Annotated in this window: 65 protein-coding genes and 1 tRNA gene (1 of these 66 running past the window's edge); 12 read left to right on the top strand and 54 right to left on the bottom strand. The window is 67.6% G+C overall.

Annotated elements, in window-relative coordinates; genetic code table 11:
- Both pyk and MCHT01_RS10435 read right to left on the bottom strand, forming a co-directional pair.
- On the bottom strand, positions 1–116 hold the beginning of the coding sequence (gene pyk, locus MCHT01_RS10440; protein ID WP_067065260.1) for a pyruvate kinase. 1,315 nt of this gene lie to the left of the window's left edge; 116 of the gene's 1,431 nt are visible here — the first part of the coding sequence; the start codon lies at positions 114–116; its stop codon lies off the left edge, out of view.
- Positions 117–214: 98 nt separating this feature from the next.
- Complete coding sequence (locus MCHT01_RS10435; protein ID WP_067065259.1) at positions 215–2,533, bottom strand: NADP-dependent malic enzyme; 2,319 nt, start codon at positions 2,531–2,533, stop codon at positions 215–217.
- A 417-nt stretch (positions 2,534–2,950) separates the two neighbouring features.
- Here MCHT01_RS10435 and pstS point away from each other — a divergent pair, with 417 nt between their 5' ends.
- Positions 2,951–4,045 (top strand): phosphate ABC transporter substrate-binding protein PstS, encoded by a 1,095-nt coding sequence (gene pstS / locus MCHT01_RS10430; protein WP_067065257.1) that lies wholly within the window; start codon positions 2,951–2,953, stop codon positions 4,043–4,045.
- An 18-nt stretch (positions 4,046–4,063) separates the two neighbouring features.
- On the opposite strand, the gene MCHT01_RS10425 is transcribed toward pstS, so the two are convergent.
- The 9 genes from MCHT01_RS10425 to def all read right to left on the bottom strand — a co-directional run bounded on the left by MCHT01_RS10425 (position 4,064) and on the right by def (position 12,341).
- Positions 4,064–5,620, bottom strand: coding sequence for a M48 family metallopeptidase (locus MCHT01_RS10425; RefSeq protein WP_084452354.1), 1,557 nt, complete (start codon positions 5,618–5,620; stop codon positions 4,064–4,066).
- A gap of 92 nt (positions 5,621–5,712) precedes the next feature.
- On the bottom strand, positions 5,713–6,906 hold the full coding sequence (locus MCHT01_RS10420; protein ID WP_067065254.1) for a phosphoglycerate kinase: 1,194 nt from the start codon (positions 6,904–6,906) through the stop codon (positions 5,713–5,715).
- Between the two features lie 169 nt (positions 6,907–7,075).
- On the bottom strand, positions 7,076–7,405 hold the full coding sequence (locus tag MCHT01_RS10415) for an AzlD domain-containing protein (protein WP_067065253.1): 330 nt from the start codon (positions 7,403–7,405) through the stop codon (positions 7,076–7,078).
- Positions 7,402–8,142 (bottom strand): AzlC family ABC transporter permease, encoded by a 741-nt coding sequence (locus MCHT01_RS10410; protein ID WP_067065251.1) that lies wholly within the window; start codon positions 8,140–8,142, stop codon positions 7,402–7,404. Before MCHT01_RS10410 ends, MCHT01_RS10415 begins: the two co-directional genes overlap by 4 nt.
- Before the next feature lie 94 nt (positions 8,143–8,236).
- Complete coding sequence (locus tag MCHT01_RS10405) at positions 8,237–9,049, bottom strand: head GIN domain-containing protein (RefSeq protein WP_067065249.1); 813 nt, start codon at positions 9,047–9,049, stop codon at positions 8,237–8,239.
- Positions 9,050–9,237: 188 nt separating this feature from the next.
- Positions 9,238–9,669: a hypothetical protein gene (locus MCHT01_RS27015; protein ID WP_084452391.1), complete on the bottom strand. Its 432-nt coding sequence runs from the start codon at positions 9,667–9,669 to the stop codon at positions 9,238–9,240.
- A 149-nt stretch (positions 9,670–9,818) separates the two neighbouring features.
- On the bottom strand, positions 9,819–10,664 hold the full coding sequence (gene htpX, locus MCHT01_RS10395) for a zinc metalloprotease HtpX (protein ID WP_067065247.1): 846 nt from the start codon (positions 10,662–10,664) through the stop codon (positions 9,819–9,821).
- A 193-nt stretch (positions 10,665–10,857) separates the two neighbouring features.
- Positions 10,858–11,814 carry a methionyl-tRNA formyltransferase gene (fmt, locus tag MCHT01_RS10390; RefSeq protein WP_067065364.1) on the bottom strand — a complete coding sequence of 319 codons (957 nt, stop codon included), beginning with the start codon at positions 11,812–11,814 and terminating at the stop codon, positions 10,858–10,860.
- Between the two features lie 14 nt (positions 11,815–11,828).
- A complete protein-coding gene (def, locus tag MCHT01_RS10385) occupies positions 11,829–12,341 on the bottom strand; it encodes a peptide deformylase (protein WP_067065246.1) in 513 nt (170 codons plus the stop codon).
- Between the two features lie 215 nt (positions 12,342–12,556).
- On the opposite strand from def, the gene MCHT01_RS10380 reads away from it, so the two are divergent.
- The 3 genes from MCHT01_RS10380 to MCHT01_RS10370 all read left to right on the top strand — a co-directional run bounded on the left by MCHT01_RS10380 (position 12,557) and on the right by MCHT01_RS10370 (position 15,445).
- Positions 12,557–13,720 (top strand): LysM peptidoglycan-binding domain-containing protein, encoded by a 1,164-nt coding sequence (locus MCHT01_RS10380; RefSeq protein ID WP_067065244.1) that lies wholly within the window; start codon positions 12,557–12,559, stop codon positions 13,718–13,720.
- A gap of 43 nt (positions 13,721–13,763) precedes the next feature.
- Entirely contained in the window at positions 13,764–14,894 is a 1,131-nt protein-coding gene (gene dprA / locus MCHT01_RS10375; protein ID WP_067065242.1) for a DNA-processing protein DprA, read from the top strand.
- Between the two features lie 98 nt (positions 14,895–14,992).
- Complete coding sequence (locus MCHT01_RS10370; RefSeq protein ID WP_067065240.1) at positions 14,993–15,445, top strand: Smg family protein; 453 nt, start codon at positions 14,993–14,995, stop codon at positions 15,443–15,445.
- Between the two features lie 66 nt (positions 15,446–15,511).
- Here MCHT01_RS10370 and MCHT01_RS10365 read toward each other — a convergent pair whose 3' ends face one another.
- The 4 genes from MCHT01_RS10365 to yajC all read right to left on the bottom strand — a co-directional run bounded on the left by MCHT01_RS10365 (position 15,512) and on the right by yajC (position 21,389).
- Positions 15,512–17,908, bottom strand: a complete 2,397-nt coding sequence (locus tag MCHT01_RS10365; protein ID WP_067065239.1) for a DUF1631 family protein — start codon at positions 17,906–17,908, stop codon at positions 15,512–15,514.
- Between the two features lie 34 nt (positions 17,909–17,942).
- Entirely contained in the window at positions 17,943–18,977 is a 1,035-nt protein-coding gene (gene secF / locus MCHT01_RS10360; protein WP_067065237.1) for a protein translocase subunit SecF, read from the bottom strand.
- A gap of 40 nt (positions 18,978–19,017) precedes the next feature.
- The gene (gene secD, locus MCHT01_RS10355; RefSeq protein ID WP_067065235.1) at positions 19,018–20,934 is read right to left on the bottom strand and encodes a protein translocase subunit SecD; all 1,917 of its coding nucleotides are present in this window, start codon (positions 20,932–20,934) and stop codon (positions 19,018–19,020) included.
- A 131-nt stretch (positions 20,935–21,065) separates the two neighbouring features.
- Complete coding sequence (gene yajC, locus MCHT01_RS10350; protein WP_067065233.1) at positions 21,066–21,389, bottom strand: preprotein translocase subunit YajC; 324 nt, start codon at positions 21,387–21,389, stop codon at positions 21,066–21,068.
- Between the two features lie 264 nt (positions 21,390–21,653).
- Here yajC and MCHT01_RS10345 point away from each other — a divergent pair, with 264 nt between their 5' ends.
- Positions 21,654–22,157, top strand: coding sequence for a proline racemase family protein (locus tag MCHT01_RS10345; RefSeq protein ID WP_067065232.1), 504 nt, complete (start codon positions 21,654–21,656; stop codon positions 22,155–22,157).
- A gap of 7 nt (positions 22,158–22,164) precedes the next feature.
- Here the strand turns inward: MCHT01_RS10345 and MCHT01_RS10340 are convergent, their stop codons facing one another.
- A complete protein-coding gene (locus MCHT01_RS10340) occupies positions 22,165–22,725 on the bottom strand; it encodes a hypothetical protein (RefSeq protein WP_067065230.1) in 561 nt (186 codons plus the stop codon).
- Between the two features lie 212 nt (positions 22,726–22,937).
- Between MCHT01_RS10340 and MCHT01_RS10335 the strand changes: the two genes are divergently transcribed.
- Positions 22,938–24,572, top strand: coding sequence for an ABC transporter permease/substrate-binding protein (locus MCHT01_RS10335; protein WP_084452348.1), 1,635 nt, complete (start codon positions 22,938–22,940; stop codon positions 24,570–24,572).
- Here the strand turns inward: MCHT01_RS10335 and MCHT01_RS10330 are convergent.
- A complete protein-coding gene (locus MCHT01_RS10330) occupies positions 24,532–25,755 on the bottom strand; it encodes an HDOD domain-containing protein (RefSeq protein ID WP_084452346.1) in 1,224 nt (407 codons plus the stop codon). The genes MCHT01_RS10335 and MCHT01_RS10330 overlap by 41 nt on opposite strands.
- A gap of 192 nt (positions 25,756–25,947) precedes the next feature.
- On the opposite strand from MCHT01_RS10330, the gene MCHT01_RS10325 reads away from it, so the two are divergent.
- Entirely contained in the window at positions 25,948–26,421 is a 474-nt protein-coding gene (locus tag MCHT01_RS10325; RefSeq protein WP_067065227.1) for a VOC family protein, read from the top strand.
- Positions 26,422–26,523: 102 nt separating this feature from the next.
- On the opposite strand, the gene MCHT01_RS10320 is transcribed toward MCHT01_RS10325, so the two are convergent.
- From MCHT01_RS10320 to MCHT01_RS10305, 4 genes are all read right to left on the bottom strand, one after another.
- Complete coding sequence (locus MCHT01_RS10320; RefSeq protein ID WP_067065226.1) at positions 26,524–27,255, bottom strand: ABC transporter ATP-binding protein; 732 nt, start codon at positions 27,253–27,255, stop codon at positions 26,524–26,526.
- Between the two features lies 1 nt (position 27,256).
- Positions 27,257–29,095: a branched-chain amino acid ABC transporter ATP-binding protein/permease gene (locus MCHT01_RS10315; protein ID WP_439956166.1), complete on the bottom strand. Its 1,839-nt coding sequence runs from the start codon at positions 29,093–29,095 to the stop codon at positions 27,257–27,259.
- A gap of 22 nt (positions 29,096–29,117) precedes the next feature.
- Positions 29,118–30,152, bottom strand: a complete 1,035-nt coding sequence (locus MCHT01_RS10310; protein WP_067065223.1) for a branched-chain amino acid ABC transporter permease — start codon at positions 30,150–30,152, stop codon at positions 29,118–29,120.
- A 312-nt stretch (positions 30,153–30,464) separates the two neighbouring features.
- Complete coding sequence (locus MCHT01_RS10305; protein ID WP_067065221.1) at positions 30,465–31,022, bottom strand: GAF domain-containing protein; 558 nt, start codon at positions 31,020–31,022, stop codon at positions 30,465–30,467.
- A gap of 299 nt (positions 31,023–31,321) precedes the next feature.
- On the opposite strand from MCHT01_RS10305, the gene MCHT01_RS10300 reads away from it, so the two are divergent.
- Entirely contained in the window at positions 31,322–31,561 is a 240-nt protein-coding gene (locus MCHT01_RS10300) for a hypothetical protein (RefSeq protein ID WP_067065220.1), read from the top strand.
- A 103-nt stretch (positions 31,562–31,664) separates the two neighbouring features.
- On the opposite strand, the gene MCHT01_RS10295 is transcribed toward MCHT01_RS10300, so the two are convergent.
- The gene (locus MCHT01_RS10295; protein WP_067065218.1) at positions 31,665–32,225 is read right to left on the bottom strand and encodes a thymidine kinase; all 561 of its coding nucleotides are present in this window, start codon (positions 32,223–32,225) and stop codon (positions 31,665–31,667) included.
- A gap of 197 nt (positions 32,226–32,422) precedes the next feature.
- On the opposite strand from MCHT01_RS10295, the gene MCHT01_RS10290 reads away from it, so the two are divergent.
- From MCHT01_RS10290 to selD, 4 genes are all read left to right on the top strand, one after another.
- Complete coding sequence (locus tag MCHT01_RS10290; RefSeq protein ID WP_067065216.1) at positions 32,423–32,626, top strand: hypothetical protein; 204 nt, start codon at positions 32,423–32,425, stop codon at positions 32,624–32,626.
- A 133-nt stretch (positions 32,627–32,759) separates the two neighbouring features.
- Positions 32,760–33,611, top strand: a complete 852-nt coding sequence (locus MCHT01_RS10285) for a ProQ/FINO family protein (protein WP_067065215.1) — start codon at positions 32,760–32,762, stop codon at positions 33,609–33,611.
- On the top strand, positions 33,611–34,228 hold the full coding sequence (locus MCHT01_RS10280) for a tRNA-uridine aminocarboxypropyltransferase (RefSeq protein WP_067065213.1): 618 nt from the start codon (positions 33,611–33,613) through the stop codon (positions 34,226–34,228). Before MCHT01_RS10285 ends, MCHT01_RS10280 begins: the two co-directional genes overlap by 1 nt.
- Positions 34,229–34,256: 28 nt before the next feature.
- Positions 34,257–35,342, top strand: coding sequence for a selenide, water dikinase SelD (gene selD / locus MCHT01_RS10275; RefSeq protein ID WP_067065211.1), 1,086 nt, complete (start codon positions 34,257–34,259; stop codon positions 35,340–35,342).
- Between the two features lie 122 nt (positions 35,343–35,464).
- Here the strand turns inward: selD and MCHT01_RS10270 are convergent.
- The 32 genes from MCHT01_RS10270 to rpsJ all read right to left on the bottom strand — a co-directional run bounded on the left by MCHT01_RS10270 (position 35,465) and on the right by rpsJ (position 53,370).
- A tRNA-Met gene (locus MCHT01_RS10270) sits at positions 35,465–35,541 on the bottom strand.
- An 89-nt stretch (positions 35,542–35,630) separates the two neighbouring features.
- Positions 35,631–37,517, bottom strand: a complete 1,887-nt coding sequence (gene dsbD / locus MCHT01_RS10265) for a protein-disulfide reductase DsbD (RefSeq protein ID WP_067065210.1) — start codon at positions 37,515–37,517, stop codon at positions 35,631–35,633.
- Positions 37,518–37,726: 209 nt separating this feature from the next.
- Positions 37,727–38,110 (bottom strand): 50S ribosomal protein L17, encoded by a 384-nt coding sequence (gene rplQ / locus MCHT01_RS10260; protein ID WP_067065208.1) that lies wholly within the window; start codon positions 38,108–38,110, stop codon positions 37,727–37,729.
- A gap of 91 nt (positions 38,111–38,201) precedes the next feature.
- Positions 38,202–39,194: a DNA-directed RNA polymerase subunit alpha gene (locus MCHT01_RS10255; protein WP_067065206.1), complete on the bottom strand. Its 993-nt coding sequence runs from the start codon at positions 39,192–39,194 to the stop codon at positions 38,202–38,204.
- A 142-nt stretch (positions 39,195–39,336) separates the two neighbouring features.
- Entirely contained in the window at positions 39,337–39,960 is a 624-nt protein-coding gene (rpsD, locus tag MCHT01_RS10250) for a 30S ribosomal protein S4 (protein ID WP_067065205.1), read from the bottom strand.
- A gap of 261 nt (positions 39,961–40,221) precedes the next feature.
- A complete protein-coding gene (gene rpsK, locus MCHT01_RS10245; RefSeq protein WP_056194196.1) occupies positions 40,222–40,626 on the bottom strand; it encodes a 30S ribosomal protein S11 in 405 nt (134 codons plus the stop codon).
- A 26-nt stretch (positions 40,627–40,652) separates the two neighbouring features.
- Complete coding sequence (rpsM, locus tag MCHT01_RS10240; protein WP_067065203.1) at positions 40,653–41,018, bottom strand: 30S ribosomal protein S13; 366 nt, start codon at positions 41,016–41,018, stop codon at positions 40,653–40,655.
- 33 nt (positions 41,019–41,051) lie between these two features.
- Positions 41,052–41,165 carry a 50S ribosomal protein L36 gene (gene rpmJ, locus MCHT01_RS25585; RefSeq protein ID WP_058933616.1) on the bottom strand — a complete coding sequence of 38 codons (114 nt, stop codon included), beginning with the start codon at positions 41,163–41,165 and terminating at the stop codon, positions 41,052–41,054.
- A 59-nt stretch (positions 41,166–41,224) separates the two neighbouring features.
- On the bottom strand, positions 41,225–41,443 hold the full coding sequence (gene infA / locus MCHT01_RS10235; protein ID WP_004521905.1) for a translation initiation factor IF-1: 219 nt from the start codon (positions 41,441–41,443) through the stop codon (positions 41,225–41,227).
- 57 nt (positions 41,444–41,500) lie between these two features.
- Positions 41,501–42,811: a preprotein translocase subunit SecY gene (gene secY, locus MCHT01_RS10230; protein ID WP_067065202.1), complete on the bottom strand. Its 1,311-nt coding sequence runs from the start codon at positions 42,809–42,811 to the stop codon at positions 41,501–41,503.
- A gap of 26 nt (positions 42,812–42,837) precedes the next feature.
- On the bottom strand, positions 42,838–43,269 hold the full coding sequence (gene rplO / locus MCHT01_RS10225; RefSeq protein WP_067065200.1) for a 50S ribosomal protein L15: 432 nt from the start codon (positions 43,267–43,269) through the stop codon (positions 42,838–42,840).
- A gap of 26 nt (positions 43,270–43,295) precedes the next feature.
- Entirely contained in the window at positions 43,296–43,478 is a 183-nt protein-coding gene (gene rpmD / locus MCHT01_RS10220; protein WP_067065198.1) for a 50S ribosomal protein L30, read from the bottom strand.
- A 16-nt stretch (positions 43,479–43,494) separates the two neighbouring features.
- Entirely contained in the window at positions 43,495–44,013 is a 519-nt protein-coding gene (gene rpsE, locus MCHT01_RS10215; protein ID WP_067065197.1) for a 30S ribosomal protein S5, read from the bottom strand.
- Positions 44,014–44,031: 18 nt separating this feature from the next.
- Entirely contained in the window at positions 44,032–44,391 is a 360-nt protein-coding gene (rplR, locus tag MCHT01_RS10210; RefSeq protein WP_067065195.1) for a 50S ribosomal protein L18, read from the bottom strand.
- Positions 44,392–44,402: 11 nt separating this feature from the next.
- Complete coding sequence (rplF, locus tag MCHT01_RS10205; RefSeq protein ID WP_067065194.1) at positions 44,403–44,936, bottom strand: 50S ribosomal protein L6; 534 nt, start codon at positions 44,934–44,936, stop codon at positions 44,403–44,405.
- Between the two features lie 18 nt (positions 44,937–44,954).
- On the bottom strand, positions 44,955–45,350 hold the full coding sequence (gene rpsH, locus MCHT01_RS10200; RefSeq protein WP_058933609.1) for a 30S ribosomal protein S8: 396 nt from the start codon (positions 45,348–45,350) through the stop codon (positions 44,955–44,957).
- A 23-nt stretch (positions 45,351–45,373) separates the two neighbouring features.
- Positions 45,374–45,679: a 30S ribosomal protein S14 gene (gene rpsN / locus MCHT01_RS10195; protein WP_067065192.1), complete on the bottom strand. Its 306-nt coding sequence runs from the start codon at positions 45,677–45,679 to the stop codon at positions 45,374–45,376.
- Between the two features lie 8 nt (positions 45,680–45,687).
- Positions 45,688–46,227, bottom strand: a complete 540-nt coding sequence (gene rplE / locus MCHT01_RS10190; protein ID WP_067065190.1) for a 50S ribosomal protein L5 — start codon at positions 46,225–46,227, stop codon at positions 45,688–45,690.
- Positions 46,228–46,237: 10 nt separating this feature from the next.
- Positions 46,238–46,555: a 50S ribosomal protein L24 gene (gene rplX, locus MCHT01_RS10185; RefSeq protein ID WP_067065188.1), complete on the bottom strand. Its 318-nt coding sequence runs from the start codon at positions 46,553–46,555 to the stop codon at positions 46,238–46,240.
- Between the two features lie 25 nt (positions 46,556–46,580).
- The gene (gene rplN / locus MCHT01_RS10180) at positions 46,581–46,949 is read right to left on the bottom strand and encodes a 50S ribosomal protein L14 (protein ID WP_058933605.1); all 369 of its coding nucleotides are present in this window, start codon (positions 46,947–46,949) and stop codon (positions 46,581–46,583) included.
- Between the two features lie 284 nt (positions 46,950–47,233).
- Positions 47,234–47,743, bottom strand: coding sequence for a peroxiredoxin (locus tag MCHT01_RS10175; RefSeq protein ID WP_067065186.1), 510 nt, complete (start codon positions 47,741–47,743; stop codon positions 47,234–47,236).
- Between the two features lie 164 nt (positions 47,744–47,907).
- On the bottom strand, positions 47,908–48,177 hold the full coding sequence (gene rpsQ, locus MCHT01_RS10170; protein ID WP_067065185.1) for a 30S ribosomal protein S17: 270 nt from the start codon (positions 48,175–48,177) through the stop codon (positions 47,908–47,910).
- Entirely contained in the window at positions 48,174–48,371 is a 198-nt protein-coding gene (gene rpmC / locus MCHT01_RS10165; RefSeq protein ID WP_067065183.1) for a 50S ribosomal protein L29, read from the bottom strand. Before rpmC ends, rpsQ begins: the two co-directional genes overlap by 4 nt.
- Positions 48,372–48,385: 14 nt before the next feature.
- On the bottom strand, positions 48,386–48,802 hold the full coding sequence (gene rplP / locus MCHT01_RS10160; RefSeq protein WP_067065182.1) for a 50S ribosomal protein L16: 417 nt from the start codon (positions 48,800–48,802) through the stop codon (positions 48,386–48,388).
- Positions 48,803–48,814: 12 nt separating this feature from the next.
- Positions 48,815–49,624, bottom strand: a complete 810-nt coding sequence (rpsC, locus tag MCHT01_RS10155; RefSeq protein WP_067065181.1) for a 30S ribosomal protein S3 — start codon at positions 49,622–49,624, stop codon at positions 48,815–48,817.
- 15 nt (positions 49,625–49,639) lie between these two features.
- Positions 49,640–49,969, bottom strand: a complete 330-nt coding sequence (rplV, locus tag MCHT01_RS10150; protein ID WP_058937144.1) for a 50S ribosomal protein L22 — start codon at positions 49,967–49,969, stop codon at positions 49,640–49,642.
- A gap of 11 nt (positions 49,970–49,980) precedes the next feature.
- The gene (rpsS, locus tag MCHT01_RS10145) at positions 49,981–50,259 is read right to left on the bottom strand and encodes a 30S ribosomal protein S19 (RefSeq protein ID WP_067065180.1); all 279 of its coding nucleotides are present in this window, start codon (positions 50,257–50,259) and stop codon (positions 49,981–49,983) included.
- A 13-nt stretch (positions 50,260–50,272) separates the two neighbouring features.
- Positions 50,273–51,097, bottom strand: a complete 825-nt coding sequence (gene rplB, locus MCHT01_RS10140; RefSeq protein WP_067065175.1) for a 50S ribosomal protein L2 — start codon at positions 51,095–51,097, stop codon at positions 50,273–50,275.
- Positions 51,097–51,411, bottom strand: a complete 315-nt coding sequence (rplW, locus tag MCHT01_RS10135; RefSeq protein ID WP_067065174.1) for a 50S ribosomal protein L23 — start codon at positions 51,409–51,411, stop codon at positions 51,097–51,099. Before rplW ends, rplB begins: the two co-directional genes overlap by 1 nt.
- Positions 51,408–52,028 (bottom strand): 50S ribosomal protein L4, encoded by a 621-nt coding sequence (gene rplD, locus MCHT01_RS10130; RefSeq protein WP_067065172.1) that lies wholly within the window; start codon positions 52,026–52,028, stop codon positions 51,408–51,410. Before rplD ends, rplW begins: the two co-directional genes overlap by 4 nt.
- Entirely contained in the window at positions 52,028–52,702 is a 675-nt protein-coding gene (gene rplC / locus MCHT01_RS10125) for a 50S ribosomal protein L3 (RefSeq protein ID WP_067065171.1), read from the bottom strand. Before rplC ends, rplD begins: the two co-directional genes overlap by 1 nt.
- A 353-nt stretch (positions 52,703–53,055) precedes the next feature.
- The gene (gene rpsJ, locus MCHT01_RS10120) at positions 53,056–53,370 is read right to left on the bottom strand and encodes a 30S ribosomal protein S10 (protein WP_067065169.1); all 315 of its coding nucleotides are present in this window, start codon (positions 53,368–53,370) and stop codon (positions 53,056–53,058) included.
- Between the last annotated feature and the right edge of the window lie 149 nt (positions 53,371–53,519).

Genomic DNA, 53,519 nt, shown 5'->3' with positions numbered 1-53,519 from the left:
CCGTGAGAGAAGTTCAAGCGCACCACGTCGACGCCGGCTTGAATCATCTGCGCCAGGATTTCCGGGGAGGACGATGCGGGGCCGAGGGTGGCAACGATCTTGGTGGCTCGCGACATGGCTTGTCTCTGTCTGAAATTTAGTTACAGCCGGCGATTATGGAGCGGCCTCGGCCGCTCCAACCGGTTTCGACAGGTTACGGTGCGGTTTCCAACGATCAGGCCTTGGCGGCCTGCACGTCGGCCACCGCCAGCGCCGTCATGTTGACGATCCGACGTACCGTCGCCGACGGGGTCAGGATGTGCACCGGCCGCTTGGCGCCCAGCAGGATCGGGCCCACCGTCACGCCCTGGCCGCTCACCACCTTCAGCACGTTGAACAGGATGTTGGCGGCGTCCAGCGTCGGCAGCACCAGCAGGTTGGCCGAGCCGCTCAGCGTCGAGTCCGGCAGGAAGGTGTGGCGCACGTCTTCCGACAGCGCCGCGTCCCCATGCATCTCGCCGTCGCATTCGATGTCGGGATGACGCGCGGCGAAGAGGTCGCGCGCCTGACGCATCTTCAGCGCCGACGGCCGCTTGCTGCTGCCGAACATCGAGTGCGACAGGAAGGCCACCTTGGGCGGCAGGCCGAAGCGCTGCAGCTCCTCGGCGGCCTGGCTGGCGATGTCGGCCAGCTCCTCGGCGGTCGGGTCTTCATTGACGAAGGTGTCGGCGATGAAGAGCGTGCGTTGCTCCAGCATCAGCGCGTTCATCGTCGCGAAGTTGGAGACCTGCGCCTTCAGACCGATCAGGTCCTTGACGTGCTCCAGATGCGAGTCGAAGCGGCCGACCATGCCGCAGATCATCGCGTCGGCGTCGCCCAGCTGGATGGCCAGCGCGCCGATGGTGGTGTTGGAGCGGCGCACTGCCGCCTTGGCCATCTCCGGCGTGAAGCCGCTGCGGCCCATGGCCTGGTGATAGGCCTCCCAATACTGGCGGAAGCGGTGGTCGTTCTCGGGGTCGATGACGGCGACGTCCTCGCCCAGCTTGATGCGCAGGCCCGCGCGCTTCAGACGCATCGCGATGACCTCGGGGCGGCCGATCAGCGTGGGCTTGGCCAGCCCTTCGTCCAGCGCGACCTGCACCGCGCGCAGCACGCGCTCATCCTCGCCCTCGGCGTAGATCACGCGGGCCGGATTGGCCTTGGCGGCGGCGAAGACCGGACGCATGAACATGCCGGTCTGGTAGACGAAGCGCGACAGGTGCTCGCGATAGGCGGCCATGTCGGCGATCGGACGCGTGGCGACGCCGGATTCCTCGGCGGCCTTGGCCACCGCCGGCGCGATGCGCAGGATCAGGCGCGCGTCGAAGGGCTTGGGGATGATGTAGTCGGGACCGAAGGCCAGGTCCTGGCCCGGGTAGGCGGCGGCGACCTCGGGCGGCGTCTCGGCCTTGGCCAGGGCGGCGATCTCGCGCACGCAGGCCAGCTTCATGGCCTCGGTGATCTTGGTCGCGCCGCAGTCCAGCGCACCGCGGAAGATGTAGGGGAAGCACAGGACGTTGTTGACCTGGTTCGCGTAGTCCGAGCGGCCGGTGGCCATGATGCAGTCGGGCCGCGCTTCCTTGGCCAGCTCGGGGCGGATCTCCGGCTCGGGGTTGGCCAGCGCCAGGATGATGGGCTGGCGCGCCATGGTCTTGACCATCTCGGCGGTCAGCACGCCGGCGGCGGAGCAGCCCAGGAACACGTCCGCGTCCTTGACCACGTCGGCCAGGGTGCGGGCGGAGGTCACCTGGCAATAGCGGCGCTTGGATTCGTCGAGCTTGGCGGCATCGGCGCGCTCGCTCTGGATCACGCCCTTGGAGTCGACGGCGTAGACGTTCTCGCGCTTGACGCCCAGACCCACCATCACGTCCAGGCAGGCGATGGCCGCGGCGCCGGCGCCGGAGACGGCCACCTTCACCTGACCGATGTCCTTGCCCACCAGCTCCAGGCCGTTGAGAAGCGCGGCGCTGGAGATGATGGCGGTGCCGTGCTGGTCGTCGTGGAAGACGGGGATGTTCATGCGGGCGCTGAGCTGCTTCTCGATGTAGAAGCACTCGGGCGCCTTGATGTCCTCCAGGTTGATGCCGCCCAGCGTGGGCTCCATCGCCGCGATGATCTCGACCAGCTTGTCGGGATCGCGCTCGGCCAGCTCGATGTCGAAGACGTCGATGCCGGCGAACTTCTTGAACAGGCAGCCCTTGCCTTCCATCACCGGCTTGGCGGCCAGCGGGCCGATGTCGCCCAGGCCCAGCACCGCGGTGCCGTTGGTGACCACGCCGACCAGGTTGCCGCGCGAGGTGTACTCGGCCGCCAGGGTCGGGTCCTTCTCGATGTCCAGGCAGGGATAGGCGACGCCGGGGGAATAGGCGAGCGACAGGTCGCGCTGGTTGGCCAGGGGCTTGGTCGGCGTGACGGCGATCTTGCCGCGCGTGGGGCTGCGGTGGTACTCCAGCGCGGCCTCGCGCAGGGCGGCTTCAGCCGGGCTCAGGCCAAGGCCGTCGATGTGGTCGGTCATGCAAATCTCCGTCGCGATGAATAGGGCCCCGGGCCCGGTCGGATGGCGCTTTGCGCCCATGGAATCGACCGGTAGCGGTGTCACGGGGGGCGCAAAGCTTAATCCTCTCGATTCGCCGCCGCGATGAATTCAGTTTTAACTGCCATGCAAAGATGGCAATCCGTGATGCACGGGATGACAAGCGCATCGGGATTTGCCCGCAAGTCAGAGTGATCACCCTAGATCCCGCCCGATCCGCCTCCAAGTCGTCGGCGTCGTGCATCGCTCACGGCGTGCGGTCCTCGCGCTCCCTAGAATGCGGGCCGCCTCCCGGCCACCCGCTGCCGGACCGCGCCCGCCCCGTCCAGGCCCCGCCCGGCCGGACCGCGGGGCGGCGCCGGACTCTCCCGATTCTTCAGACGCCCTGCCGTGCCCGCCATGCCGACCGCCCCGATCCCGCCCCATGTCCCTCGCCGCGCCGTCCTGCGCCTGGGTGCCGCCCTGCCGCTGCTGAGCCTGGCCGCCGGCGCGCCGCGCGCGTTCGCGCAGGTCGCGCCGCTGGCGGGCGCCGGCGCATCCTTTCCCTCGCTGGTCTACACGCGCTGGGCCGCAGCCTACGAGAAGAGCAGCAACCAGCCGGTGAGCTACAAGCCGACCGGCTCGGGCGACGGCATCAAGCAGATCAGCGCGCACAGCGTGGCCTTTGGCGGCAGCGATTCGCCCTTGACGGCCGAGGATCTGGCCAAGCGCAAGCTGGTCCAGATCCCGATGCTGGTGGGCGGCATCGTGCCGGTGGTCAATCTGCCGGGCGTGCCCGAAGGCCGCTTGCAATTGACCGGCGAGCTGCTCGCTGACCTGATGGCCGGCCGGATCAAGACCTGGCACGACGCGCGCATCGCGGCGCTGAATCCGGGCCTCGCGCTGCCGGCGCTGCCGGTCAGGCGCATCGTGCGCGCCGACAAGTCGGGCACCAGCGAGGGCTTCACCAAGTACCTGAGCGCCGTGTCCCCGGCCTTCGCCCAGGAGGTCGGCGCGAGCGCCCAGCCCAAGTGGCCGGGCGAGGTCGAGGCCGCCGAGGGCAACGACGGCATGGCCAAGGCGCTGAAGGCCGCGGCCGGCACGCTGGCCTACGTCAGCTACGACCGCGTGCGGCGCGACAAGCTCAACGGCGTGAAGCTGCGCAACGCGGCCGGGCAGTGGGTGGCCGCCGGCGAGAGCGGCTTCAGGTCCGCGATCGCCAACAGCGATCTGTCGCGCAAGGGCGACGACCTGGCCTCGCTGATGGACCGTGAGGGCCTGGAGAGCTGGCCGATCACGATGACCAGCTTCGTGCTGATCGATGCCGCGCCGGCCAAGGGCGCGGACGCGGGCCCGGTGATGAGCTTCCTGTACTGGTGCTTCATGCACGGGGACGACCTGACACGCGGGACGGGGTTCGCGCCGTTGCCGGTGACGCTGCAGTCCAAGCTGGCCGCGCGCTTCGCGTCGGTCAAGCCGCTGGACGGGAAGCTGCCGCCGTATCTGGGGCTGTGAAGCCCGGCGGTCGGCGTCTCAGCCCTTGAGCGGCGGCGTCACGTCGACGCGCGCCTGCAGCTCGGGCGGCAGGCCCTCGGTCGTGTAGCTGCACCGGGGCGCCCATGCCTGCCCGTCGGGCAGCAGCAGCGCCATGGTCAAGGACAGCGTGCGGGTGACCTGCTCGAGGTTGAGGCCCAGCGCCTCCATCCGGCGCGGATCGACCCGCAACACGACGCCGGTGTCCATCGAGGCGGGCTGGCCCTGGACCGCCACGGGCACGTCGAACAGCCAGGCCTGCGCGATCGCCTCGTTGGCGACCAGCGCGCGGGCGATCGCCTCCCGGCGCCAGGGCGCCAGCGACACCGGCTGCCCCCGCCCCTGCTCCAGCGCCGCCCACACCGCGCGGTGACGCCGCTCGAGGCGCCGGAACGCCTGGGCGTCCATCGCCTCGCGCACCGGTGACGCGCCCAGGGCGACCGGATCGATGCCCGTCAGCGCCGCATGCGCCATCGCCCAGGCCAGACGCTCGCCGGTGCCGGACCACGGCCCGGCGTCAGCGCACAACGCATCCCAGTCCGCCCCCAGCCAGTGCGCCGCGGCCGACTCGTTCCACGAGGCCGGGCTCAGGTCCAGGCCCGCCGCGTCGACGCCCAGCGCGTCGATCCGCTGGCGATGCGGGGGATGGCTGCCATGCGCTTGCCGATGCCGCAGGGCCTCGGCGATCTCCTCCGGCGTGGCCGGCTGGTCCAGCAAGGTGCGCGCGGGGCGCTCGACCCATTGACGGGTGGGCGATGCGCTCGATCGCAGCTCGTCCAGCGATGCGCCGTCCGGCGCGCCGCCCGCGCGCATCGACGAGACCTCCATCACCAGCAGCGCCCGCGCCAGGGCCCGCGGCGAGGCCCACTGCGCCGCGATGGCGTCGGCCTCGAACTCGCAACGCCGCATGTGGGCTTCCGAGGCGCGGCGGAACCAGGGCAGGAAGAGCATCGCGAAACTCGCGCCCGCCCGGTCCCAGGGCGTGCTGTCCTCGACCTCGGTGCCGACGCTGGCCGCCCAACCGGCCCAGGCGGCACGGGTCCGGTAGAGCCAATGCCCCAGCCGACCATGCCGCCTCGAGAAATGTCCGAGCTCATGCGCGATCACGGCCTCGGCGGCCGCGGTGTCCAGCAGGCGCAGCAGCGGCAGGCCCAGCACCAGCACGCGCCGGGTGCGGCGCAGCGAGACGCCGCGATGCTGTTCCAGCGCGCCGGCGTTGAGGTCCCCCTCGAGCACGATCCCATGCACCCGAGGCGCGCCGATGGCGTCCGTCATCGCGTCGACGCGCGCATGCAGGCGCGGCGCCTGCGCACGCGTGAGCAGGCGCATCTCCGAACGCCAGCTCGGCTGGACCACCCACGCCAGAAACACGAAGGCCCCGACGCCCACCACGCGGAACAGGGTGCTGTCGAAGAGCAGCCCCGGCAGCAGGGTGACCAGCGCCACGGGCACCAGCAGCATGAGCTGGTGCAGGCCGGCCGCCCCCAGGGCGGCAGCAACCAGCCAGGCGACCGGCGTTTCTCCTCTGGCCCGCGGCGCGGCCTCCGATGTCGTCATCGTGTCCTCCCTGCTCGCCCGGGTCTGCGTGGATCCGGGTCGAAAAAAAAGGGCGCTCGCCGGCGCCCTCGTGCTTCAAGCGGCGTCGCCGCTCAGCCCTGCGCGCGCTTGGCCAGGATCTCGAAGGCCGGCAGGGTCTTGCCTTCCAGCACTTCCAGGAAGGCGCCGCCGCCGGTGGAGATGTAGCCGACGTCCTTCTCGATGCCGTACTTGGCGATCGCCGCCAGCGTGTCGCCGCCACCGGCGATCGAGAACGCGTCCGACGCGGCGATCGCCCGGGCGATGGTCTCGGTGCCGTGGGCGAAGGCGTCGAACTCGAACACGCCCACCGGTCCGTTCCACACGATGGTGCCGGCGGCCTTGAGCTGCTCGGCCAGGATCGCGGCGGTCTTCGGGCCGATGTCCAGGATCAGGTCGTCGTCGGCGACGTCGGTCGCGGCCTTGACCGTCGCGGGCGCGTCGGCGGCGAAGGTCTTGGCGGTCACCACGTCCACCGGGATCGGCACCGCGGCGCCGCGCGCCGACATCGCCTCGATCACGGCCTTGGCTTCGCCCACCAGGTCCGGCTCGGCCAGCGACTTGCCGATCTTCAGACCGGCGGCCAGCATGAAGGTGTTGGCGATGCCGCCACCGACCACCAGACCATCGACGTTCCTGGACAGCGACTGCAGGATGGTCAGCTTGGTCGAGACCTTGGAGCCCGCCACGATCGCCACCAGCGGGCGCTTGGGGTTGGCCAGGGCCTTGGAGATGGCGTCGATCTCGGCGGCCAGCAGCGGGCCGGCGCAGGCGATCTTGGCGAACTGGGCGATGCCGTAGGTCGAGGCCTCGGCGCGGTGCGCGGTGCCGAAGGCGTCGTGCACGAAGATGTCGCACAGCGCGGCCATCTTCTTCGCCAGCTCCTCGCTGTTCTTCTTCTCGCCCTTGTTGACGCGGCAGTTCTCGAGCAGCACCACCTGGCCCGGCTTCACGTCCACGCCGTCGACCCAGTTCGCGACCAGCGGCACCTCGCGGCCCATCAGCTCGCCCAGGCGCTTGGCGACCGGTGCCAGCGAATCCTCGGGCTTGAACTCGCCCTCGGTCGGGCGGCCCAGGTGCGAGGTGACCATCACCGCGGCACCGGCCTTCAGGGCCATCTCGATCGCGGGGATGGAGGCGCGCACGCGCGTGTCCTCGGTGATCTGGCCGGCGTCGTTGAGCGGCACGTTCAGGTCGGCGCGGATGAAGACGCGCTGGTCGGCCACCTTGCCGGCGGCGATCAGATCGGCGAAACGCAGGACGTTCATGGGAATGAGCTTCGAGTAGTTGGAAACCGGGCGCCGGGCCCCTGTCCATCGGCGATGGGTCGGCGGGCCGGCAAATCGGGGCGCAGCTTAACAGCCGGGCGGCGCGGGCCTGCCGCCCCTGACGATCGAGCGGGTTACGGAATGCCGTTGAAACCGCGGCCCGCCGGCCTCACCAGCCCAGGCCGATGCGCAGCGCCAGCATCACCACCGTGCCGCTGACGATGGTGCCCAGGATGCCGCGCTTCCAGAAGAAGTAGCCCGTCGCGGTCGCGGTGGCGAACAGGCGCGCGTCCTTCCAGGTGCCGATCAGCTCGCCTTGCGTCATGACGATCTCCGGCACGATCACCGCCGCCAGCGCGGCCAGCGGCGCATAGCGCAGGCCGTCGCGCAGCCAGTCGGGCATGGGGATCTCCTTCTCGGGGATCATGAAGAAGGCGCGCGTCACCATCGTGATCAGCGCCATGCCGACGATGCCCAGGATCGCTTCCCAGAGACTCATGCGGACCTCCCGTTCGAGCCGGCCGTGGCGGGCGGCAGCCAGCGCTCCATCAGCAGGCCGATCGCGACGGCCGAGGCGATTGCCACCAGGATGTTGAGCCGCAGCGGCAGCGCGTAGGCCGCCACCGCCGCGCAGCTGGCGACCGCCGCGGCGACCCGGCTGTTGCGGTCCTTGAGCAGCGAGTACGTCAGCCCCAGCAGCGCCAGCACGCCGGCGAAGCCCAGCCCCCAGTTCGTCGGGATGCGGTCCGCGAGCAGGATGCCCGCGATCGCCGGCACCTGCCACGCGAACCAGTTCACCGCGACGCCGCCCCAGAAATACGGGAGCTGCCGCTCGGGATCGGGCTTGAGGTCGGGGAAGCGCTTGAGGAAGGCGACGTAGTTGAGGTCGGCCGCGAAGTAGCCCAGCAGCAGGCGCTGCGCGCGCGGCAGCGGCGCGAAGTACAGGCGCCACTGGGCGCTGAAGATGACGAAGCGCAGGTTCACGCAGAAGGCCGTGGCCCACAGCACCCACATCGGCGCGCCGCTGGCGATCAGCGGCAGCGAGGCCAGCTGCGAGCTGCCGGCGAAGACCACCAGGCTCATCAGCAGCGACAGCCCGACGCCCAGCCCGCTCTTGACCATGGCCACGCCGGTGACCAGGCCCCAGGCCGAGATGCCCAGGGTGATGCCCAGCATCTCCTTCGCGCCACGCTTGAATTCCGGGTGGCGCGCCAGCGCCTTGAGTCCTTCGGCCATGCGGGCGATTGTCGTACGCGTCCGCCAGAAACGAATCGCCCCTCGTCCGCAGTCGCGGCGAGGGGCGTACGCAGACCGCCCGGCCCGGGCGGGCTTACTTGTTGAGCTTGCGGACCGAGCCGGAGCCGGCGTTCGAGGTGCTGATCTCGGGGTTGCCGACATAGCCCACGTCGCCCGAACCGGCGATGCGCACGTCCAGCTTGCGGGCGGCCTGCACGGTCACGTCGCCGCTGCCGGAGATGCTGACCTTGGCGTCGTCGACGGCCAGCTCGCGTGTCTTGACGTCACCACTGCCCGCCACGCTCACGCTCAGCGAGTTGGCCTTGCCGTTGATCAGCATGTCGCCGCTGCCGGCGACGCGCAGCGAGACGTGGTCCGCCTCCAGGCCCTGCATGCGCAGGTCGCCGCTGCCGGCGATGCTGGCCTCGAAGTTGCCCGTCTTGATCGGCTCGACGCGGATGTCGCCCGAGCCGGCGATCGAAAGGCCGCGCAGCTGGCGCAGGTCCAGGGTCACGGTGGGCGTGCCGCGGGAGTTCAGGTTGAAGCCGCGCTTGGAGGTGATCTCCAGCGTGCGGCCCTTGCTGCCGTCGACCACGCGGGTCTCGATGTAGGGCAGCAGGTTGCGGTCGGTCTTGACCTCGACCTTCTCGGTCGAGCCCTGGCGCACGTAGACCTTGAAGTCACCCGCCAGCGAGACGGCGTCGAAGGCGCCGACATCGCGGGATTCAGAGGTGGTGTCGCCGTTGCCCTCGACGCGTTGGGAGCCGCCGAAGCTCCACGACCAGGCTTGCGCGCCGGTCGCGCCGGCGATGGCGGCCACGCCCAGCAGGGCGGCGGCGAAGGCGCGGCGGGTGGCGCGCGCGGCGCCGGTGGACGAAGTGGACCGGGGGGAAGTGTGGGTCGTCATCTGCGATCTCCTGACTCTCGATGATCGCATCTTCGCGATGCCGGCCCGGTCGAGCCACGGCCGGACGACGAACTGCATCGACGGGGGGTCCAACTGCACGGCCGCCCGATCGGCCGACCGAACCGACAAAGGCCTGGAAATCACCGCGCGCCGGCCCCGGCCCACGGGGCGGGACCCGCGCCGGCGGGTCAGTGGCCGCTCTTGCTCGATCCCTTGTCGGCCGGCGCGTCGCCGACCTTGCCCTTGGCCGAGCGGGGGGTGGCGTCCTCCTCGTCGGAGGCCGCGTCGGCGGGCTTGCTGGCCGCCGCCTGGTTGGCGACCACCGGACGCGTGCCCTCGAGCTTGTTCTCGCGCATGTACTCGTCCATCTCGCGCCAGCCCTCGTAGACCGCGGCCTTCTGCGCCTTGGGATTGAGGGCGTAGCAGTCCTCGATGGCGCGCAGCGCGTTGCGGCAGGCGCCGCCGATGGCCTTGGCATCGGCCTCCTTGGCGGCGGCGATCTTGGCCGGGTCCTCGATGCCGAGCTGGTCGCAGCCGGCCAGCAACGCGGCGCAGCCGAGCGCGGTCGCGCCCAGCGCGGAGCGCGCGACGACGGTCAGGGAGCGGAGCAGTGCCTTCATGGGGTCCTTATCGGCCGCGAGCGGCTTCGGCTTGAACCGGGGCATTGTGCGGCCGGCCCGCCGGGGTCGATCCAAGCAAAAACACCGCCCGAAGGCGGTGTTTCATGGCGCGGACGCCGGTCGGCGCCTCGCGGCGCCGGACGTGGCGCTCAGCGGCGGACCATCGCCATCAGGCGCGCGATGCGCTCCTCGGTCGACGGGTGGGTGCTGAACAGCCCGCGCAGACCGCCGCCGGACAGCGGGTTCATGATCATCATCTGGGCCGTCTCGGGATGGCGCTCGGCCGTCTCCAGCGGGATGCCCTGGGCGTAGCGGTGGATCTTGTCCAGCGCCGAGGCCAGCGACTGCGGATCGCCGGAGATCTCCGCGCCGCCGCGGTCGGCCTCGAACTCGCGCGCGCGGCTGATCGCCATCTGGATCAGCGAGGCCGCGATCGGCGCCAGGATCGCCACCAGGATGCCGACGATGGGATTGGCCGGACGGCCCTCGCTGTCGCGCGGGCTGAAGAACATCGCGAAGTTGGCGAGCATCGAGATCGCGCCGGCCATGGTGGCGCTGATGGTCGAGATCAGGATGTCGCGATGCTTCACGTGCGCCAGCTCGTGGGCCATCACGCCGCGCAGTTCGCGCTCGGACAGCACGCGCAGGATGCCGGTGGTCGCGGCGACGGCGGCGTGATCCGGATTGCGGCCGGTCGCGAAGGCGTTGGGCGCGTCCTCCTGGATCAGGTAGACCTTGGGCATGGGCAGTTGGGCCCGCTGCGCCAGCTCCTTGACCATGTTGTAGAACTGGGGCGCGCTCTGGGCGTCGACTTCCTGGGCGTTGTACATCTTCAGCACCAGCTTGTCGGAGAACCAGTAGCTGAAGAAGTTCATGCCCAGCGCCACGACCAGCGCGATCAACATGCCCGACTGACCGCCCAGCATCGCGCCGATCGCCATGAACAGCGCGGTGATGGCGGCCATCAGGATGGCGGTCTTCATCAGGTTGAACATGGGGTACCTCCTCGGGAAATCAGCGAACGGGACAAGCCCGGACGGTACACCGTCCAGGCCCCCACACGTGCAGGCTGGACCAGCAAGTTCAAGCCGGTCGAGCCGCACCTTAAGTCAGGTCAAAGCGAAGGGCACCGGTCCCGGCGCATCGCCGCCCGGACCGCGGGGCGCTCGAGCGCCTCGGGGTGTCGGGTCAGGCGAGCGACTCGCCGACCTGCAAGGGCCGCGCCTGCAGGAACGCGGCGGCCGGCAGGCGCTTGCCCCCCGCGCGCTGCAATTCCGTCAGCCGCACCGAGCCCCGGCCGCAGGCCACGACCGGGCCCTCGGGGGACACGGCCAGCACCCGGCCGGGCTCGCCCGGCGTGCCGTCGGCGTCGACGAGCTCGGCGCGCCAGACCTTCAGCGGCTCGGCGTCGAGCTGCGCCACGCCACCCGGGAAGGGGTCGAAGGCGCGCAGGCGTCGCGCGATCTGCGCGGCCTCGTCGGACCAGCGGATCTGGCTCTCGGCCTTCTCGATCTTGTGGGCGTAGGTGACGCCGGCCTCGGGCTGCTTCACGGGGTGGAAGCCGCCGCACGCGGCCAGCTCCAGCGCCTCGACGATCATCCGGCCGCCCAGCGTGGCCAGCTTGTCGTGCAGGGTCGCGGTGGTGTCGGCGGACGCGATCGGCAGGCGCTCGATCAGCAGCATGTCGCCGGTGTCCAGGCCCGCGTCCATCTGCATGATGGTGATGCCGGTCTCGGCGTCGCCGGCCTCGATCGCGCGATGGATGGGGGCGGCGCCGCGCCAGCGCGGCAGGAGCGAACCGTGGATGTTCAGGCAGCCCAGGCGCGGCAGGTCCAGCACCCACTGGGGCAGGATCAGACCGTAGGCGGCGACGATCAGCACGTCGGGGCGGGCGTCGAGCAGGGCCTGGCGACCCGCCTCGGCCTCGTCCGGGAACTTGCCGTCGAGCCGCAGGCTGCGGGGCTGCGCCACCGCGATGCCGTGCCGGACCGCCAGCTGCTTCACCGGAGAGGCCTGCAGCTTCATGCCGCGGCCCGCGGGGCGATCCGGCTGGCTCAGCACCAGCGGCACCTCGAAGCGGGCGTCGAGCAGCGCCTGCAGCGCGACCGCCGCGAACTCCGGCGTTCCCGCGAACGCGACGCGCAGACCCGTGGACGACATCAGCGCTTGGCCTCGTCGCGGGCCTTCTTGACCAGCTTGGTCTTGATGCGCTCGCGCTTGAGCGGGCTCAGGTACTCGACGAAGACCTTGCCCATCAGGTGATCCATCTCGTGCTGCACGCAGACGGCCAGCAGGCCCTCGGCGTCGAACTGGAAGGTGTTGCCGTCGCGATCCAGCGCCTGCACGGTCACCGTCTTGTGACGCATGACCTTGTCGTAGATCGTGGGCACGGACAGACAGCCCTCCTCGCCCTCGATCATCTCGTCGCTGGCGGACACCAGCTCCGGGTTGACCAGCACCAGCGGCTGGTTGCGCTCCTCGGAGACATCCATCACCAGCACGCGCTCGTGCACGTCGATCTGCGTCGCGGCCAGGCCCACGCCCTCGGCGTCATACATGGTCTCGAGCATGTCGTCGGCCAGTTGACGGATGCGGTCGTCGACGGCGGCCACCGGCTTGGCGACGGTGTGCAGGCGAGGATCGGGGAAGCGGAGGATGGTCAGTTTCGACATGGACGTGAGCGATGCGCTGTGGACGGCACACAACGCCGGGTTGTAAGGGCTTGCAAGGGACGGCGGGCACCTTCATTGCGGGTACCCCTGAATCTGGGCAGAATCGCCGCCAGCAAGACCGGGATTTTCGCCGATTTGGGACGGGCGTCAGGGTCTTGCCACAAAAGCGCCATCGGCCACGAGGGGCCTTACCCACCGGCGCGGGAGAACAAGTAATGACGCAATGGCGGCCGCAGGGCTTCTCGACGATTTCTGCGGCCCTGGCCGCCGGCCTGCTCAGCGCTGGTCCGCTGATGGCCGCGGGCGACTACCCGATCACCTCCCAGCAGCGCCAGACGGCGCAGCAGGTCGCGCAGACCGGGGTCCCGATCTCGGAGCTCGCCGCGAACGCCCCCGACACCTACACCGTCAAGTCCGGCGACACGCTGTGGGCCATCTCGGGTCTGTTCCTGAAGAGCCCGTGGCGCTGGCCCGAGCTCTGGGGCATGAACACCGACCAGATCCGCAACCCGCATCTGATCTATCCCGGCCAGGTCCTGATCCTGGTCAAGAGCGACGGCCGCGCGCGCCTGCAGGTCGGCCGCAACGTGGCCGGCGACAACGCCGCCGGCGGCACCGTGAAGCTGTCCCCGCGCGTGCGCTCGTCCTCGCTGTACGACGGCTCCATCGCCGCGATCCCGCAGCACCTGATCGAGCCCTTCCTCAACGAGGCCGTGGTGTTGGGCACCAACGAGTTCGAGACCGCGCCGCGCGTGGTCTCCGCGCAAGAGAACCGCGTCTGGATGTCCAAGGGCGACCTGGCCTACGCCCGCGGCAACTTCGATCCCAACCTGACGGAGTACCGCGTCTTCCGCCAGCCGCATCCGCTGCTGGATCCGGTGACCAAGGAGCTGCTCGGCTACGAGGCCCCTTACGTCGGCACCGCCGAAGTGACCCGCCCGGGCGCCAACGCCGGCACCAAGGAAGAAGTCCCGACCACGCTGACGATCACGCTGGTCCGTCAGGAAGTGCAGACGGGCGACCGGCTCGCCCCCGTGCCCCCGCGCGGCTACACCAGCTACGTCCCGCACGCGCCGGCGCAGCCGGTCGACGGCCGCATCGTCTCGATCTACGGCGACGCGGTGCGCGCCGGCCAGAACCAGATCGTGGCCCTGAACAAGGGCGCCCGCGACGGGCTGGAGCGGGGCCACGTGCTGGCGCTGTGGCACTCCGGCCGCGTCGTGCGCGACACGACGACCGACCGCAAGGAAGAGATCAAGCTGCCGGACGAGCGCCATGGCGTGCTCTTCGTCTTCCAGGTCTTCGACCGCGTCTCGTACGCGCTGATCCTGTCGGTCCAGGAACCGGTCAGCCCAGGCGACCGCTTCACCCAGCCGTAAGCGCGGCGGCTCTCCGGCACCGGTCGCAGTCAGGACCCCACGGATGAGCCCCGACGACCTGCGCGACTGGCTGCACCTGCTCTCCAGCGTCTCGCGCGGCGCCGCGCGACGGCTGCTCGCGCGGCACGGCGACCCCGGCGTCGCGATCCGCGCCGGGCGCTCGGGCTGGGCCGCGCTGCTCGATGCCGACGAGGCCGATCGACTGGCCAAGCCTGGCCCCGAGCTCGATCGCCTGATCCGGCGCACCCAGGCCTGGCTCTCGGGCGGGGAACACCGCGGCATCCTGCTGATCGGCGATCCCGACTATCCCGATCCCCTGCTCCACGTCGCCGATCCGCCGCTGATGCTCTACCTGGACGGCCGCCGCGAGCTGCTGCAGCAGCGCTGCATCGCGGTCGTCGGCAGCCGTCGACCCAGCCCGCAGGGCGACGACAACGCCCGCCACTTAGCCGGAGGACTCGGCCAGGCCGGCTTCTGCGTGGTCTCCGGCCTGGCACTGGGCATCGACGGCGCGGCGCACGAAGCCGCGCTGGAGACGCCCGGCAGCACCATCGCCGTGCTGGGCTCCGGGCTCGACAAGGTCTATCCGCTGGAGCACGCCGCCCTGGCCCGCGCCGTCGCGCGCCGCGGCCTGCTGGTCAGCGAGTACTTCATCGGCACCCCGCCGATGGGGCCCAACTTCCCGCAGCGCAACCGCATCATCGCGGGACTGTCGGAGGGCTGCCTGGTGGTGGAGGCGGCGCTGAAGTCCGGCTCGCTGATCACCGCGCGCCAGGCCACCGAGGCGGGCCGCGAGGTCTTCGCGGTGCCCGGTTCGATCCGGTCGCCCGAGTCGCGCGGCTGCCACCATCTGCTCAAGCAGGGCGCCTGCCTGGTCCAGGACCTCGACGACCTGCTCGCCGAGCTCCCGCCGGGCGGGCTGCCGCGCGCACCGCGCCTGCCGCTCGAGACGACCCCGGCGGCGCCCGCCGAATCCCTGCCCCCACCCACGCCGGCCGATGCCGACCACCCGCTGCTGCGGGCGATCGGGCGGGACACGGTCTCGCTGGAGCAGCTGTCCCAGCGCAGCGGCTGGCCGCAGGACGAGCTGAACGCCGTGCTGCTGGACCTGGAGTTGTCGGGTCGGATCGCCCGGCTGCCGGGGGCCCTGTTCCAGCGCCGCGGCAGCGCCTGATTCGCACTCGAATGGCCCGGCCGGATGCGGGAATCTCCGCGCCGGAGGCCGTCCATTTCGGGCGAAAGGGGTTTCGGACCGTGAGTTATAGTCCCCGCATGTTCGACGTGCTCGTCTATCTGTACGAAACCTATTGGCGCCCCGACGCCTGCCCGGATCACGCGCAATTGACCCGGAAACTGTCGGCGGTCGGGTTCGAAGACGACGAAATCCGCGACGCGCTGTCCTGGCTGGATGGCTTGGCCGCCGCGTCCGACTCCCATCACGGCGAACCCGACGGCCGCAGCCTGCGGGTCTACTCCCGCGACGAGCAGGAACACCTGGGCGAGGTCTCGATCGGCTTCATCAGCTTCCTGGCCTCGGCCGGCGTGCTGCCCACCGCCATGCGCGAGATGGTGATCGACCGCGCCATGGCCATCCCCGGGGGCCCGCTGGACCTCGAGGACCTGAAGATCATCGTGCTGATGGTGTTCTGGAGCCTGGGCGAGGAGCCCGATGCGCTGATCCTCGACGAACTCTTCGTCGCCCCCGAGGAACGTCTGATCCACTGATCGACGGCCCTCCCGACAAAACCGGCCCCGCGCAAGCGGCGCCGGTTTTTTGTTGCCCGCGCCGCCTCAGGCCAGCAGGCGACTCGGGTCGACCTCGAGCTTGGCGAGCGCGTTGCGCGTCGCCTTGACGGTCAGCGACTCGTCCTGCGCCGGCAGGATCAACCCCGCCTGCAGGAAGGCCGCCAGCCGGCTGAGCTGGAACAGCACGCCCCGCCCCTGCGGCGAGACGAACAGGATCAGGTGGTGCCGCAGCCCGCGCCAGGCCAGTTGCACCGGCTCCTCGCGACCGCGGTAGTCCAGCATGTACCAGCTGCCGACCTGCAGCTCCTTGGCCCAGGCCAACATGGCCGGAGTCGGAGCGGTGCCGCCCTCGGCGACCACCTCCAGCCCTTCGCACTCGTGGCTGGACAGGTCGCGGACCAGGGATTCGTTGATCTCGCCGGCCTCGGGGGACGGGAGCATCGCCTCCAGCGTCTCGAGCTGGCTCATCAGGTCGTCCAGACGTTCGCGCGGAATCGCGGCGGTCTTGGCGGTGAAGGCGGCGGCAAGCGCGTTGTTCAGCGAGCGGATCTGCTCGTCCTGGCGCTCGCTGCTGATGCCGGCATGGCCCATGCCATCGCGCAGCGTCTTGAGCAGCGGGGGCAGCCGGCGGATCACCTCGGCCCGGTCCTCGCGCGAGACCTTGGCGCTGGCCGACCAGATCAGGTCGGCCGCGGCGCGCTTCATCGCCTTGGTCTGCTCGGCCTGCGGCCCGTAGCGCACGCCGGTCACGGCCAGCACATCGGCCCAGATCTGGAAGAGGAAGTCGCGCACGCCGTCCTGCACCGGCACTTCCGAGAGCATCTTGCGCAGTTCGATCGTGTACTGGATCGCCAGGGTCTCGCGCTGCTCGACCTGCTGCGCCAGCGACACACCCTTGCGGGAGACCTCGTTCTCCTGCTGGAAGTAGTGGTCCAGGAACTTCTCGAACTCGGTCAGCACGGTCTGGAACACGCGGCGGCCGGTGTCCGGATAGGCCTCGACGACCTGGACGACGCGCTTGATCTCACGCTCCAGCGCATCGCCGATCTCGGCGCTCGAGGCGCTGAAGCCCATCACGCAGGCCCCCATGCGGTCGATCAGGCGACGCGCCGGATGGTCCTCGGTGGCGAAGAAGTCGGGCTCGCTCACCGCGACCCGCAGCACGGGCATCTGCAGACGCGCGAACCAGACGCGGATCGCGGGCGGGATGCGCTCCTCCTGCAGGATGGCCTGGAACAGCAGCGCGACCAGTTCGATGGTGGCGCGCTCGGCCGGCGTGTCGGCGGCCTGCTTGAGGACCTGCTTCAGCGCCTGGTTGCGATGGCGGATCTCGTCGAGCGCCTGCGGCGCGGTCAGCGCGTGGTCGGCGTTGGCGACCTGATCAGCGCGGCGCTGGACCGCCTCCTGCGCGTGATTGATGGCGGCGCTCAGGCGCGGCGAGCCGCCCTGGGTGACCGGACCGGACGGACCGGACGCCAAGGCGGCACCGCGCGTGGCGGCACCGGTGGCGGGAGCCGGCGCGGCGTAGGCGCCGCCGCGGATCGTCGCGCCCGAGGGAGCGACGGGGGCGGCGGCTTGCGCGGGGGCTGGCGTATGCGCGAGCTCGGGCACATGGCGCGCGAGCACCCGCTGCAGTTGCGCCATGACCTGCTGGGCCGACTGGCTGGCGGGTGTCGCGGCGGCGGCCGCCATGGCCGGCTGCGCCGCGGCGGCACTGCCCTGCCCGCCCGTCGTCGGACCGGCGGCCGGCGCCAGCGCGGCGGCCTGCGTCGCGCCGCTCGAGGCGGGGGCGCCGCGGCGGATGAACGGGCGCAAGTCGACCTCGGGCATCACGCCCTGCTGGATCAGCCAGCGGTTGGCCTCGTGGTACGACTCGTTGAGGAGTTGGGAGAACTCGTGGTGCAGCCAGCGCTGCAGCATCTGCCAGACCGAGCTGGTCAGGCCGGCCTCGAACCAGGCATCGAGCACGATGCGGGCCAGGACTTGCGCGCGCAGCAGGTCCTGCTGGGCCAGGTCCTCGACCCGCTCCAGCGACTGCATGCGATTGCGCAGGTCGCTGAACTCCCAGCTGGCCTTGTCCATCATGGCCAGCGCGAGCCGCGAGGCGATGATCTCGCGCTCGATGGTGTCGTCGCTGACCAGCGAGAGGTTCTGCGGTCGCGACGACAGCGACGCGCTGCGCGAGTCGCCGGGACCGTGGTGATAAGCGTGGCGCAGCGCCTTGCCCAGGCGCGCATGCCACGGGGTCGCCGACCGCTGCCAGGCCTCGAACGCATCGCGTCGGGCCATCTGCAGGCCGTGCTCGGCGGGCTGGGACAGCAGGTCCTGCACCGAGGTGGTCAGCACGCCGACCAACGCCGGCAGGCCCCGCAGCAGCACCTCCGTATGGACGCGCCGCGCTTGCGAAGCCAGGGCCTGGGATCTTGCGTCGGCGGCGGTCATCGAGCTTGTGGACTATCGGGTGCGGACGACTCTACTACACCACCGCGCCAGCGTTGGGGTCATCCGGGTCCTCGCGCTTGGAGTTGGTCTGCTTGACCAGGTCCTCGCGCTTGACACCCAGCCACATGGCGATCGCGGCCGCCACGAAGACCGACGAGTAGATGCCGAACAGGATGCCGATGGTCAGCGCCACCGCGAAGTAGTGCAGGGTCGGGCCGCCGAACAGCAGCATCGACAGCACCATCATCTGCGTCGAGCCGTGCGTGATGATCGTGCGGCTGATCGTGGACGTGATCGCGTGGTCGATGATCTCGTGGGTGTTGAGCTTGCGGTACTTGCGGAAGGCCTCGCGGATCCGGTCGAAGATGACCACCGACTCGTTCACCGAGTAGCCCAGCACCGCCAGGATCGCCGCCAGCACCGCCAGCGAGAACTCCCACTGGAAGTAGGCGAAGAAGCCCAGGATGATGACCACGTCGTGCAGGTTGGCGATGATGCCGGCGACCGCGAACTTCCACTCGAAGCGGAAGGCCAGGTACACCATGATGCCGACCACCACGCAGACCAGCGCCCAGGCGGCGTCGTGCGCCAGTTCCGCGCCGACGGACGGACCGACGACCTCGCTGCTGACGAGCTTGAGCGGCTCGGCCCCGTTGACCGAGCAGGCGCGCTTGCTGACCGACTCGCCCTGCGGCGTCACCTCCTGGTGGGACACGACCTGACCCTGCTCGGCCTTGCATAGCTCGCCGAACACGCGGTCGACCAGCTCGTCCTGCTTGACGTCGGGCTTGACCGGGAGGCGGATCAGCGCGTCGTGCGAGGTGCCGAAGTTGGTCACCTGCACTTCACCGAAGCCCATCTGCTCGACGATGTGCCGGGTCTTGTTGATGTCCGCGGTCTGCGCGTACTGGACCTGGATCACCGTGCCGCCGGTGAACTCGATCGAGAGGTGCAGTCCCTTGGTCACAAGGAAGAACACCGCCGCGATGAAGGTGATGAAGGAGATCGCGTTGAGGATCAACGCGTTCTTCATGAACGGGATGTCCCGTTTGATTCGGAAGAATTCCATGGCTTGTGCGCTCTCTTCTAGCTTCTGACGGCCGGAGCCTTCAATTCGCCTCGGCCGTGTCGGCGGCGGCTTCCGCCGCGCCGGTCGTGCCGGGCTTCCACACGGTGCCGATGGACACCGACTTCAGACGCTTGCGGCGGCCGTACCAGAGGTTGACCAGCGCGCGCGAGAACATCACCGACGAGATCATCGAGGTCACGATGCCCAGGCAGTGCACGACGGCGAAGCCCTTGATCGGGCCCGAGCCGAAGGCCAGCAGCGCCAGGCCCGCGATCAGCGTCGTCACGTTCGAGTCCAGGATGGTCGCCCAGGCGCGCTCGTAGCCGGCGTGGATCGCCTGCTGCGGAGGCAGCCCCGCGCGCAGTTCCTCGCGCACCCGCTCGTTGATCAGCACGTTGGCGTCGATGGCCATGCCCAGCACCAGCGCGATGGCCGCGATGCCGGGCAGCGACAGCGTCGCCTGCATCATCGACAGCACCGCCAGCAGCAGCAGCAGGTTGAAGCCCAGCGCGATCGCCGAGAACACGCCGAACATCATGTAGTACAGGCACATGAAGATCGCCACGGCGACGAAGCCCCAGGTGACCGACGCGATGCCCTTGTCGATGTTGTCCTTGCCCAGCGACGGGCCGATGGTGCGTTCCTCGATGATCTTCATCGGCGCGGCCAGCGAGCCGGCGCGCAGCAGCAGCGCGGTGTCGCTGGCCTGCTGGGCCGACATGCTGCCGGTGATGGAGAAGCGGTTGCCCAGTTCGCTGCGGATGTAGGGCGCGGTCACGACCTCGCCCTTGCCGTCCTCGAACAGGATGATGGCCATGCGCTTGCCGACGTTCTCGCGCGACATGTCCTTCATCAGGCGCGCGCCCTTGGCATCCATCGTCAGGTTGACCGAGGGGTTGTGGTTCTCGTCGAAGCCGGGCTGGGCGTCGTTCAGGTTGTCGCCGGTGACGACGACCTGCTTCTTGACGACGATGTCGCGCTCGGGGTCGTCGACGGGACGGTTGCTGTTGGTGAAGCGCTCCGTGCCGAAGGGCAGCGGGGTGTTCTGACGCACGGCGTCGCGCGCCTCGGTGCCGTCGTCGACCAGGCGCATCTCCAGCGTCGCGGTGCGGCCGATGATCTCCTTGGCCTTGGCCGTGTCCTGCACGCCCGGCAGCTGCACGACGACGCGGTCGCGGCCCTGCTGCAGGATCACCGGCTCGGCGACGCCCAGCTCGTTGACCCGGTTGTGCAGCGTGGTGATGTTCTGCTTGATCGCGGCGTCCTGCACGGCGATGACGGCCTTGGGCGTCAGCGCGCCCGAGAGGCGCAGGTCGGTGCCCTCGCCCATCGGCGTCCAGGCGATGTCGGGGAACTGGTCGCGCAGCAGGTTGCTCGCCTGCGTGCGGGTGGCCTCGTCGCGGAAGTTCACGACCACGTCGTCGCCGTCGCGGGCGATGCCGGCGTGGCGCACGTTCTTGTCACGCAGCGCGGTGCGCAGGTCGGTGGTCAGCGACTCGGCCTTCTTGGTCAGCGCGGCCTTCATGTCGACCTGCATCAGGAAGTGGACGCCGCCGCGCAGGTCCAGGCCCAGGTACATCGGGAAGGCGTGCAGCGACGACAGCCACTGCGGGGAGCGCGACACCAGGTTCAGCGCCACCACGTAGGGGGGCGATTCGGTCGTCGCGCCGTTCAGCGCGCGGGAAATGGTGTCGCGTGCCTTGAGCTGCGTGTCGGTGTCGCCGAAACGGGCGCGCACCGAGGTGCCCTCGAGCTGGACGAAGTCCGGGTTGAGGCTGGCCTGTTGCAAGGCCTGCGCGACGCGCTCGCGCACGGCGTCGTCGATCTTGACGGTGGCCTTGGCGCTGGAGACCTGGACGGCCGGCGCCTCGCCGAAGAAGTTCGGCAGCGTGTAGATGAAGCCGACCAGCAGTGCCACCAGCAGCACCACGTACTTCCACAACGGATAACGGTTCATGAGGAGATCCTCTGCAAACCCGGCGCCGCGGAGATGGTCCGGTGGCGCCTCTGAAAGCGGACACGGCCCGCACGGGGCGCGGGCCGGTCGTCAGGGACGGTCGGCGCGTCGGCGCCGCCCGTCCACGGGGGTCACTTGGTGACGGTGCCCTTGGGCAGGACCTGGACCACCGCGGAGCGCTGGACCTGGATCTCCACGCCGGGGGCGATCTCCACGGTCAGGTAGCTCTCGCCGAGCTTGCTGACCTTGCCCAGCATGCCGCCGGCGGTGATGACCTCGTCGCCCTTGGCCAGCGCCTCGACCAGCGCCTTGTGCTCCTTCTGCCGCTTCATCTGGGGACGGATCATCACGAAGTACATGATGGCGAACAGGGCCACCAGGGGCAGCATCTGCAGGAAGCCGCCGGTGGGGTCGGCCGCGCCCGCGGATTGGGCGTAAGCGTTGGAAATAAACACGTCGATATCCCTCAGGAAATGCGTTGGCGCAGGCGGTGTGCCGGGCGCGCCCTCGGGCAGTGACGCCCGAGCGAACGGAAGAACCTGCGATTGTATGCGGGCCATTTGACAGGCCCGGTCCCCGGCAAACGCGGATTTAACTGGGGTTGACCTGCGCAATCTCAATCCATACCGTCGGGCAAACCCCAGGTTCGGCCGGCGACCATGTGCAAGGCGAACCGTTCTCGACCACCCGGCCCGAGCGGCCCCACAGAAGGTGCGCGCATGAACTTCCTGCCCGTCGTCATCCGGGTCATCGACTCCCACACCGGCGGCATGCCCACTCGGCTGGTGGTGGCGGGCGGGCCGGACCTGCCCGGATCGACGATGCACGATCGGCTGGCCGACTTCCAGACCCGTCACGACGCCTGGCGACGGGCGCTGACCGGCGCGCCGCGCAGCGCCCCGGGCACGATCGGCGCGGTGCTGACCGAGCCCGAGCGTCCCGCCAGCCTGGCGGGACTGCTGCTGTTCGACGCGAACGGGCCGTTGGAGCGCCATCCCGGTGCCACGGTCGGGGTGATCGCCTCGCTGGCCCATCTGGGCCGGCTGCGGCCGGGACCCGTGCAGCTGGACCTGCCGGCCGGGCCGGTCGAGGCCACCTTCCTGCTCGACGGCGGCGTGCGTCTGGCGGGCGAGCCGGAGACGGCCCGGGCCCACATCCTGTTCGACGGCACGATGGTCGTGGAGGCCGACGACCCCTGCGGCTGGGGCCTGCCGCCGGCCTGATCCGCGCTCAGCGGAACTCGACGCGCGCGATGCCGATCTGCGTCGTGCCGTCCTTGAGCGGCTTGATCGACACGACCCGGAAGTTCTTCGACTGGCCCACCTTGTAGAGCTGGCCGCCCGGTTCGGGCTTGTCGTCCTCGCAGGTCATGCCCCCCCCGTCCTTGGGCTTGCCGCGCGCGACCTTGGGATCGCCGCAGTCCAGCAGCGCGCCGTAGCGAGCCAGCGCCTTGCGGTAGTAGCGGGCGACGCTGTCGACGTCGTCACCGCTCTGGAACTTGCCGGCCGACACATGCATGCCGAACATGCCGCCCCACAGGCTCATGGTGACGCCGGACTTGTCGTCCTTGTTCTCGATCAACGGGGTGGCGCCGGGATAGACCGGCACCTGCAGGTCCTTGTCGACGGCCTTGGCGTCGAAGCTGATGCCCGCGCCGTAGGAGTCCGGCGAGGGCGCGGGGGCCGGCGGCGGGGTGGACTGGGCGCAGGCGCCCAAGGTCAGCGCCGCGGCGGCCGCGGCCAGCGCGAGACGCGCGGAGAGGGCGAGGGGACGGTCGACGGGACGGGGCATGGCACGCTCCTGCGCTCTGGGGATGGGCGGACTCTATGCGAGCGGATTCGCGGCCCGGCCCCGCCCGGCGACGGACTGCGCCGGCGGCGGGACAGGCCGCATCCCGGGAGGAAGGACGGGGGAACCGATCCGCGCCGCTCGGGCACGCGGAGTCCGTTTCGGTTCAGGCCACTGCTGACAGGCACCGGGAGCCGCTCGACTATGCTGCGCCGATGCTGATCCCCCGCTGGCCGCGGCCGTGCCTCGCCTTCCTGCTGTGCCTGATCACGCTCATGGTGGCGCCGCTGGCTCAGGCATCGGAACCGCTGCGCATCGGCTCCAAGCGCTTCACCGAGAGCTACCTCCTCGCCGAGGTGATGGCGCAGACCGTGCGCGCGCAGGACCCGTCGACGGCGATCGAGATCAAGCAGGGACTGGGGAACACGGCGATCGTGCACGCGGCGCTCAAGGCCGGCAGCATCGACGTCTACCCCGAGTACCTGGGCACCATCGAACGAGAGATCCTCGGCCACGCCACGACCGGCGCGTCGCTGGCGCAGCTGCAGGCGGAGCTCCGCCCGCTGGGGCTGGCGATCGGCGTGCCGCTGGGCTTCAACAATGGCTACGCCTTGGCGATGCGCGCGGCGCAGGCGCGCGAGCTGGGCGTCCGGTCGCTGTCGCAGCTGGCGGCCCAGCCCGGGCTGCGCTTCGGGCTCAGCAACGAGTTCCTCGGCCGCGCCGACGGTTGGCCCGGACTCGCGAAGCGCTACGCGCTGCCGCAGCAGCCGCAAGGGCTGGATCACGGCCTCGCCTACCGCGCGCTGTCCGAGTCCCAGATCGACGTCACCGACATCTACACGACCGATGCGCAGATCGCGGCGCTCGGACTGACGGTGCTCGAGGACGACCGACAGTTCTTCCCGCGCTACGACGCGGTGCTGCTGCATCGCGTCGACCTGCCCCAGCGACACCCTCGGGCCTGGGCCGCGCTGCAGTCGCTGCAGGGACGCATCGACGAGCGCGCCATGGTCGCGATGAACGCGGAGGCGGAGACACGGAAGCGCCCCTTCGACGAGATCGCGCGGGACTTCCTCGATCGGCATCCGGCGGTGCGATCCGGCGCGGCCGCGGAGCCCCTGGTGGCCGCATCGTCATCGGCATCAACGACAGGGGCGGCCGCCAACGCCAACGCCAACGCCAACGCCGATGCCGTCTCGCCGAGCAGCGCGACACCACGCGGGCAGAGCCTGTGGGCACGCCTCACCGGACCGGACCTGGGCCGGCTCACGCTGCAACACCTGACCCTGGTGATCGGCGCGGTCGCGCTGGCGGCGCTCGTGGGCGTGCCGCTGGCGGTCGCGCTGCATCCGTGGCCGCGCTGGCGCGAGGCGCTGCTCGCCGTCTGCGCGCTCCTTCAGACCGTGCCGTCGCTCGCGATGCTCGCGCTGCTGATCTGGGGGTTGAACCGCATCGGCCCCTTGCCGGCGCTGCTCGCGCTGACGCTCTACGCCTTGCTGCCCGTGCTGCGCAACTGCACCGTCGGCTTGAGCGAGGTGCCGGAAGGCTTGACCACCGCGGCCCGCGCGCTGGGCCTGACGCGGGGCCAGGTCTTGCGTCTGATCCAGTTGCCGCTGGCGCTGCCGGTGATGATCGCGGGCCTGCGCACGGCCACCAGCCTGTCGGTAGGCACGGCCACGATGGCGGCCTTCATCGGCGCGGGCGGTTATGGGGAGCGCATCGTCACCGGACTGGCGCTGAACGATCAGACCCTGCTGCTCGCCGGTGCGCTGCCCGCCGCGGCGCTGGCCTTGGTGCTCGAGGGCGGCTTCAGTCTGCTGACGCGAGCGCTGACCCGGCATCCGCGCTGAAGTCGCGCTCCAGCTCGGCGTAGCAGCGCTGCTGCGCGGCGGACCAGTCGCCCAGTTGCGCCGGCTGCAACCCGGGCTGCATCAGATGGCGCAGCGCGACAGCCTGCGCCTGGCGCACGAGCTGCGCGAGCACGGCCGATTCCGCGCCGCGCCCCGGCTGCGGCGCGAGCGCCTCGGCCACCTTGGGCGGGAAGCCCCAGTGCTCGACGATGTGCGCGGACCAGGCGGCCGTCAGCGGCAGCAACTGGCGATGCAGGCCCTCGCGATCGAGCGGCGGGATCGATGGCGCGGACATCCCGTCCAGCGCCCGCAGCAGCGCCATCAGCCCGAGCTGCGAGCTCAGGCCGGCGAGATAGGCGGAGAACTCGTCATCACCGGCATTGGCCAGCTTGAGCGTCGCGACGGCGGTGCGTTCGCTCAGGTCCCAGAGCAGCGTGCCCGCGCGGCTGCCGTAGCGGCCCTTGGACTGGTTGAAGATCGGCCGCAGCGCCACGCTCATCACCAGCTGGTTCAGGCCCTGCTGTCCGAGCACGAAGACCGCGCCGGACAGGTCCGTGATCTCGCGCTCCGGGCGATAGCGGGGCGAGTTGGCCAGGCGCATCAGCTCGCCGACCAGGCTGGGGTCACGCGACAGCAGCTGCACCAGTTCGGTGGCGGACACGTCGTCGCGTCGCACCAGCCGCATCAGCTGCGGCAGTACCGCCGGCAGCCGGGGCAGCAGGTCCGCCCATTGGGAGCCGCGCTGGGACTGCAGGCGCTGCATCAGGCCCTGCTCGCCGCCGGAGGGCGGCACGTCCTTGAGCCGAGACAAGCCCAGCAGCCGCGTGCTGAACTGCAGCCATTCGGACGACGCCTCCAGCGCCGGCAGCGCGGCTGGCGCCGAGGGAGCGCCCGTCCATGCGGAGGCCGGTCCGCCCTGCAAGGACGGATGCGCCGAGACGAGCGAGGACGATTGGGAATTGGGGGACGGTGCCGTGGGCGACGCCTGGGAGGCCGGCCGGCCCGCGGCGGTTTCGGCGCGCGGTGCCATGGGCACCCCGGATGCCGGTCCGCGACCCGCGGGGGCCTGGCTCGGCGGACCACCCGCGCCGTGCTGGGAAGCGCCCATGCCGGACGTCGTGCCGGACGCCTTCGCGTCGGCGGATCCGGACAGGAGTTTGCGCAGGGAGGACAGCAGGGCCATGGTCGGGTCGGCGGATTATGGTCGGCCGGACGGATTCCTTTCGACCGGAATCGCATGACAGTCCCCCCGAGTCAGGGTGTCCGGCGCACCGGGGACGTCGGCGCCGCGTAAAGGCGCCGACATCCTGATGTCGAAACGGCAGGATCTCGGTCGTCGTGGGGATGTATTCCCTCTTCAACCCAGGAGACCACCATGTCGACCTTCGTGACCCCCGTGCCGGCCCCGAGCGGCGTCCTCCCCTACCTGACCGTGCGCGGCGCCGAGGCGGCCATCGCCTTCTACCAGCGCGCCTTCGGCGCCAAGCTGCTGCTGCGCCTGGACGCGCCCGACGGCCTGATGCACGCCGAACTGACCGTCGGCGGCGCCCGCTTCATGATGACCGAGGAGCGCGAGCACTTCGGCGGCACCAGCCCGCTGAAGCTGAACGGATCGCCGGTCAACCTGACGATCTACGTGCCGGACGCCGACGCCACGGTGAAGGCGGCCGAGGCCGCCGGCGCCAGGATCGAGATGCCGGTGCAGGACCATTTCTGGGGCGACCGCATGGGCCTGGTCACCGATCCCTTCGGCCACAAGTGGATGGTGGCGACGCACATCGAGGACGTCGGCGAGGCGCAACTGCACGAGCGCCTGGCCAAGATGTTCGCCGAGGGTCAGCAGCACTGACCGCTCATCGGTCGACGGACGCGCCGTCCGCGTCCGTCGCCGGCGTCCGGATCGGGGCACGGGACCGGGACGCCGTCCCGGCGACCGGCCCCGCCTGTCGCCTCAATGCGCCTTGCGGGCCGCGCCGAGATAGGTCTCGATGACGCGCGGATCCTTGGCCAGTTCCGCGGCCGGGCCCTGCAGGGCGATCTCGCCCGTCTCCAGCACGTAGCCGTAGTCCGCGACCTCGAGCGCCGCGCGGGCGTTCTGCTCGATCAGCAGGATGGAGACGCCCGCCTCGCGCAACCGCGCGACGATGCGGAAGACCTCCTTCACGATCAGCGGCGCCAGGCCCAGGCTGGGCTCGTCCAGCATCAGCAGCTTGGGCCGCGCCATCAGCGCGCGGCCGACCGCCAGCATCTGGCGCTCGCCGCCCGACAGCGTGCCGGCGAGCTGCGCGCGCCGCTCCTTCAGGCGCGGGAACAGCGCGTAGACGCGCTCCAGCTCGTCGCGCCAATCCTTGATGCCCAGGCGCATCGGCCGGAAGCCGCCCAGCACCAGGTTGTCCTCGACGGACATGGTGGTGAACAGCTCGCGCTTCTCGGGCACCAGGGCCAGGCCCTTCATGACGCGCTCCTCGAGCCCGAGGCCGTTGACGTCCTCGCCGTCGAACAGGATCTGACCGCGCGCCGGCAGCACGCCCATCAGCGCGTTCAGCGTCGTGCTCTTGCCCGCGCCGTTGGGACCGATGACGGTGACCACCTCGCCCTGGCGCAGCTTCAGGTCCAGGCCCGTCAGCACCTCGGCGCGGCCGTAGCCGGCATGCAATCCGCTGACCTTCAACAACTCGCTCATGTCAGTGTTCCGTTCCCAGATAGGCCGCCCGCACCTCGGGGCTGGCCTGCACTTCGGCGGGCGTGCCCTCGATCAGCTTGGTGCCGAACTCCATCACCACGATGCGGTCGGTGAGGCCCATCACGAAGTCCATGTCGTGCTCGACCAGCAGGATGCTCATGCCCTCCGCGCGCAGCTGGCGCAGCACCGCGGCGAGCGACTGCTTCTCCTTGAGCCGCAGCCCGGCCGCCGGCTCGTCGAGCAGCAGCAGCGACGGGTCGCTGCACAGCGCGCGCGCGATCTCCATCAGCCGCTGCGGTCCGAGCGCCAGGTTGCCGGCGAGCTCGTGCAGGTGGTCCTGCATGCCGATGCGGCGCAGTTGCGCCTCGGCCTCGGCGAACAGGCGCCGCTCCTCCTCGCGATCGAGCCTCAGCATCGCGCGGCCGGTGCCGCTGCGCGAGCGCAGGTAGCCCCCCAGCGCGACGTTCTCCAGCACCGTCATGTCCGCGATCATCTTCACGTGCTGGAAGGTGCGCGACAGGCCGCGACGCGCGATCTGACGCGAAGGGAGCCCGGTGACGGACTCGCCGGCGAAGTGCAGCTGACCGCTGGTGGCCGACAGCACGCCGGAGATGAGGTTGAAAGTCGTGGACTTGCCGGCGCCGTTGGGGCCGATCAGGCCCATGATCTCGCCGGCGCGCAGCTCGAAGCTGACATCGTTCACCGCGACCAGGCCGCCGAACTGCTTGCGCAGCTTGTCGACCTTGAGCAACACCGTGCCGGCCTCCGGCTTCGCGCGCGCGGGCAGCGCGGCGGCGCCGTCCCAGTCGCGCGCGCGGGGTGGCGTCGGCCAGCGGCGCGCGATCCAGGCTTGCAGCGACGGCCACAGTCCCTTGGGCGCGTACTTGAGCATCAGCACCAGCACGACGCCCAGCACGATGATCTCGAAGTTGCCGTTGCTGCCGAGCAGGCGCGGCAGCAGCTCCTTGAGCTGGTCCTCGATGATCTTGAACACGCCCGCGCCGACGAAGGCGCCCCACACGCTGGACACGCCGCCGACGACGGCCATGAACAGGTACTCGATGCCCATCTTCAGACCGAAGGGGCTGGGGTTCACCGTGCGCTGCACATGCGCGAACAGCCAGCCCGACACCGACGCCAGCTGCGCCGCGATCAGGAAGATCACGACCTTGTAGCGGAAGGTGGAGACACCCATCGATTCGGCCATCACCGTGGCGCCGCCCAGCGCGCGGATGGCGCGGCCCGGACGCGAGTCCAGCAGGTTGCGCACCGCGATCGCGCCCAGGATCGCGAACAGCCAGATCAGGTAGTAGATCGCGCGGCCATCGGCCAGGCTGAGGCCGAAGAGCTCGATCGCCGGCACGCCCAGCAGGCCGTCGTACTTGCCGAGCACCTCGAGGTTGGCGATGGTGAAGTTCAGGCTCAGCGCCCAGGCGATGGTGGCGAGCGGCAGGTAATGACCCGACATGCGCAGCGTGATCAGCGCCAGCACCAGCGAGATCACCAGCGTCACCGCCATGCCCACGACCAGGCCGAGCCAGGGCGAGAGCCCGTAGCGCGCGCTCAGCAGCGCGGTCGCATAGGCGCCGACGCCGACAAAGGCGGCCTGGCCGAAGGAGGTCAGCCCGCCGACGCCGGTCAGCAGCACCAACCCCAGCGCGACCAGCGCGAACATGCCGATGTAGTTCAGCTGCGTGATCCAGAACTCCGGGACGGGCAGCAGCGGCAGCAGCGCGATGACGGCCACCAGCAGGGCCGGCGCGAGACGTCGGGACCAGGGGGGAAGGACGGTGGCGGAGGTCGCCGCGTCGGGCGCGGGCTTCGCGTTCGAAGCCATCATGGAGGATCGGTCGGCGGCCACGTCAATGCTCCTCGTGATGCGGGTCGCGCCAGCTGCGCCACAGGAGCACCGGCAGGATGGAGGTGAAGACGATGACCTCCTTGAAGGCACTCGCCCAGAAGGAGCTGAAGGACTCGACGAGGCCCACCAGCAGCGCGCCCACGGCGGCGCCGGGGTAGCTCGACAGCCCGGCGAAGACCGCCGCGACGAAGCCCTTCAGGCCGATGAGGAAGCCGCTGTCGTAGAAGATCGTCGTGGTCGGGCTGATGAGGATGCCCGACAGCGCGCCGATGAAGGCCGCCAGCGTGAAGGACAGGCGACCGGCCGAGGTGCTGGAGATGCCCATCAGCCGCGCGCCCAGACGGTTCACCGCGGTGGCGCGCAGCGCCTTCCCGTAGAGGCTGCGCTCGAAGAAGAGCCACAGCGCGGCGATCAGGGCCAGCGACACCAGGACGATGATCATCGTCTGGCCCGAGAACATCAGCGGCCCGAGGTTGAAGGACGCGTCCCAGAAGCTGGGATTGCGCGAGCCCTCGGCACCGAAGAACACCAGGCCCAACCCGGTGAGCGCGAAGTGCACGCCGACCGACACGATCAGCAGCACCAGCACCGAGGCGTCCGCCAGCGACTGGTAGGCCAGCCGGTAGAGCAGCCCGCCCATGGGCGTCACCACGGCCAGCGTCAGCAGCGCCTGTGCCGCCAGCGGCAGCTTCATCGGCGCCAGCAGCAAGGCGGCGACACCGATGACCAGGCCGGGCAGCGCGCGCAATGCGACGGACTTGATTTCCACCCCGACGCGCCCCGCCCGCGCGGCGGCGATCAGGTCCAGCACCGCGGCGAGCAGCGCCATCGCGATCAGGAAGTGGATGGTCAGCGGTGTCTGACCGAGTTGCAGGCCCGCCAGCGTCAGCGCGCCGAAGGCGACGAACTCGCCCTGCGGGATGAAGATCACCCGCGTGACCGCGAATACCAGGACCAGGGCCAGTGCCAGCAACGCGTAGATCGCGCCGTTGGTCACCCCGTCCAGCACCAGGATGCTTGCTATCGCCCCGTCCACCTTGTCTCCTGTCGTGGTTCCGGGCAAGCGTCCGTTGACCGCGATCGCGCCGACCTCAGGGGTGGCGTCGTCGCGGCCGCTCCGAAGGCCGCCTGCCCGAGGTTGGTCGTCTGTTCGACTTGGGTTCGACTCGGCGACCGACTCTAGCGAGATTCGACAGGCGTTCCGTCAGTGGATGCCGCATTGACAATTCGCAATACGTTCATCCGACCGGTCGGTCGACGTTGATCGATCTCAAGAACAGGTGAGGCTGAGGGGCCGACGCGGAGAAGCATCGGGCGTCGACCAGGACGATCGCACGCCGCGGGGCGGTCAGACCGCCTCGAGCTCCCCCCGCAGCGCGTGCAGGTGCAGGCAGGCCTTGGCGGTGGCGCGGCGCAGATCGAGTTCCTCGCGCTTGGTCCAGTCGCGGGCGGCGCTGCGCTGTCCCAGCGCGAGCACGCCCACGGTCTTGCCGTTGATCTGGCCGCTGACGTCCAGCATGGCGCGCCAGGTCGGCGGCGGCTGAAGCTGGTTCAGGCGGGAGTCGGTCTGCGCGTCGACGCAGCAGAAGACGCCCTCGTGCAGCAGGGCGTCGAAGTAGCCGGGATAGGCCTGCTGCTCGCAGACCGGGAGTTGGCGGCTGGGGCCGTCGACGGAGCGCGCGCCCAGGCACCGCAGGCGGTAGAGACCGGGTTCCCCGTCAAGCAACCAGAGGCTGGCGTGCGAACTGCGGAAGTAGTCGCACAACGCCGTGCTGACCGCCTGCGCATAGCGCGCGGCGAGGTCGCCGGGGGTGTCCAGACCCGCGTCGCGAAATTCCGTGGCGGGCCATTCCAAGTCTTGGCTGGCCGCCCGCATGGCGGCGAACAGCCCTTCGATCCTCTCCATCGATGTGCTCGCTTCCCTGTGTTGTCCTTGTTGTTGACGCCACGGTGAAACGGCGCGGGCCCATTCTAGGTGTTTTCCCTAAAGCGTGCCAAGCCAACTTGTAGTCGTGTTACATGCCCAAAGGCCCTCGGACTGTCGGAATACGACGCAACGGGCGACCTTTCGTCTCGGGCATTAGCGATGGCCCGATACGGGTTGGCCCGCGCTTGTAGGAAAATACGGGTTTCGCCGTCTGCCCCCAGGGGGGAACTCGGGGCGTCGGCGCCGCATTTCATACTCTTATCAGGATCAGGATCAGCGTGGCCAAGGATACGACCAAGACGACCATCGAAGCCGATGGTCTTCGCTATCGCTCTAAAGCTCCCGGTTCGCCCTTCGCGGCAACCTCCTCGTTCGGCGCGGCCACGATGTCGTGCTTCCTCTGCGGCAAGCATCGCCCACGCGCGCTGCTGAAGTCCCGCAAGCTCCTGGGCAAGTCCCAGCCGGTCTGCGCGCCGTCCTGCAAGGAACTGGAAGAGCAGCTGGCAGTCAAGAAGTAAGCCCAGGCTCACGCGGCGCACGTGGCCAGCACTCCGCTGGCCGGCGCCGCGTTCGCTTGTCGGCTGAACGGTGTCCGCGCGCCCGCGGCCACCACCGGCCTGCTCAGGACGCCCTGAAGCAGCGCCCGCAGACCGCGCGGTAACGGGAGTTGCCGCCGATCTCGACCTGCGCGCCCTCGGTCTGCTTGCGGCCGCTGGCATCCACGCGCATGTTCATCGTGGCCTTGCGACCGCAGTCGCAGATGGTCTTCATCTCGTCCATTTCGTCAGCCAGCGCCAGCAGCGCCGCCGATCCGGTGAACAGCTCCCCCTGGAAGTCCGTCCGCAGCCCGTAGCAGATGACCGGCACGTGGCGCATGTGCGCGATCTCGTGCAGCGACCAGACCTGGTCCTTGGACAGGAACTGCGCCTCGTCGACCAGCACGCAGGCGATGCCCGGCGATTGCGTCAGCAGCGCGCGGAAGTCCGTCTCCCCGGTGAACACCTCGGCCTGCCGCTGCGGCCCCAGGCGCGAGGTCACGAAGCCCTTCCCGTACCGGTCGTCGACGTTGGCCGTGAAGATCCGCACCGCATGGCCGCGTTCCTCGTAGTTGTGCGCCACCTGCAGCAGCGCGGTGGACTTGCCGGCATTCATCGCGGCGTAGCGGAAAAACAGTTTGGCCATGGTTCTCGAACACCCGGGCGTCGGGCAGCGGGCGATTGTCGACGCAAACCCGACCGTTCGTCGGGCCGTGCTTTCACCCCCGGGCAAGCGATGTAGCGGGCCGTCACACGCCCCACCTAATATCGATCGAGAGGGAATCGATGTGCCGCGGGACACGAGCCCGCTGGCGCGAACAAGAGCGCAAGCGAAGCGAGACCATGAGCAAAGACACCAGCACCGCCGTTCGGGAAGACGGCCTGCGCTATGCCTCCAAGCTGGGAGGGTCGCCGTTCCAGGGAAGCGGACAGACTCGTTCCTGCTTCAAGTGCGGACGCCACCGTCCCCCGAGCAGCCTGCAGTCCAAGCGCATCCTGGGCCGCACCGAGCTGATCTGCAAGCCCGCCTGCGAACCCAAGACCTGATCCGGCGTCGCTCCCGGGGCCTTCTTTCCGGAAGGACCGGCGGCCGAGGTCGATCGACGTGAATTGCCACGCCCGCGCGGCTATGGGCACAATCCCGCCTTTTCCCGTTGGCCGGCTTCGCGCCGCTTGATTCATGTCCTCCAGCACCCCGCCGCAAGGCGACGTGACCCCTTCCCAGACGCCCGCCCCTCAGCCGGACCCGGCCCAGGACGCGCTGTCGGCCGCTCCGGTCGAGGCGACGCCCGCTGCCGAGACGGCCGCCGAGCCCGCGCCCGGCGCTGCAGCCGGCACGAAGAACGACGCCGCGCGCGTCGACGTGCAGGCGGTGGCCGCGCAGCTGAAGGAGCTGTTCCCGGCGCTGTTCACCGGTGGCGCCAAGCCGCTGAAGCTGCGCGTCCAGTCGGACATCCAGGAGCGCGCGCCCGGCAAGTTCACCAAGGCCCAGCTGTCGGCCTTCCTGCGCCGCTATACCGGCGGCACGGGCTATCTGATCGCGCTGAGCAAGGCCAAGACCCGTTTCGACCTGGACGGCCAGCCCGCCGGCGAGCTGAGCGACGAGCATCGTGAGGCCGCCAAGGTGGAACTGACCCGCCGCCGCGGCATCGTCGACGCGCGCCGCGCCGAGGAAGACCGTGGCCGCCAGGAACGCGCGCAGCTGCTGCGCGACTTCTCCCGCACGACGCTGACGCCGGCCAACTTCTGCGCGCTCAAGGGCCTGACGCAGGAGCAGTTGGACGCGCAGCTGGCGCTGGCGCGCGAAGAGGATGCCCAGCAGCCTCCGCGCCCGGAACGCTTCGATCGCCAGGAGCGCGGCCCGCGTGGCGGCGATGATCGTCGCGGCGGTCCGCGCGGTGGCGGCCCTCGCGGCGAAGGCCGTCCCGGCCAGGGCCCGCGTGGCGATGGCGGCAATCGGGGCGATCGCCCCCGCCGTGACGGCCAGGGCCGTCCGAACGACGGTCGCAAGCCGCCGCGCCAGCCCGGTTGATGCCCGCGCCCCCCGGCGGCCGGCGCCCCGTCTGCGACGGATGCCGTCGGCCGCTCGCCGGGTGCTGGTGTGGATGCATCCATCGCGTCGACAACTTCACCCGGCTGCTGATCCTCCAGGATCCCGATGAACAGGGACAGGCGAAGGGCACCGCCGCGCTGTTGAGGGCCTGCCTGACACAGGCGGAGCTCCGCGTCGGCCGGCACTTCGACTCGCCCGTCGACCTCGATCGCCACGTGCTGCTGTATCCGGACACGCCCGGCGACGGCAAGGTCGCCGCGCCGAGCCCGTGGCCGCCCGCCCGCATCGCGCCCCTCTCCCTGGTGGTGCTGGACGGCACCTGGCGTCGCAGTCTTCGCCTCCTCCACCAGAACCCCTGGCTGCAGACGCTGCCGCGCCTGGCGCTCGCCGCACCGCCAGCGTCGCGCTATGCGATCCGCCGCGCGAGGTCTGAGCACCAACGCAGCACGCTCGAGGCCAGCGCGCTGGCGCTCGCGCAGCTCGACGGCGACGCTGTTCGCTACGAGCCGCTGTGGCGGGCGATGGACGATTTCATTGCGCTGCAGCGCCGTCTGGCGGGCGCCTCTGCGGACACGAGGCGGGACGTCGCGCGGTAAGCTGCGGCGCCTCACCGCCGGAGATGCCATGAGCTCGACCCCCACCCCATCCGCGACCCCGTCCACGAGCGCACCGGAACCGCGCCTCACCTCGCTGTCCCATGGCGGCGGCTGCGGCTGCAAGATCGCGCCCGGGGTGCTGTCGGAGATCCTCAAGGGCACCAGCGCCCTGCCCGTTCCGAAGGAATTGCTGGTCGGCATCGAGACGGCGGACGATGCCGCGGTCTATCAGCTCAACGACGAGCAGGCGCTCATCGCCACCACCGACTTCTTCATGCCGATCGTCGACGACCCGCACGACTTCGGCCGCATCGCCGCGACGAACGCGATCAGCGACGTGTATGCGATGGGCGGCAAGCCGATCATGGCGCTCGCGCTGGTGGGGATGCCGATCTCGGTGCTGAGCACCGCGACCATCGGCCGCATCCTCGAAGGCGGCGCCTCGGTGTGCCGCGAGGCCGGAATTCCGATCGCCGGCGGACACACCATCGACTCCGTCGAGCCGATCTATGGACTGGTCGCGCTCGGCCTGGTCCATCCGAAGCGGGTGAAGCGCAACGCGGATGCGAGGGCGGGAGACGTGCTGGTGCTCGGCAAGGCGCTGGGGGTGGGCGTGATGTCGGCGGCCCTCAAGAAGAACAAGCTCGACGATGCGGCCTATCTCCGCATGATCGCGACCACGACCAAGCTCAACACCGCCGGGCCGGATCTCGCGGCGCTGGCGGGCGTGCATGCGCTGACGGACGTCACCGGCTTCGGGCTCGCTGGACATGCGCTCGAGATCGCGCGCGGGTCAGGTTGCACGGTGGAGATCGACTGGTCGGCGGTGCCCTTGCTCGAGGGCGTGAGCGCGCTGGCCGGCGATGGCTTCATCACGGGCGCGTCGGGCCGCAATTGGGCCGCGTATGGGGCGGAGGTGTCGCTCGCCGCTGGCTTGCCTTCGCAGGCGCAAGCTCTGCTGAGCGATCCGCAGACCAGCGGTGGGCTGCTGGTGTCTTGCTCGCCCGAGAGCGTGGATGAGGTGATGACCGTCTTCGCGCGACACGGCTTCGATGCGGCGAGCGTGGTGGGACGCGTTGTCCCGGTGAGCGACCGCGCATTGCTCGTCGCTTGAGGGAACGCGCTGCGGCGGACGGCAACGATGCCGTCGCAGCGGATGCAAGGCGGGATACGACGAGTACTGGGGTCGGAGCACCAAAAACAAAGGGCCTCTCGTGAGAGAGGCCCTTGTTCGATTGGTTGCGGGGGCCGGATTTGAACCGACGACCTTTGGGTTATGAGCCCAACGAGCTACCAGACTGCTCCACCCCGCGATCGAAGAAAGAGAGTGTAGCACGGAATATCGGATCGACTCAATCTTCGCGACTCTAAAGTCTCTGGGCGAGCGCGATGGGGACGTCGCTCAGATTCCGGCGGCCTGCAGCGACTGCAGGAATCGCTCAGCGTTCTGGAAACCGATCACTCGCGTGCCGGTCGACAGCTCCTGCCCCTTGGCATCAAAGAAGATCGTTCCCGGCGGGCCGAACAGGTGAAAGCGCTTGAGCAGGTCGCGGTCGTCGGCATTGTTCGCCGTCACGTCGGCCTGCAACAGCACCGCCCCGGCCAGCTTGGCCTGCACACGCGCATCGGAGAAGGTGAATGCCTCCATCTCCTTGCAGGAACGACACCAGTCCGCAGAGAAGTCCAGCATCACCGGCTTACCAGCGCTGCGCAACACCTCGTCAAGCTCGGCGACGCTCTTGACCTTGCGGAAGTGAAGCTCGCCGCTTGACGCCACGCCAGCGCCGGCAGCCCCCTTCGACGCCCCGCCGGAGCCAACCACACCGGCCAGCGGCTTGAGCGTATCGGTGCCGCCTGCGGCGACGCCAATGAACTGCGCCATGCCGAAGACGAGCGCGGCCAGACCGACGCTCTTGCGCAGCCACACGCCTGGCGTGTTGGCGTCGTTGCGCTGGAACAGCCCGAGGAAGGCTGCGACGGCGACCAGGATGGCCCCCCACAACAACTGCGCAATCACGGCCGGCAGCACCGGCTGCACGATCCACAGCGCGACAGCCACCAGCAGCAGGCCGAAGAAGTACTTCACCTGCTCCATCCAGGCGCCAGCGCGCGGCAGCAAGGTGCCCGCCGATACGCCGAGCAGCAGCAGCGGAACACTCATGCCCCACGACAGCGCGAACAGCGCCGAACCGCCCAGCACGACATCGCCGGTCTTGCTGATGTAGACCAGCGCGCCGGCCAGCGGCGCGGCCACGCAGGGGCTCACGATGAACGCGGACAGCGCACCCATGACGAACACGCTGAAGAACTTGCCCGCGGGGAGCTTCTGAGTGACACCGGACACGCCGCCAGTGAAGCGGCTGGGGAGCTGGATTTCGTAGACGCCGAACATCGACAGCGAGAACGCGACCAGCGCCACCGCGAAGAATGTCAGCACCCAGGGCTCCTGCAGGTCGGCAGCCAGCCCGCGTCCAGCAAGACCGGCCGCGACACCCAGCGCCGTGTACACGATGGACATGCCCAGCGAGTAGCTGAAGGCGAGGCTGAAACCACGCGCCCGCGATGGCGCGCTTCCTTGCCCCAAGATGATCGAGGACAGGATGGGCAGCATCGGCAACACGCAAGGCGTCAGCGACAGCAGCACGCCCGCGCCGAAGTACAGCGCCACGATGGTCCAAAGGTTGCCCTTCGCAAGCACGTCCTCGAGCATCGACCCGGTGCCGCCGGCAGCCTCTGGCGCGGCCGCCTTGGCCGACTCGGGGGCTGCCGATTGAACAGGCGCCGCGACGGCACTCGATACACCGAATCCGCTCAGCGCATCCGGTGCGGCACCGATCTTCACCGCGCCGTCGCCACCGAAGCCCTTCAGGCCCAGCGTCAACTCGCTCTTCATCGGCGGATAGCACAGGCCCTTGTCCGCGCAGCCCTGCCCCGTCAGCACCAGCTTCAGGGGGGCCGCCTCGACGGCCTCGACCGGCACCTTGATGCTGAGGTGCTCGCGGTAGGTCTCGACTTCCTTCTGGAAGGTCTCGTCGAACTTGCGCTTGGGCGTCGGCCAGGCGATGTCGCTCAGCTTCCCGCCGGTGGGCTCGAGCTTGAACTGGTCGCGGTACATGTAATAGCCCGGCGCGATCGTGAAGTTCACTTGGAACTCGCGATCTCCCGTCAGCTGCACATCGACCTTGAAGGCCTGTTCGGGATCGAGGAAGTCGTCGGCGCGCGCCGGGCCGGCCAGCAGGCTTGCGGCCAGAGCCGCCATCAGCATCAGGGCCGGCAGCAGGCGTCGCATCAGGGCAGGAAGAGTCATGAACGCGGAACACGCGCGAGTTCGTGGCCCGCGTCGTCTTGTGGTCGGAAAGGCGCGAAGCTTAGCGCCAAGCCGAGGGCCATGACGCTCGCCACACCCCATGCCCTGCCCGCTGTGCGCATATCGTGGATACAAAAGAAAAAAGGCCAGCATTGCTGCTGGCCTTCATGCGCGGATGCGAGTCGCTGAGATTATTCAGCGTCGCCTTCGGCCGCTTCCGGACGGTCAACCAGTTCGACGTACGCCATCGGAGCGTTGTCGCCGACACGGAAACCCATCTTCAGGATGCGGGTGTAGCCGCCCGGACGGGTGGCAAAACGGGGGCCCAGCTCGTTGAACAGCTTGGACACGATGTCGCGGTCGCGCAGGCGATTGAAAGCCAGGCGGCGGTTCGCGAGGGTCGGTTCCTTGGCCAGGGTGATCAGCGGCTCGACGATGCGACGCAGTTCCTTCGCCTTGGGCAGCGTGGTCTTGATCGCTTCGTGTTGCAGCAGCGAGACCGCCATGTTGCGGAACATCGCGGCGCGGTGTTCGCTGGTGCGGTTCAGTTTGCGGAGGCCGTTACGGTGGCGCATGGTGCTTTCCTTCCTTCAGTTATTGCCGGCAGCCGGATCAGGTACTGCCGGGGGCACCGGACAGGTCGAAGGACCCGTCCATTTCAAAAAATCAACGCTTGTCGAGACCTTGGGGCGGCCAGTTCTCGAGACGCGAGCCCAGGGTCAGGCCACGCGAGGCGAGGACTTCCTTGATCTCGTTGAGCGACTTGCGACCCAGGTTCGGGGTCTTCAGCAGCTCGGTCTCGGTGCGCTGGATCAGGTCACCGATGTAATAGATGTTCTCGGCCTTCAGGCAGTTGGCCGAGCGCACGGTCAGTTCGAGCTCGTCGACCGGACGCAGCAGGATCGGATCGAAGCTGCTGGAACGGGCGGCCGGCGCTTGATCGAACACGTCGACCAGGTCGGTGCCTTGCAGCTGCGCGAAGACGGCCATCTGCTCGACCAGGATCTTGGCCGAGGCACGGATCGCTTCCTCCGGGCTGATCGCACCGTTGGTCTCGATTTCCATGACCAGCTTGTCCAGGTCGGTACGCTGCTCGACGCGGGCGTTCTCGACGGCGTAGCTGACGCGCTTCACCGGGCTGAACGAGGCGTCCAGCACGATGCGGCCGATGGCCTTGGTCGGCTCGTCGCCATAGCGACGCATGTTGCCGGGGACGTAGCCGCGGCCCTTCTCGACCTTGATCTGCATGTCCAGCTTGCCGCCTTGCGACAGGTGGGCGATGACGTGCTCGGGATTGATGATCTCGACGTCGTGCGGGGTCTGGATGTCGGCGGCCGTGACCGGGCCTTCACCTTCCTTGCGCAGGACCAGAGTCACTTCCTCACGGTTGTGCAGGCGGAAGACCACACCCTTCAGGTTCAGCATGATGTGAACCACGTCTTCCTGCACGCCGTCGATGGCGGAGTACTCGTGCAGCACGCCCGCGATCGTCACTTCTGTCGGCGCATAACCCACCATCGAGGACAGCAGCACGCGACGCAGGGCGTTGCCCAGCGTGTGGCCATAGCCGCGTTCGAACGGCTCCAGGATCACCTTGGCGCGATGACCGCCCAGGGGCTCCACAGTGATGGATTTGGGTTTGAGCAGATTCGTTTGCATGAGGTCTTTCTTTCAATACCCTCGGTTCGTTACACCGATAAGGCTGAGGGACCAGCCCGGCGCACCCCAGAACAGCTGGCGACACCCGGACGAGGAAATGCCGAGCCGGCCCAGTGAGGGCCGCTCGGCAGGCACGAAAGAATTAACGCGAGTACAACTCAACGATCAGCGATTCGTTGATCTCGGCGCCGAACTCGTCGCGATCCGGCGTCTTCTTGAAGATGCCTTCCAGCTTCGTCGCGTCGACGGCCACCCAGGCCGGCAGACCGATCGACTCGGCCAGCTTCAGGCTGTCGATGATGCGCAGCTGCTTCTTGGCCTTTTCGCGGACGGCGACCACGTCACCGGCCTTCACCAGGTAGGAAGCGATGTTCACGACTTGGCCGTTCACGGTGATGCTCTTGTGCGAGACCAGCTGGCGGGCTTCCGCGCGGGTCGAGCCGAAGCCCATGCGATAGACGACATTGTCCAGACGCGATTCCAGCAGGACCAGCAGGTTCACGCCGGTCGAGCCCTTGCGGCGCTCGGCTTCGGCGAAGTAGCGGCGGAACTGGCGCTCCAGCACGCCGTACATGCGCTTGACCTTCTGCTTTTCACGCAGCTGCAGACCGAAGTCGGACGTGCGCTGACCCGAAGTGCGGCCGTGCTGACCCGGCTTGGTGTCGAACTTGGCCTTGTCGCTGATGGCGCGGCGGGCGCTCTTCAGGAACAGGTCGGTGCCTTCACGGCGGGAGAGTTTGGCCTTCGGGCCGAGGTAACGTGCCACTTTGCGTGTCCTTCATCAATCTGACGCGCGCCCGGAAACATTCCAGGCATCGCGCGAGTCCGGCCAGTGTTTTTCTAAGCTCGGACGGTGGGCTTCAAGAAGTCAGCGACTTCAGCGGAACCGGTGTCTCCACCGGCTCGTGCGAAGCCCGCGTTTCCGCGAGCTTCAGCAAAACGGCCGGCTGGCACTCACGCGCCAGCCGGCTGGATCGAAACGAATCGGAGATTATCGCACTAAACGGCAATCCCTGATCGCCGACGCTTAGATGCGGCGGCGCTTCTGCGGACGGCAGCCGTTGTGCGGCACGGGCGTCACGTCAGAGATCGAGTTGATGCGGATGCCGAGAGCAGCCAGGGCACGCACCGACGACTCGCGACCCGGGCCGGGGCCCTTGATCTTGACGTCCAGGTTCTTGATGCCCTGTTCTTGAGCAGCGCGGCCAGCCACTTCGGCAGCCACCTGGGCAGCGAAGGGGGTCGACTTGCGCGAGCCCTTGAAGCCTTGGCCGCCCGAAGAGGCCCAGGACAGAGCGCCACCTTGACGATCGGTGATCGTGATGATGGTGTTGTTGAACGAGGCGTGGACGTGGGCGATGCCGTCGGCAACGTTCTTCCGAACCTTCTTGCGAACGCGCTGGGCAGCCGAGTTATTGGGTGCTTTTGCCATGGTGAGCTTTCTTCAGGTTGCCGCGATTACTTCTTGCCGGTAGCCGCCGACTTGCGCGGACCCTTGCGGGTGCGGGCATTCGTGCGGGTACGCTGACCGCGAACCGGCAGGCCACGGCGATGGCGGAAGCCACGATAGCAACCCAGGTCCATCAGACGCTTGATGTTGATGGACATCTCGCGACGCAGGTCGCCTTCGATGGTCATGCGACCGACTTCCTCACGGATCTTTTCCAGATCGGAGTCGTTCAGGTCCTTGACCTTCTTGTCAAACGGGATGCCGCAAGTCGTGCAGATCTTCTGAGCGGTCGTACGGCCAATGCCGTAGATCGAGGTCAGACCGATCTCCGTGTGCTTGTGCGGCGGAATGTTGATACCAGCGATACGTGCCATTTGCGTCCTCTAATTCGCTTGCGGTGTTGCCAATCAGCCTTGACGCTGCTTGTGGCGCGGATCGGTACAGATCACACGCACCACGCCATTGCGACGGATGATCTTGCAATTGCGGCACATCTTCTTGACGGATGCCGAAACTTTCATGGTCTGCTCCTTGACCTAACTTTTGCTCAAACAGCGTTGATCCGGGGGTTGCTAGAAGCTCACTTCGCCCGGAACACGATGCGAGCACGACTCAAATCGTACGGCGTCAGTTCGACGGTCACTTTGTCACCAGGAAGGATGCGGATGTAGTGCATCCGCATCTTTCCCGAGATGTGTCCGAGAACGACATGACCGTTCTCCAGCTTGACTCTGAAGGTTGCATTCGGGAGGTTCTCGATAACCTCACCCTGCATCTGGATGACGTCGTCTTTCGCCATACCTTCGAGTTTTTGCTGGATTGGGTCCGATATGTTATTACCAGCCAGCCTGGTGCTTCAGTTGGGCTTGAAGCTCGCCTTCTTCAGCAGGGACTCGTACTGTTGGCTCATCACATAGGACTGGACCTGAGCCCAGAAGTCCATGGTGACGACCACGATGATCAACAGTGACGTGCCACCGAAGTAGAACGGGACGTTGTACTTCAGCGTCAGGAACTCAGGCAGCAGACACACGCCGGTGATGTACACCGCGCCCGCCAGCGTCAGCCGGGACAGGATCTTGTCGATGTGCCGCGCCGTTTGATCACCAGGACGAATCCCGGGGATGAACGCGCCGCTCTTCTTCAGGTTGTCCGCGGTCTCACGGCTGTTGAAGACCAGGGCCGTATAGAAGAAGCAGAAGAACACGATCGCGGCCGAGTACAGCAGCACGTAGATCGGCTGACCCGGGCGAAGCATGTCCGCCGCATCCTTCAGCCACCGCATGCTATCGCCGGTTGCGAACCAGCTGACCAGCGTGGTCGGCAGCAGGATGATCGACGACGCGAAGATCGGCGGGATCACGCCCGACATGTTCAGCTTCAGCGGCAGATGCGAACTCTGGCCACCGTACACCTTGTTCCCGACCTGTCGCTTGGCATAGTTCACCAGGATCTTGCGCTGACCGCGCTCGACGAACACGACCAGGTAGGTCACGCCGCCGATGATCGCGATGACGATCAGGCACGAGATCACGGACATCGCACCGGTACGCACCAGCTCCAGCAGACCACCGATGGCGCCCGGCAGACCTGCCGCGATACCACCGAAGATCAGGATCGAGATGCCGTTGCCCAGACCGCGCTCGGTGATCTGCTCACCCAGCCACATCAGGAACATCGTGCCAGCCACCAGGCTGGTCACCGTCGTCACGCGGAAGCCGAAGCCCGGGTTCAGCACCAAGTTCTGCGCGCTCTCGAGGGCGAAAGCAATGCTCAAGCTCTGGAAGATCGCCAGCCCCAACGTGCCGTAGCGCGTGTACTGGGTGATCTTGCGGCGCCCTGCCTCACCTTCCTTCTTCAGCGCTTCCAGCGACGGCACCACGTAGGTCATGAGCTGCATGACGATCGAGGCCGAGATGTAGGGCATGATGCCCAGCGCGAAGACGGTGAAGCGCGACAGCGCACCGCCCGAGAACATGTTGAACAGGCTCAGGATCCCGCCCTGCTGGCCCTTGAACAGCTGCTGAAGCTGCGCCGGATCGATACCGGGCACGGGGATATGCGCCCCAATGCGGTAGACCACCAGCGCGAGTACCAGGAACACCAGTCGACGACGCAGGTCGCCGAACTTGCCGCTCTTGGCCAACTGGGATGCGTTGCTTGCCACTGCCGCCTAGTCCTGTGCTTGGCTGATTAAGCGACGGAGCCGCCGGCTGCCTCGATGGCAGCCTTCGCGCCGGCCGTCACGCCCAGACCCTTGATCGACACCTTGCGGGCGATCTCGCCGGACTTGATGACCTTGACGGTCTTGGCGAGCTCGGACACCAGGCCGACAGCCTTCAGCGTCAGCAGATCGATCTCGTCACCGGTCAGGGCATTCAGCTCGGACAGCGTCACTTCGGCGACGAAGGGACGAGCCAGCGACTTGAAGCCACGCTTCGGCAGGCGACGCTGCAGAGGCATCTGGCCGCCTTCGAAGCCGACCTTGTGGTAGCCACCGGCACGCGACTTCTGACCCTTGTGACCACGACCAGCGGTCTTGCCCAGACCAGAGCCGATGCCACGGCCCACGCGACGCTTGGCGTGCTTGGCACCAGCAGCGGGCTTGATGGTATTGAGTTGCATCTTCTGTTCCTCGTTGATGCCGTGCCTTACAGCACCTGCACCAGGTAGGCGATCTTGTTGATCATGCCGCGGACCGCGGGCGTGTCTTCCAGGGTCTTCGTGCTGTTCAGCTTGCGCAGACCCAGGCCGACCACCGTCGCGCGGTGATCCGCGCGGCAGCCGATCGGGCTGCGGACCAGCTTGACGGTCAGAGTTTTCTTATCAGACATGTCTAGCTCCTGGCGATCAGTTGAAGATCTCTTCAACCGTCTTGCCGCGCTTGGCCGCCACTTGGGACGGCGTGGAGCAGCGCTTCAGCGCGTCCAGCGTGGCACGAACCATGTTGTACGGGTTGGTCGAACCGTGGCTCTTGGTCACGATGTCGGTCACGCCCATCACTTCGAAGACGGCACGCATCGGGCCGCCGGCGATGACGCCGGTACCGACAGGAGCCGGAGCCATGATCACGTGCGCTGCGCCATGCTCACCCACCACGTTGTGCTGGATGGTGCCGTTCTTCAGCTGGACCTTGATCATGTTGCGGCGGGCCGATTCCATCGCCTTTTGCACGGCGACGGGCACTTCCTTGGCCTTGCCCTTGCCCATGCCGATGCGGCCATCGCCGTCACCGACCACGGTCAGAGCAGCGAAAGACAGCGTACGGCCGCCCTTCACAACCTTCGTGACGCGGTTGACCGCGATCATCTTTTCCTTCAGGCCGTCGTCGTTGCCTTCGGTCTGCGCGCGGGGTTGAAACTTTGCCATTTCCTAATCCTTTGTGCGTCAGAACTGCAGGCCGGCTTCGCGAGCGGCTTCAGCCAGGGCCTTGACACGGCCGTGGTAGGCGAAGCCCGAACGGTCGAAAGCGACCTTCTCGACGCCAGCAGCCTTCGCCTTCTCGGCGATGCGCTTGCCGATCAGGGCGGCGGCGGCAACGTTGCCACCCTTGCCCGACAGCTGGGTACGCACGTCCTTCTCGACGGTGGAGGCCGAAGCCACCACACGTTGGCCGTCTTCGGAAATGACCGAAGCGTAGATGTGCAGGTTCGAGCGGAAGACCGTCAGACGGGCCACGCGCTGGAGAGCGATGCGAGCACGCGTTTGACGCGAACGACGCAGGCGTTGTTCCTTCTTGTTCAGCATGGCGCGGCTCCTTACTTCTTCTTGGTCTCTTTGAGGGAGACCTTCTCGTCGGCGTAACGGATGCCCTTGCCCTTGTAGGGCTCCGGCGGACGGATCGCGCGCACTTCAGCGGCGATCTGACCGACGACCTGGCGATCCGCACCCTTGATCAGGATTTCGGTCTGGGTCGGGCACTCGACCTTGATACCAGCCGGCATGTCCTTGACGACCGGGTGCGAGAACCCGATCTGCAGGTTCAGCTTCTGGCCTTGAGCCTGGGCGCGGAAACCCACGCCAACCAGGTTCAGCTTCTTCTCGAAGCCCTTGCTCACGCCGTTGACCATGTTGTTCAACAGCGCGCGCATCGTGCCGCTCATCGCATCGGCGTCCGCCGATTCGCTGTTCGGAACGAAGGTCAGCTTGCCGCCTTCCGACTTGACCGTCACCAGAGGGTTCACGGCCACGAACAGGGTGCCTTGGGCGCCCTTGACGCTGATCTTGTCAGCTGCGATCGCGACATCCACGCCTTGCGGGACGACGACCGGCATTTTTCCAACGCGGGACATTGTCTGTCTCTCCTTGGCTTAGGCGACGTAGCAAAGCACTTCGCCGCCGACACCGGCTTGACGCGCTTTGCGGTCGGTCATCACACCCTTGGGCGTGGTGACGATCGCCACACCCAGGCCATTCATGACCTGAGGAATGTCGTGGCGGCCCTTGTAGATGCGCAGGCCGGGACGGCTCACGCGCTCGATGCGCTCGATCACCGGACGACCGGCGTAATACTTCAGCGCGATCTCGAGTTCCGGGCGGGCAGCGTCACCGCGCACCGCGAAGTCGTCGATATAGCCTTCATCCTTCAGGACCTTGGCGATCGCGACCTTCAGCTTGGAGGAAGGCATCACGACGCTGGCCTTCTCAACGCTTTGGGCGTTGCGAATGCGGGTCAGCATATCGGCGATAGGATCACTCATGCTCATACGAAATCTCCTAAACCTGCCGATTACCAGCTGGCCTTGACGACACCGGGGATGTCGCCCTTGAAGGCCAGCTCACGAATCTTGTTACGAGCCAGGCCGAACTTGCGGAACGTGCCGCGGGGGCGGCCGGTCAGTTCGCAGCGGTTGCGCTGGCGGGTCGGGTTGGCGTTCCGGGGCAGCTTCTGCAGCTCCAGGCGGGCCAGATAGCGCTCTTCGTCCGACTTCTTGCTGTCGTCGATGATGGCCTTCAGTTCCGCGTACTTCTTGGCGTACTTGGCGACCAGTTGGGCGCGCTTCAGCTCACGTTGCTTAATCGAGAGTTTTGCCACGGGTCACCTCAGTTCTTGAACGGGAACTTGAACGCAGCCAGCAGAGCCTTGGCTTCGTCGTCCGTCTTGGCCGTCGTCGTGATGCTGATGTTCAGACCACGCAGAGCATCCACCTTGTCGTACTCGATTTCGGGGAAGATGATCTGTTCCTTGACGCCGATGTTGTAGTTGCCGCGACCGTCGAACGAACGACCCGAGATACCGCGGAAGTCACGCACGCGCGGCAGAGCCACGGTCACGAAGCGGTCCAGGAATTCGTACATCGTGGCGCCACGCAGGGTCACCATGCAGCCGATAGGCACGCCGTCACGGATCTTGAAGCCGGCGATCGCCTTCTTCGACTTCGTGACCACGGGCTTCTGGCCTGCGATCTTGGTCAGGTCGCTGACGGCGTGGTCCATGACCTTCTTGTCGGCGACCGCCTCGCTCACGCCCATGTTCAGCGTGATCTTGGTGATGCGCGGCACTTCCATCACGGACTTGTAGCCGAACTTCTCGGTCAGACCGGGGACGACCTTCTCGCGATAGAACTCTTGCAAACGAGCCATGTCTTACCCCTTAGGCCTTGATCTCTTCGCCGGTCGACTTGAACACGCGCACCCGCTTGCCGTCGGCGCCGAGCTTGATGCCCACGCGATCGGCCTTGCCGGAAGCGGCGTTGAAGATCGCCACGTTGGATTGATGGATGGGCATGGACTTGTCGACGATGCCGCCAGTCGTACCCTTCAGCGGGTTCGGCTTGACGTGCTTCTTGACGACGTTGATGCCATCGATCACGACGTGATCGACGTCAACGCGCAGCGTCACGGTGCCGCGCTTACCCTTGTCGCGGCCGGTCAGAACGATGACCTCGTCGCCTTTGCGAATCTTGTTCATGGCAATACCTTTGTCTGAGCGGGGCTTAGAGCACCTCAGGCGCCAGCGACACGATCTTCATGAAGCGCTCGGTACGCAGTTCACGCGTGACCGGGCCGAAGATGCGGGTGCCGATGGGCTCCAGCTTGGCGTTCAGCAGCACGGCGGCATTGCCGTCGAACTTGACCAGGGAGCCGTCTTGACGACGCACGCCCTTGGCCGTGCGCACGACCACCGCGTTATAGACCTCGCCCTTTTTGACGCGGCCACGCGGCGCAGCTTCCTTGATGCTGACCTTGATGATGTCGCCAATATGGGCATACCGACGCTTGGAACCACCAAGCACCTTGATGCACATGACGGACTTGGCGCCAGTGTTGTCCGCGACGTCGAGTCGCGATTGCATTTGGATCATGTCTGTCCCCAACTTTTCCCGCGCAGGCAACTGCGACCATCGCAGCCATCCAGAGCGGTCAGTCTTGGGCCCGTAAGCCAATCACTCGTCGCGTTGCGGCGACCCGCGTCTGGCCTTCATGGGCAAGAAACCGAGAACCGAAGGCGGCTGTTCGTTGCGCTAGTCAAAGAACCCGTCGAGCGACGGAACCACCATTCGGCGAAGCTGCGGATTATGCTGGAAGCACAACCCGCTTGTCAACTGTCGCATGCCGGCACCACCGGAGATCCAGTGGTGCCGCGGCCTCACAGGGCCTTGGCCTGAGCCAGCATCGTGCCGGCATCGCTGACCTCGAACTTGCCCGGCGCCTCGATGTTCAGCGACTTGACCACGCCGTCCTTGACGAGCATCGAGTAGCGCTGAGACCGAAGGCCCATGCCACGCGCCACCAGGTCCAGCGTCAGGCCCGCAGCCTGCGTGAATGCCGCGCTGCCGTCCGCCATCATCCGCACCTTGCCGGCCGTCTTCTGGTCACGGCCCCAGGCGCCCATCACGAATGCATCGTTGACCGACACGCACCAGATCTCGTCGACGCCAGCCGCCTTCAGGTCGTCCGCTCCTGCCACATAGCCGGGCACGTGCTGAGCGGAGCAGGTCGGCGTGAAGGCACCAGGCAACGCGAAGATCGCGACGGTCTTGCCCGCGGTCGCCTTCTCGATGTCAAAACTGTTCGGCCCGAGCGAGCAACCCTCGCCCTCGACTTCGATGAATTCCTGCAGTTGGCCCGCCGGCAGACGATCACCCACTTTCAGCATGAGACGCTCCTGTTTGCTGTTGATTGATGGATTGGAAGCGGCGAAGTTTGCCGCCAGAAATGAAAAATGGCCGGACACCGGGTATTCCGGGTTCCAGCCATTTGGGATCGGGACGTCACCATCCCGATCGCGAGGGCGGCGCCACCGATGCAGCGCCTCCGAGATCAGACCAGCTGAGCCTTCTCGACCAAGCGGGTCACGACCCAGCTCTTGGTCTTCGACAGCGGACGGCCTTCGGCGATCTCGACGATGTCGCCCATCTTGTATTCGCCGTTCTCGTCATGAGCGTGGTACTTGCGCGAGCGAGCCACGATCTTGCCGTACAGCTCGTGCTTGGCACGACGCTCAACCAGCACGGTCACGGTCTTGGCGCGCTTGTCGCTGACGACCTTGCCGACCAGGGTGCGGGTGTTCTTCTCTTGAGCTTGCGTCATTTCGCGGCTCCCTTCTTCTCGGCCAGGATGGTCTTGGCGCGGGCGATGTCGCGACGCGTGTTGCCCAGCACCGAAGTGTTGGTCAACTGTTGCGTGGCCTTTTGCATGCGCAGACCAAAGTGGGCCTTCAGCAGATCGGTGACTTCCTTTTCCAGGGCAGCCACGTCTTTCGCGCGCAGTTCAGATGCTTTCATGGGATGTTCTCCAATCAGGCGCCGAGCTGGCGAGTCACGAAGGTGCAACGCAGGGGCAGCTTGGCAGCGGCCAGCGTGAACGCTTCGCGCGCCAGTGCCTCGGGCACGCCATTGACCTCGTAGAGCACCTTGCCGGGCTGGATCTCAGCCACGTAGTACTCCGGGTTGCCCTTACCGTTACCCATACGGACTTCGGCAGGCTTTTGCGAGATCGGCTTGTCCGGGAAGATCCGGATGAAGATCCGGCCACCGCGCTTGATGTGACGCGAGATCGCGCGGCGAGCCGCTTCGATCTGGCGAGCCGTGATACGGCCGCGCTCGGTAGCCTTCAGGCCGAAGTCACCGAAAGCGACGGTCGCGCCGCGGGTCGCAACACCAGTGTTGCGGCCCTTTTGCTCCTTGCGATATTTGCGACGAGCGGGTTGCAGCATGTTGAGTTCTCCTTACGCCTGGCCGCCGTCAGCGGCGGGCTTGCGCACCACACGCTTCGCAGCAGGCTTGTCGCCGCCTTCGGCAGGCTTGTCGCCACGACCACGGCCACCCGGAGCGCCCGGACGGGCGTTACGGCGCGGACGACGGTCATCCTCGGCACCCGGGGGGGTGTTGATCACGGGAGCCTCGCCATTGGCCAGGCGGTCGCCGCGATACACCCACACCTTGACGCCGATCACGCCGTAGGTGGTCTTGGCTTCGGAGAAGCCGTAATCGATGTCAGCCTTCAGGGTGTGCAGGGGCACACGGCCTTCGCGATACCACTCGGTACGAGCGATTTCGATGCCGTTCAGACGGCCGGCGGACATGATCTTGATGCCTTGGGCGCCCAGACGCATCGCGTTCTGCATCGCGCGCTTCATCGCACGACGGAACATGATGCGCTTTTCGAGCTGCTGAGTGATCGAGTCGGCGATCAGCTGGGCATCGATCTCGGGCTTGCGCACTTCTTCGATGTTGACAGCGACGGGCACGCCCAGACGCTTGGCCAGCTCGGCCTTCAGGTTCTCGATGTCCTCGCCCTTCTTGCCGATCACGACGCCCGGACGAGCCGAGAAGATCGTGATGCGAGCGTTCTTGGCCGGGCGCTCGATCAGGATGCGCGAAACGGCGGCGTTCTTCAGCTTGGCCTTCAGGAAGTCGCGGACTTGCAGATCTTCGGCCAGCATGCTGGCGAAGTTCTGGTTGTTCGCGTACCAGCGCGACGCCCAGTTACGGGTGACGGGCAGGCGGAAGCCAGTCGGATGAATTTTCTGTCCCATAGTCTTCCTTCAGGCTCAGTTGCCGACGGTCACGTAGATATGGCAGGTCGGCTTGCTGATGCGGTTGCCGCGGCCCTTGGCGCGCGCGGAGAACCGCTTCAGCGTGGTGCCCTGCTCCACGTAGATCGAAGTGACCTTCAGCTCGTCAATGTCGGCACCGTCGTTGTGCTCAGCATTGGCGATCGCCGATTCCAGCGCCTTCTTGATGATCAGCGCGGCCTTCTTCTGGGTGAACTCCAGGATGTTCAGCGCTTGATCCACCTTCTTGCCGCGGATCAGGTCCGCCACCAGGCGGCCCTTATCGAACGACAGGCGGACGCCACGAACGATTGCTTTGGTTTCCATCGTCGTCATCCTTACTTCTTGCCGGCCTTCTTGTCGGCCGGGTGGCCCTTGAAGGTGCGGGTCAGAGCGAATTCACCCAGCTTGTGACCGACCATCTGGTCAGACACATAGACCGGCACGTGCTGCTTGCCGTTGTGCACGGCGATCGTCAGACCGATGAACTCGGGCAGGATCGTCGAGCGACGCGACCAGGTCTTGATGGGCTTCTTGTCCTTGTTGGCAACGGCCTTGTCGACCTTCGCCTGCAAGTGATGGTCCACGAAGGGACCCTTTTTGAGGGAACGAGCCATGGTGGTCTACCCCTTACTTCTTGCGACGCGAGACGATGAAGGTCTGCGTGCGCTTGTTGTTGCGAGTGCGGTAGCCCTTCGTCAGGGTGTTCCACGGCGACACAGGGGCCTGACCTTCACCCGTACGACCCTCACCACCACCGTGCGGGTGGTCGACCGGGTTCATGGCGGTACCACGCACGGTCGGGCGGATGCCCTTCCAGCGGATGGCGCCGGCCTTGCCGTACTGACGCAGGCTGTGCTCTTCGTTGCTCACTTCACCGATGGTGGCGCGGCAGTCGATGTGCACGCGGCGGACTTCGCCGGAGCGCAGACGCAGCTGGGCGTACATGCCGTCACGGGCCATCAGGACCACCGAGGTACCGGCGGAACGAGCAATCTGGGCACCCTTGCTCGGCAGCATTTCCACGCAGTGGATCGTCGAACCCACGGGGATGTTGCGGATGGGCAGGGTGTTGCCGACCTTGATCGGGGCTTCAGCGCCGCTCAGGATCGTGGAACCCACTTCCAGGTTGCGCGGAGCGATGATGTAGCGACGCTCGCCGTCGGCATAGCACACCAGAGCGATGTGAGCCGTACGGTTCGGGTCGTACTCGATACGCTCGACCTTCGCCGGGATGCCGTCCTTGTTGCGACGGAAGTCCACCACGCGGTAGTGGTGCTTGTGACCACCGCCCTTGTGGCGCATCGTGATGTGACCGTTGTTGTTACGGCCAGACTTTTGCTTCTGCGGCTCGAGCAGCGAAGCCTCGGGAGCGCCCTTGTGGAGGTGCTTGTGCACCACCTTCACCACGCCACGACGGCCAGGCGAAGTCGGCTTGACTTTAACGACGGCCATTACGCAGCCTCCCCGGAGAAGTTGAGCTCCTGGCCAGCCTTCAGCGACACGTACGCCTTCTTGACGTGGTCGCGACGGCCCAGACGGCCACCGAAGCGCTTGGTCTTGCCCTTGACGTTGACGATGTTCACCGCCTCGACCTCGACCTTGAACATCAGTTCAACAGCGGCCTTGACTTCGGGCTTGGTGGCGTCGCGCAGGACCTTGAACAGGACTTGGTTGTGCTTTTCGCCAGCCATCGTGGCCTTCTCGGACACGATCGGAGCGAGCAGCACCTTGGCCAGACGGCCTTCAGCAAACTTGGGCGCGCTCATGCCAGCATCTCCTTCAGTTGCTCGATCGCAGCCTTGGTCACCAGCACCTTCTTGTAGAAGACCAGCGACAGCGGATCGACGTAGCGCGGCTCGACGACCAGCACGTTGGGCAGGTTGCGCGATGCCAGCAGCAGGTTGTCGTCGACCTGGTCGGAGATCACCATGACGTGATCCAGACCCATGGCCTTGAGCTTCGAGGCCAGCAGCTTGGTCTTCGGGGCTTCGATCGAGATCGAGTCCACGACAGCCAGGCGGCCTTCGCGAGCCAGCTGCGACAGGATGGCGGCCATGCCGGCGCGGTACATCTTCTTGTTCAGCTTGTGCGAGAAGTTCTCGTCAGGCTTGTTCGGGAAGATGCGACCACCCCCACGCCACAGCGGCGAGGAGGTCATACCAGCACGCGCGTTGCCGGTGCCCTTTTGACGGAACGGCTTCTTCGTCGAGTGACGGACTTCAGCGCGGGTCAGCTGGGCGCGAGTGCCTTGACGGGCGTTGGCCTGATAGGCCACGACCACCTGGTGCACCAGGGCTTCGTTGTAATCACGAGCGAAAAGGGTGTCGGGAGCGTCGACCTTCGACGTTGCCTGACCCTGCTCATTCAGGAGCTCGAGTTGCATCAGTTGGCTCCCTTCTTGACCTTGACCTTGACGGCCGGACGGATCACGACGAATCCTTCCTTCGCGCCAGGAACGGCACCGCGCACCAGCACCAGCTGGCGGGCTTCGTCGATGCGGACGACGTCCAGGTTCTGGACGGTCACGGTGACGTCGCCGAGGTGGCCGGACATCTTCTTGCCCGGGAACACGCGGCCCGGATCCTGTGCCATCGAGATGGAGCCAGGAACGTTGTGCGAGCGGCTGTTACCGTGCGAAGCGCGCTGCGAACCGAAGTTGTGGCGCTTGATGGTGCCTGCGAAGCCCTTACCAATCGAGGTGCCTTGCACGTCGACCAGCTGACCGGCTTCGAACAGCGTCACGGGGACTTGCGCGCCGGGCTTGTACTCGGCGGCAACGTCGGCCTCGACGCGGAATTCTTGGATGATTTCGCCAGCTTCGACACCAGCCTTGGCGAGGTGACCCGCTTCCGGCTTGGTGACGCGGGACGCCTTGCGCGCACCGTAGGTCACCTGAATGGCGCTGTAGCCGTCGATTTCGTCGGTCTTGATCTGGGTCACGCGGTTGTTGGACACGTCCAGCACGGTCACGGGCACGGTATCACCGTCGGCCGTGAACACACGCATCATGCCCACCTTGCGGCCCAGCAAGCCGAGGCGGCGTTTGCTAAGACTCATGGTTTTCTCCTGACTTCCACCCCACGACGGAGACACCGCCGGCTGGGTTGGTTGTCATTTCACACACCCGACATCGATTGGCCGGGCTGACAAGCACAACAACGTCAATGAGTCGGAGGTAAAGGCCCCTGACCCATCGTCGACGTCATGCGACGAAGCCGCACCAGGAAATCCCGGCGCGGAAAAGCTTGCGAGTATAGCGCCAAGCCCCTGAACACCGCAAGCGCAGCGTGTCGGCAGGCCTGGCGCGACAGGGCTGCCGGAATGAAAAAAGCGACCCGAAGGTCGCCTTTCATGACGAGCACCGGAAGCCCGGCACCCGAGCCGCACGCCATGGCGTGCGGCCGACTGCATTACTGCAGCTTGATCTCGACGTCCACGCCGGCCGGCAGGTCCAGCTTCATCAGCGCGTCGACCGTCTTGTCGGTCGGATCGACGATGTCCATCAGACGCTGGTGGGTGCGGATTTCAAACTGGTCGCGCGAGGTCTTGTTGACGTGCGGCGAACGCAGGATGTCGAAACGTTCCTTGCGGGTCGGCAGGGGCACCGGGCCCTTGACGATCGCGCCGGTGCGCTTGGCGGTGTCCACGATTTCCAGAGCCGATTGGTCGATCAGCTTGTAATCGAAGGCCTTCAGCCGGATGCGGATCTTTTGCTTGGTAGACATGACTTTTCCTTCAAAGAGCGACGCAATGCCCCAGGCACTGCGGAGGCAGCGATGGCGCCACCAGGGTCCGAGCGCGCCGCCCGCCGAAGCGGGACGGCACCTTCACCGGCACCTGGTGGGCACCAGCAGACGATTTACTCGATGATGGT

Origin of the sequence: Mitsuaria chitosanitabida ATCC BAA-476 = NBRC 102408 (assembly GCF_001598255.1) — a bacterium.
Lineage (GTDB): Bacteria > Pseudomonadota > Gammaproteobacteria > Burkholderiales > Burkholderiaceae_C > Roseateles > Roseateles chitosanitabidus.
This window is presented reverse-complemented; position numbering and strand designations above follow the sequence as displayed.

Bases quoted from the DNA above. Each gene is read 5' to 3' on its own strand.
- MCHT01_RS10435 (WP_067065259.1), bottom strand. From the start codon at position 2,533: ATGACCGACCACATCGACGGCCTTGGCCTGAGCCCGGCTGAAGCCGCC.
- pstS (WP_067065257.1), top strand. From the start codon at position 2,951: ATGCCGACCGCCCCGATCCCGCCCCATGTCCCTCGCCGCGCCGTCCTG.
- MCHT01_RS10425 (WP_084452354.1), bottom strand. From the start codon at position 5,620: ATGACGACATCGGAGGCCGCGCCGCGGGCCAGAGGAGAAACGCCGGTC.
- MCHT01_RS10420 (WP_067065254.1), bottom strand. From the start codon at position 6,906: ATGAACGTCCTGCGTTTCGCCGATCTGATCGCCGCCGGCAAGGTGGCC.
- MCHT01_RS10415 (WP_067065253.1), bottom strand. From the start codon at position 7,405: ATGAGTCTCTGGGAAGCGATCCTGGGCATCGTCGGCATGGCGCTGATC.
- MCHT01_RS10410 (WP_067065251.1), bottom strand. From the start codon at position 8,142: ATGGCCGAAGGACTCAAGGCGCTGGCGCGCCACCCGGAATTCAAGCGT.
- MCHT01_RS10405 (WP_067065249.1), bottom strand. From the start codon at position 9,049: ATGACGACCCACACTTCCCCCCGGTCCACTTCGTCCACCGGCGCCGCG.
- MCHT01_RS27015 (WP_084452391.1), bottom strand. From the start codon at position 9,669: ATGAAGGCACTGCTCCGCTCCCTGACCGTCGTCGCGCGCTCCGCGCTG.
- htpX (WP_067065247.1), bottom strand. From the start codon at position 10,664: ATGTTCAACCTGATGAAGACCGCCATCCTGATGGCCGCCATCACCGCG.
- def (WP_067065246.1), bottom strand. From the start codon at position 12,341: ATGTCGAAACTGACCATCCTCCGCTTCCCCGATCCTCGCCTGCACACC.
- MCHT01_RS10380 (WP_067065244.1), top strand. From the start codon at position 12,557: ATGACGCAATGGCGGCCGCAGGGCTTCTCGACGATTTCTGCGGCCCTG.
- dprA (WP_067065242.1), top strand. From the start codon at position 13,764: ATGAGCCCCGACGACCTGCGCGACTGGCTGCACCTGCTCTCCAGCGTC.
- MCHT01_RS10370 (WP_067065240.1), top strand. From the start codon at position 14,993: ATGTTCGACGTGCTCGTCTATCTGTACGAAACCTATTGGCGCCCCGAC.
- MCHT01_RS10365 (WP_067065239.1), bottom strand. From the start codon at position 17,908: ATGACCGCCGCCGACGCAAGATCCCAGGCCCTGGCTTCGCAAGCGCGG.
- secF (WP_067065237.1), bottom strand. From the start codon at position 18,977: ATGGAATTCTTCCGAATCAAACGGGACATCCCGTTCATGAAGAACGCG.
- secD (WP_067065235.1), bottom strand. From the start codon at position 20,934: ATGAACCGTTATCCGTTGTGGAAGTACGTGGTGCTGCTGGTGGCACTG.
- MCHT01_RS10345 (WP_067065232.1), top strand. From the start codon at position 21,654: ATGAACTTCCTGCCCGTCGTCATCCGGGTCATCGACTCCCACACCGGC.
- MCHT01_RS10340 (WP_067065230.1), bottom strand. From the start codon at position 22,725: ATGCCCCGTCCCGTCGACCGTCCCCTCGCCCTCTCCGCGCGTCTCGCG.
- MCHT01_RS10335 (WP_084452348.1), top strand. From the start codon at position 22,938: ATGCTGATCCCCCGCTGGCCGCGGCCGTGCCTCGCCTTCCTGCTGTGC.
- MCHT01_RS10330 (WP_084452346.1), bottom strand. From the start codon at position 25,755: ATGGCCCTGCTGTCCTCCCTGCGCAAACTCCTGTCCGGATCCGCCGAC.
- MCHT01_RS10325 (WP_067065227.1), top strand. From the start codon at position 25,948: ATGTCGACCTTCGTGACCCCCGTGCCGGCCCCGAGCGGCGTCCTCCCC.
- MCHT01_RS10320 (WP_067065226.1), bottom strand. From the start codon at position 27,255: ATGAGCGAGTTGTTGAAGGTCAGCGGATTGCATGCCGGCTACGGCCGC.
- MCHT01_RS10315 (WP_439956166.1), bottom strand. From the start codon at position 29,095: ATGATGGCTTCGAACGCGAAGCCCGCGCCCGACGCGGCGACCTCCGCC.
- MCHT01_RS10305 (WP_067065221.1), bottom strand. From the start codon at position 31,022: ATGGAGAGGATCGAAGGGCTGTTCGCCGCCATGCGGGCGGCCAGCCAA.
- MCHT01_RS10295 (WP_067065218.1), bottom strand. From the start codon at position 32,225: ATGGCCAAACTGTTTTTCCGCTACGCCGCGATGAATGCCGGCAAGTCC.
- MCHT01_RS10290 (WP_067065216.1), top strand. From the start codon at position 32,423: ATGAGCAAAGACACCAGCACCGCCGTTCGGGAAGACGGCCTGCGCTAT.
- MCHT01_RS10285 (WP_067065215.1), top strand. From the start codon at position 32,760: ATGTCCTCCAGCACCCCGCCGCAAGGCGACGTGACCCCTTCCCAGACG.
- MCHT01_RS10280 (WP_067065213.1), top strand. From the start codon at position 33,611: ATGCCCGCGCCCCCCGGCGGCCGGCGCCCCGTCTGCGACGGATGCCGT.
- selD (WP_067065211.1), top strand. From the start codon at position 34,257: ATGAGCTCGACCCCCACCCCATCCGCGACCCCGTCCACGAGCGCACCG.
- dsbD (WP_067065210.1), bottom strand. From the start codon at position 37,517: ATGCGACGCCTGCTGCCGGCCCTGATGCTGATGGCGGCTCTGGCCGCA.
- rplQ (WP_067065208.1), bottom strand. From the start codon at position 38,110: ATGCGCCACCGTAACGGCCTCCGCAAACTGAACCGCACCAGCGAACAC.
- MCHT01_RS10255 (WP_067065206.1), bottom strand. From the start codon at position 39,194: ATGCAAACGAATCTGCTCAAACCCAAATCCATCACTGTGGAGCCCCTG.
- rpsK (WP_056194196.1), bottom strand. From the start codon at position 40,626: ATGGCAAAAGCACCCAATAACTCGGCTGCCCAGCGCGTTCGCAAGAAG.
- rpsM (WP_067065203.1), bottom strand. From the start codon at position 41,018: ATGGCACGTATCGCTGGTATCAACATTCCGCCGCACAAGCACACGGAG.
- rpmJ (WP_058933616.1), bottom strand. From the start codon at position 41,165: ATGAAAGTTTCGGCATCCGTCAAGAAGATGTGCCGCAATTGCAAGATC.
- infA (WP_004521905.1), bottom strand. From the start codon at position 41,443: ATGGCGAAAGACGACGTCATCCAGATGCAGGGTGAGGTTATCGAGAAC.
- rplO (WP_067065200.1), bottom strand. From the start codon at position 43,269: ATGCAACTCAATACCATCAAGCCCGCTGCTGGTGCCAAGCACGCCAAG.
- rpmD (WP_067065198.1), bottom strand. From the start codon at position 43,478: ATGTCTGATAAGAAAACTCTGACCGTCAAGCTGGTCCGCAGCCCGATC.
- rpsE (WP_067065197.1), bottom strand. From the start codon at position 44,013: ATGGCAAAGTTTCAACCCCGCGCGCAGACCGAAGGCAACGACGACGGC.
- rplR (WP_067065195.1), bottom strand. From the start codon at position 44,391: ATGCTGAACAAGAAGGAACAACGCCTGCGTCGTTCGCGTCAAACGCGT.
- rplF (WP_067065194.1), bottom strand. From the start codon at position 44,936: ATGTCCCGCGTTGGAAAAATGCCGGTCGTCGTCCCGCAAGGCGTGGAT.
- rpsH (WP_058933609.1), bottom strand. From the start codon at position 45,350: ATGAGCATGAGTGATCCTATCGCCGATATGCTGACCCGCATTCGCAAC.
- rplE (WP_067065190.1), bottom strand. From the start codon at position 46,227: ATGGCTCGTTTGCAAGAGTTCTATCGCGAGAAGGTCGTCCCCGGTCTG.
- rplX (WP_067065188.1), bottom strand. From the start codon at position 46,555: ATGAACAAGATTCGCAAAGGCGACGAGGTCATCGTTCTGACCGGCCGC.
- rplN (WP_058933605.1), bottom strand. From the start codon at position 46,949: ATGATCCAAATGCAATCGCGACTCGACGTCGCGGACAACACTGGCGCC.
- MCHT01_RS10175 (WP_067065186.1), bottom strand. From the start codon at position 47,743: ATGCTGAAAGTGGGTGATCGTCTGCCGGCGGGCCAACTGCAGGAATTC.
- rpsQ (WP_067065185.1), bottom strand. From the start codon at position 48,177: ATGACGCAAGCTCAAGAGAAGAACACCCGCACCCTGGTCGGCAAGGTC.
- rpmC (WP_067065183.1), bottom strand. From the start codon at position 48,371: ATGAAAGCATCTGAACTGCGCGCGAAAGACGTGGCTGCCCTGGAAAAG.
- rplP (WP_067065182.1), bottom strand. From the start codon at position 48,802: ATGCTGCAACCCGCTCGTCGCAAATATCGCAAGGAGCAAAAGGGCCGC.
- rpsC (WP_067065181.1), bottom strand. From the start codon at position 49,624: ATGGGACAGAAAATTCATCCGACTGGCTTCCGCCTGCCCGTCACCCGT.
- rplV (WP_058937144.1), bottom strand. From the start codon at position 49,969: ATGGAAACCAAAGCAATCGTTCGTGGCGTCCGCCTGTCGTTCGATAAG.
- rpsS (WP_067065180.1), bottom strand. From the start codon at position 50,259: ATGGCTCGTTCCCTCAAAAAGGGTCCCTTCGTGGACCATCACTTGCAG.
- rplB (WP_067065175.1), bottom strand. From the start codon at position 51,097: ATGGCCGTCGTTAAAGTCAAGCCGACTTCGCCTGGCCGTCGTGGCGTG.
- rplW (WP_067065174.1), bottom strand. From the start codon at position 51,411: ATGAGCGCGCCCAAGTTTGCTGAAGGCCGTCTGGCCAAGGTGCTGCTC.
- rplD (WP_067065172.1), bottom strand. From the start codon at position 52,028: ATGCAACTCGAGCTCCTGAATGAGCAGGGTCAGGCAACGTCGAAGGTC.
- rplC (WP_067065171.1), bottom strand. From the start codon at position 52,702: ATGAGTCTTAGCAAACGCCGCCTCGGCTTGCTGGGCCGCAAGGTGGGC.
- rpsJ (WP_067065169.1), bottom strand. From the start codon at position 53,370: ATGTCTACCAAGCAAAAGATCCGCATCCGGCTGAAGGCCTTCGATTAC.